Consider the following 57,359-nt stretch of genomic DNA (forward strand, 5'->3'; position numbering starts at 1 on the left):
TCTGAGCGCTGACTGCCTATTTGCTGAGTGTCGTCCGAGCACTCCAACCGCAAGCCCGCGTGATTGCCACATCATACGGCCGCATCGTCCCTGAAGCATTGATCAACACCCATTTATTCAATGAGCGGCAGACCATTATAGACTCCGACGATACGGAAGATCTCAGCACTTTCCGGCAAAACGAAGCAGACCGGGCCGGTATCCGCTCGTTTGTCTATCGCAGACGTCATCCGTTCCATCCGCTTCGACTTGATAACTGGCTCGATCTGTGGCCAAAGGAAATTATCCGCTGCAAAGGAGTGATGTGGCTAGCTACACAGCCGTTGACTGTATTTAAAATATCTCAATCTGGCCGAGCCATGGATATTGCCCCCGTCGGTTACTGGATCGCGACACTGAAGCACGATGAGATTCAAAAAATGCTTCGAATTCGCAAAGGACTGAGCGACATCTGGGATCCGCGTTTTGGTGATCGAATGATTGAATTGGTTTTTATTGGGAAAAACATGGACCGTGAGAAAATCATCAACGAGCTCGATCATTGCCTGTACCAGGACGGCGAAGTTGTCGATTTTCAGCAAGATCCCTTCCGTCTTTCCCCGGTAGTAACGGCAACGCAGTAAAAGGCACGTCAATATCTGGACATTGATCGACAGTTCAGGTGGAAGAACACACTGAAAAGCAAAGCAGACAAAATAAAAATAATCCGCGTCCCAAGCCTGCTGCCTGAAGCGGATTACTTTTTTGTGCTCTTCTATACTATAGAGAGTGAAAAGTTCTGTGTAAATAAACAAAAGGATAACCCCTAAATGGGATTTTATGGTATCCTCTCTTTACCACAAGCGAGGAGAAAAATCACCTAGGGTTATCGTGTTTCTAGTTTACCCTGTCTCAGTGTGATTGACTAGGGCCATGTTAAAATATATTGATTCCGTACTTCTGTTGTTCCGTTCCCGTTTCCATAGATTCGCTGCGTTTCAATGGTTTGTTGTGATTATCACCGGTCTGATGATTCGTTCCGACTGTCTCGGTGTCACCTCTGTGATTCGTGACTTAGCGCTTCATCCGAAGGGGTATGAATCCATGATTCATTTTTTCCGTTCCTCCGCCTGGTCTCTGGATGAGCTGCGTCACCAGTGGTTGCGTGTTGTTCTCAAGGTTGCACCGCTCAGACGGGAGGGTGAAGCGGTCATTCTTGTTGGGGACGGCGTTAAACAGGCGAAAGAAGCACGCTTCATGCCCGGTGTGAAGAAACTGTATCAGGAATCCGAGGATGTGTCCAAGTCTGCCTTCATCTTTGGGCATCTCTGGGGATCCGTTGGCCTTCTCATTGGAGACGCCGGAAAAACGTTTTGTCTGCCACTCTCTCTTCGTCTTCATGATGGTATTCAGACGATTCACCAGTGGGAAAATGACGGTGAAGCACAGGGCTCCCATGTCGTGCAGATGATTGATCAAGGATTTTCAGCCGCTCGAGTGTTGGGGCGCGCGTTGTTTTTACTCGATCGCTATTTCTTGTCCGTGCCTGCCCTCCGTCGTTTGAATCAGCGGAATCAGGAAGAGCGCACGCGATTGGATCTGGTCACCAAAGCCAAAACTTCCTGTGTGGCTTATGAACATCCCGTTCAAACTGGAGGCCGGGGACGTCCACGAAAGAAAGGAACCCGTCTCAAAGTGAACACGTTGTTTGACACGCAAGCGAATCAATTCCAGGCCACCCGCCTGTCGCTGTACGACAAAGAAGAGAGGATATCCTATCTCTGTCGGGATCTGCTTTGGGGTCAGGGACTGTATCAAGACCTGCGCTTTGTGCTCGTGGTCATGGGTGGACGACGATCCATTCTGGTCAGTACGGATCCATCCCTGGAACCGGAGACCATCATCCGACTATACGCACGTCGCTTCACCACGGAAACGACTTTTCGCGCGCTGAAACAGTCACTCGGTGCTTTTACCTATCATTTTTGGAGTCGGTCAATGCCCAAATTGAACCGTTATCGCAAATCGGATGAAGCCGAACCGTTGGATCAAGTGACCGAAGAAAACGTGCAAAAACGAATTTGTCAAACCGTCAAAGCCATCGAAGGTTTTATGATGTGCAGTTGCATCGCAATGGGCCTACTTCAAATGATTGCGTTGCGCAAGGAAAACAAACGACAAAACAAAGCTTTTCGTTTTTTACGGACACCGTCCAAGAGAGCAGCCTCAGAGGCAACGATTATGGCCTATTTACGTCAGACGATTTTTCAACGGTTTGCACAAAATCAGCATTTAACCATAACGCAAATAATTCAAGAAAAGCAGGAAACACCTGAGGTACATGACGAGTTACTGATTTCTTAGTGGTTTAAAACTTTTGACTGTCCAGTATACTGTTGTCGAGGACAATTAATGGATACGTTTATTGTCATTTTCAGCCATGATAAACAGAATATCCATCCCATCACGATTAACGTTATCGCTACAGTTTGATCATTATGAAAAAGACTGTTGAGTTTATCCTCTAGCGTTATCACATAAATACCGGCCACGATGATTTTGGCGTCCTTTCGATAGTCAAGCCTCCCTTTTTTTCAAAGCCCTTTTCACGATGAGGCGTCCTGTGGTTCATCTTCTCCGGATGAATTATCTGAACGTTTTTATCTGTACTGCATGCGCTTTTCATCAAGGGATCGGCTTATAATCGTTTAATGAACCCAGAAGAAGAGCTTCAACGCACCGTTGCAGGTTTGTGATCATTCAATATGAAAACAGCCTTGCAGATAACTCTTATTTATCCATTTCCTCCGATTGTATTGTTTTGCTTTTCACGTAAAAAAGTCTGAATGCAGTCAATGCAGCCCCGAGACAACAAATAGTGACCAGTATGAGGTAAACACTTTTCATGCCATAAACGAATACGTCATCCCTTCCTTTGACGTAATCAGAAACATGGCTGTTTAACTTCCAACTCATAAAACGGTAGAGCAGCGTTGTTGAAAGCGTTATTCCTACAATTTGTCCGAGATTCCGCACCAGTGAGCTAACGCTGCCCACGATCCCGAGTTTATTCTTAGGGCAAGTGGACATAATCAAAGAATTATTCGCCGGTTGAAACAGCGATTGCCCCACAGCCATGATGGAAACAAAAATCGCGCAGGACATAATGGAGGAATGCTCGTAAAGCCTCGACATGAGGAAAAAACCTAAACCCATAATCAGCAGACCTGCCAGAGAAATCACTTCAGACCCGACCTTATCGGAAATAGTGCCGCACACCGGGGAAAGGAATGCTAGAATCAGCGGAGACAGTATCAAAAACAAGCCTGCCTGAGCCGGTGTCAGTTTCAGGGTATCCTGGAGGTAAAATGGAAGCAGGATAATGGATGCGGCAATACAGACGAATGAAGTGAGTGCGCAGATAAGGTATAATAAAAATTGTGTGTTTTTAAATATCTTTAGTTCAAGGAGGGGTTGCCCGTGCTTCTTTTCCATCCCGATAAACAATGCGATTAAAATAAGCGCTAAAAGGATTGCCGTCAGGATATACGGATTCGCAAAACCTGTTTTTTGTGCCTCAATCAGCGCCCCAAACAATAAAAGCGTTCCTCCAAACTGGAGCACTGCACCTATTTTGTCCATTTTTCCACCACTTGATTCACTTTTGGGCAGGTACTTAAGCCCGAGCAGAAAAACAATTATACCCATTGGCACATTAATCCAAAAGATGAAATTCCAACTCAGTGCCGATAGGATAAAACCACCAGTCGAAGGTCCAATCATGTTTCCAAGCGCAACTGCTGCAATCAAAATGCCCAGTGCCTTGCCCCGACCTTCCCTTGGAAATAATTCTGTTATAATTCCTTGATTGTTTGCCATATAGGCGGAAGCCCCGATCCCTTGGACAAAACGGGAAACAACGAGGGGAGTGAAGGAATGGCAGAGTCCGCACAGTAAGGAAGCTATGGTGAACAAAACCGTCCCGCATTGAAATACTTTTGATTTCCCGATGATATCCCCAAGCCGTCCAAAAAATAGGAGTGTAGCGCATATGATAATGGAATAGCTTGCAACCACCCATTCAACGGAGGATAGCGGAACGCCCATTTTGCTAGACATCACAGGCAACGCCACATTCACAATACTGGAATCCAGCGTGGCCATAAAAGTCATGGCGACAACGACAAACAGAGTTATTCCCTTTTTGTTGCCGCGATTTGAAACTGCTTCTTGCATGCTCAGTCAACTTCTTTCAATTATGTATAGTATTATTTTGCTGTTTAGATGCCCCCTTACTTATTCTAGAATAGCTTTATAAATTGATAGATAAAAGAACTGTGTTGCTGACTTTTTGCACGATATTGATATGAGGTGAACAAATGAGAGATTCAAATACGTATTTATACAGAGCAATGCCGAACACCAATTTCTGCGTCGATGTTTTCTTAAAAAATGACATAAAGCGTGGTGAGAACTACAAAAGACACTGGCATGAACAATTGCAACTCTATTATTTTGTTGAAGGCAAGGCGATTCTTGAATGCGGCCACAATCGCTTCGAAGTGTCATGCGGTAACGTTGCCGTAGTCAACAGCAACGAATTGCACTATCTGGAAAGCCTTTCCGACGACCTTGAATTTTATGTCATTCGTATTGATCCCACCTTCCTTTTCAGCAATCAAGTCGACCTATTACAGACGAAATATTTTGCTCCGCTGGCTCAGAACCATATTGCCTTTCAAAACCTGATTGAAAACGATGCGCAGATAGTGGATTATGTCACAAAAACGATTCAGGAATATTTTACAAAAGAAACCGGCTACGAACTTGCCATAAAGGGATCCATTTACCAGTTGATTGTACTGTTGATGCGCAGGTATGTTGGTAAAATTTTGACAAAAAATGAGTTTGAGGAGAGAGCCCGTACGCTGAAACGTTACGAAGATGTTTTTCAGGCCATCGAAAACAATTACGTCGAAAAAATCAGTTTAAAGGAACTGGCAGACAGCGTGAATATAAGTACTTACCATTTCTGCAGGACATTTAAACAAATGACCGGAAAAACGACAACTGAATACATTAATGGGGTGCGGCTTGAAAAAGCAGTCTGCTTTCTGGAGCAGACAAATCTGAATATCACCGAAATTGCACAGAAATGCGGCTTTGACAGTGTGAATTATTTCAGTCGCCTCTTCAGAAAGCACTATAACACGTCCGCAACCAAATTCAGGAGAACTCATACTGGACAGTTTTCCACATAAATCGTCTTAGTTTTGTTTATAATCTTTAAACTGACTCCTAACTTGTATAATTAAAAAATGCATTTTTAGAATTCACTCTACTATCAAAAAAACTTTCCACATGCAGAAACTCTTCACACATTCTGGGGAAAATAACGGAAGCCCCTTCTTTATGTATCAAATTGGATAATATTCTCCATATAATCCAATCACAAAGATCTTCCTATTATAGACCGCCGTTTCATCATAATAATTCAATGATACAGGAAAAGGGCAGCATTTTTCAATTTGCGTGAAAATGGTGCCCTTTTATCTTCCATACATCTTTATGATTCACTGACTGCCAATGATTTTACTATTTGCCGCCAATTATATTTTCGTACCATAGAATTTCATATTTTATAGAAGCGTTCCGTAACGTAACCCGGTTGTTGCCTCATTTATGCTTCGAAGTATCATAACCCAACTGCTTTTCACCTGAAATGCCTGGATTTGTCATTTCATACGGGTCGAGAATGATGTCTAATTGCTCTCTTGTCAATACATGATGTTCCAGACAAAGCTGGCGGATTGACTTCTCTGATAAAAGCGCTTCACGTGCCAGTTTTGAGGATATTTCATAACCCAGGTAGGGACTAATTGCGGTGATAATTCCAATACTCTTTTCAACATATGATTTCATTGTATCCTCATAAGGCTCAATTCCAACCAAACAGTATTTTGTAAAAGATTGAAAGACATTGTTCATCATATTGATTGATTGCAGTAAGTTAAAAACTAACACAGGTTCCATGACATTTAATTCGAGTTGTCCAGCTGCCGAAGCTAAAGAAATCGACAGATCATTCCCGCTCACCTGAAACGCAACCTGATTAATGACTTCCGCCATTACAGGATTCACTTTCCCAGGCATAATGGATGATCCAGGTTGCCGGGAAGGAAGTTTGATTTCGTGAAAACCTGAACGCGGACCGGAAGCCATTAATCGCAGGTCATTTGCAATTTTCGACATATTGATCATACATATTTTCAAGACAGAAGAAACTTCAGTGTATGCATCAGTATTTTGTGTGGCATCCACTGAATGGCCAGCGTGACGGATGTCAAGCTGGCTGATTTCTCTCAAATGTTTGACCACTGACTCTGTGTAATGCGGATCAGCGTTTAATCCGGTACCGACTGCTGTGGAACCAATGTTTACATAAAACAAAGGATGGCTGGATTCTTTAATCCTTTGCATGTCCCTTTCAATGACATGACTATAAGCAGCAAATTCTTGACCTAACCGAATCGGGACAGCATCCTGAAGATGCGTTCTCCCCATTTTGATAACACGATTGAAATCACGAGCCTTTTTCTTGAACTCATCCAGCATTATACCCATAGTATAAAGCAGATTTCCTAAGAGCCTGATGACTGCCAAATGAGTGGAAGTAGGGAATGAATCATTTGTGGACTGCGCCATGTTCACATGACTGTTCGGACTTACGATTTCATAATTTCCTTTTTCTTCATCCATAATTTCAAGCGCACGATTGGCAATCACTTCATTGACATTCATATTAATTGAAGTTCCCGCGCCGCCTTGGATCGGATCCACGATGAATTGGTCTTTCAATTTCCCTTCAATGATTTCCGTGGCTGCCTGAACAATCGGTTGCCCTATGATAGGATTCAGATGACCCATATTCATATTGGCTAGCGCTGCAGACTTCTTAACCATAGCAAATGCCTGAATCAAAACTTCGCTGATTCTATATCCTGTGATCGGAAAATTTTCAACAGCTCTCAATGTCTGTATGCCGTAATAAGCATCAATAGGAACTTGCTTCGAGCCAAGAAAATCATGTTCAATCCGAAATTTGGGCATTGTTTGTGCCACCTTTTAAAGTGATATTCGGTATTGGTTCCCGCATTTATACTGTCTTCACTTGGATCACCAGAGTCTAAGTGAAAAGCTCCGCCTTTCCATTAACACTTATGAATTAATTAATCCAATCTCCCAATCTACGAATTTCAATTTCTGCGCTCATCAAAGCATTTTTAATTTGTTTAGCGAGTTGTAGAGAACCTGGTGTATCCCCATGAAGCAATAATGAGTGACCGTTGACTTCAATCTCCTTGCCTGTGATCGATGTTACTTTTCCTTCATTAACCATTCGAATCACTCTTTCAACGACGGTATCCGGATCGCGAATGACTGCGTGTGGATTGCTTCTTGCGACCAAGGTCCCATCATCGTTATAAGTACGGTCAGCAAATATGGTGTAAGCAACTCTCAGGCCCTTTTTCTTCGCTGCTTCAGCTAATTCACCTGGCATGGTAACGACGATCAGAGATGGGTCAAACATGGCAATACCCTCTGCAATAGCCTTCGCATATCTCTGATCCACAACAGAAAAATTTCCTAATTTTCCATGAGGAGTAACATGCTGTAATTCTCCACCATATGCCTTGACAAAAGCATGAAGAGCACCGATCTGATAAAGAATATCTGTCGTGACTTCCCATGAAGACAAATCCATTGCTCTTCTTCCAAAACCAACTAGATCGGGAAAGCCAGGATGTGCACCGACACCAACATTATTTTCAATAGATTTTTCAACAGCACTCGCCATTGTACGAGGATCCCCTGCGTGAAAACCGCAGGCAATATTGGCCGAACTGACTAGCGCCAACAAACTTGAGTCGTCCGCTATACTGTAAGACCCAAAACCTTCTCCAAGGTCTGAGATGATATCAAGATATTTTTTCAAGCCATTGCCTCCAATAAAACTTTATTAGGAATAACTACCGGATCGTTTGTTTCCCCTATCATATTTTAGTAGCCATCTCAGCTGTTTCCCCTTCCTCAGAATAAGCTTCATAACTGATTTCCTCAATTGATTTCTGTTTTGTTTCAATCCCAATTGAAGCAATAACGACAGCGACCAAAATCATTAGAATACCGATAGCAAGAAAAACCTGCATTTCTCCATAGTCTGTTAAAATCCATGCGACACCGTACGGAGTAAAAATGGCTACAGCACGACCAATTGCTGTACAAAATCCGGTGCCTCTAAGTCGAATCTCTGTCGGCCAGAGCTCTGGAACGTATACTGCAGAAGCAAAGCAAACGTAGATATATAGGAAAGAAATCAGGAAAAATCCGAATATGACAATAGATATCGGCGATGTCTGCACGGAGTAACAATAGCCGAGGAGCGCGATCATGCATAGGAGAATAACACCTAACCATTTACGGGGGAATTTATCAATGATTCTTGTGGCAACAAATACTCCTAGAGGCGCCCCAAACAAAATAAGTGTCGTCATAAGCAACGAACTGGTGATGGTTATCCCCTGTTTAATAAAAAGTGTGGGAATCCAGGTCGTTATCGTATACAGTGATATATTCATACCGATTAAAACACTGATCCCTAAAATAGTGCGTTTTAATAACGGTTTTTTAAACAGCATCGAAAATGCGATTTTTTGTTTTTCCTGACCCTGATACTGATCTACTGCCGGAGGTAATTGAACGCCCTTATCGCTTTCAATTTCTTTTTCAACGACTGACAAAATCTGATCAGCTTTATTTGAGTATCCGCGTGATGCATACCAGCGAGGCGATTCTGGCATATTTCGTCTCGCAAGCCACACAAGAAGAGCGGCGATTCCAGCAATGACAAACATCGCGCGCCAGCCAATATCCGGTCCAAGTGCTGGCATAACAAAATATCCAATCAGTGTGGCTACCGGTGGTGCACAATTGCCTACAAGAGAAAGTGTTGCAATCCATTTACCACGGGCTTTTGACGGTAAAAATTCCGTAAATGTTGAAAAACCGACAACAATCTCCGCCCCAAGTCCTATACCAATGACTCCGCGAAGGAAAATAAGAATCATCATACTGGTAGAGAGTGCCGCCAGAATAGAAGCAACACCAAATAATAACAAGTTGAATTGATAAGCTACTTTTCTTCCAAAGCGATCACCAACGAATCCGGCTAATATAGAGCCAATAAAGAGACCAGCCAATGTGGCTGAAGAGAAAGCCGCATTATAGTAGTTGTTCGACCAGCCTGTTTTTACAAGCTGTGCCAATACAATTCCGCTGATATAATTATCGAATCCATCAATCAGTAATCCCATCCCAATCAACCAAAAAAGCCGACGATGCCATTTTGAAATGGGTAAACGATCAAGACGCGCTCCAATTTCATTAATTTTAGTCACTAAGACGACCCCCTTATATTTGAATTTATCAACATATTTTGGATCCAATATCAATATTGATTGAATAAGTAGTCATTATCGTTGTAATTCGAAATAATCAGTCATCATAATGCAGGATGACTTTAATTGCGTCTCTACTTTTCATGAGTTTAAATCCTTTTTCCCATTCAGAAAGAGGAAGTCTGTGAGTGATTAGAGACTTCGCGTCAATCATCCCTCTCTCCAATAAGCGTAGAGAATGTTTTAAAGAGACCGTGTTATAAGCCATGTGTCCGGTCAGTGTAATAGCTTTCATCGATAGATCATTGATTGAAAAGTTCAATGGAAGATAACTCATACCGACGCGGACAATCTGGCCGGTACTCCGCACAATTTGAAGAGCTTGTTCCAGAACCTGTGGAGATCCTGCACAGTCAAAGACAATCGGGATATTGTATTCGCCGACAATTTCCTTTACACGATCAGCGACATTTTCCTCGTCATAGGCAATGCAATGGGTTGCGCCAAGCTTTTCTGCGACCTTAAAACGCACATGTCTATTTCTGCTTGAAGCAACAAGAATGATTTCAGCTGCCCCCATTAATTTAGCCATTTCAAGACAAAGTAACCCAATGGGGCCTGCTCCGAAGATGACCACATGATCACCAGGTAATAGGTTTGATCTCTGGGCCACTGACATATATGCATTGCCAATCGGATCCAGCATCGCTGCTTCTTCGAATGAGACATTATCCGGAATTTGAAAAAGACAATTTTTATAGACTTGCATCACCTGACCGGGAATTTTCACATACTTTGTAAACCCCCCGTCCATTCCGACACTTAAACCAAGAGATCTTTTATGGGGACAAAGCAAATAGTTGCCAACAGAACATGCGTAACACTTACCGCAAACATATCCGGTGTTTTCAGAGACAACCCGATCACCGACTTTCCAATCAATGACATTCTTGCCCGCCTTCACAACCACACCGGAAAACTCATGACCGGCAATTCTTTTTCCCGTGGTTGCCCCGTTATCAATATCATAGTGTTTGAGATCAGCCCCACAAATTCCGGCAGCCTTTACTTCAATTAAGAGATCATCATCACTAATCTCAGGTTCAGGTAAATTTTCCTCAAAATGAAAGCCTCCAATTTCCGTACCATATCTGCATAACCCCTTCATACAACCACTCCTTCATTAGATTCCCAACATTTCTGATTTATCTTTTTTTATTGAATTATTAATAACTTAATTGTCATTTTACCTCACACAAACATATAAATAAAACGGAAATATTTTGTTATAAATATCGATTATTTGAATTATTTTAAAATAAGTGGTTAAATATAGTTGTCCATCTAAAATTTTTTAATTATTTTTGTAAGATAATATGACATACATCTATTTGCTTTTTTGTTCTATTTAATTTTAATGCATATTTTGGATTTTTTGAAAATGCTGAATATAAGGAGGATTTGAAATGAATACGATTGAAATCGAAGCTTTTCTCGCAGTCGTTAACTATGGAAGCTTAACTGAGGCAGCAAGCTCATTGTTTCTATCGCAATCTACATTAAGCCATCGAATCACTCAATTAGAAAAAGACGTGGGTATGCCCCTCATTAATCGTGGGCGTGGCCTGAGAAGCTTGACTTTGACCCCAAATGGGAGTGAATTTCTGACCATTGCAAGAGAGTGGATGGATCTGATACATAAGACAAAAGAGATTCAAACAAATAAAAGAGAATTAAAGCTCTCAATAGGAGCTATTGACAGTGCTCAATCCTATATTCTCGCACCCATTTATAAAATATTGAATCACCTCAAACAGAAAATAGACATTCGTATTTTAACATTGCAGTCTTCGGAACTCTATTCGCTTTTAAATTATGGGGATATAGACATAGCTATTGGGCATTTTGAACAGCCAACACCCAGTATGGTCATTAAAAAGTTCTCAAGTGAAAAAATGGTCGTCATAAGCAAGGGCATTCTGCCAACCTATAATGGACTACTTATTGATCAGGAGTTGGACACAGGGGACCAGCTCTATTATGGATTTAATATCTCGTTCCGATCATGGTACGATCGCTGGATCGGGGACAGAGAATATCCGACAATCCATGTTGATACCGCCAATCTTCTTCATACTTTTATGGACGATGAAAAAAAGTGGGCGATAGTGCCGCTGTCAATGGCCAATTGTATGGAGGAAACGGATCATGTGAGTATGTATCGGTTAAAAAACCCGCCTCCTGATCGTATTTGCTATCAAATTCGTAAAAAATATCCCAGAGAAAATGCCGTCGAAAGTCTCAATATCTTTGATTCTTGTATTGAATTAATTAGAGATCAGAAAGCACCAAAGAGCTTTCATCTCTATCGTGATGAAAATTAAACAAATCATTTTACAACAGGAACGACAAATATTTTTATTGATCAACAAGCATCACGATAAATTTTTTCATTCATACCTCAAGATCGTGGACTGATCGCTAATATTCGCGCATTTAATGCTTTACTTTTTGTGACCATGGTGACATTTTGCCAGGGACACTGGGTGAAGATGAACTTTTAGTCCGTTTATCAAACATGGACCACCCACCATAAATAAATAGTGCAGCGTTTGACCAGAAAACCGGCAGGACGCCCAGTGCGCCACCCATCGGACCAGAAATGATCGGAACAACAATCTGGGCAAACTTATTCACTGTGAGTCTTATTCCCAAAACTTCGCCCGTTCTTTCTTTCGGGGAGCTATGGTATGCCATTGCCATGGACAGCGGCTGGCAACACCCAAGTCCAAGACCCATACTGAAGGAAAGCACGATCAAAAGATAAAAACTTTTAAATAAAGGAATAAGCAGAAAACCAATAGCGGACAGCAGAAAACATATTCCCAGAACATGATCTTCACTATATCTCGCCATCAATTTGGGGACAAATAACCGGACAATAAAGTATGCGGCCGTATTCGTGCTAAGAATAATCCCAATCAGTGATGCGGAAAGGTGGATACTCCGGCCATATACAGGAAAATAGAACTCAAACATGAATACCCCGGTTAAAATGATGCCGCTTGTAATAAATGTTTTTCTCAGCGATCGCGAACCGAACAGATCGAGAAACTTCTTTTTCACTTGTACATTCACCTTTGCTGGTTTCGGCAGTTTGATCACATTAATTAAAAAGACAATTCCCGGAATAAGGGCAAGTGCCGACAACAGTACGTAGGTCATTCCATACTGAAAGCGATCGATCGAAAAACCAGTAACGAGTGACCCCAGCAGTTCGCCGATCGATGTGCCTTGAGATAAAGTAGAGAAATTTTTTGAGTAACTTTTTGCATCACTCAATGTCCCGATCAAATTTTGGATGGTAACGATTGTAAATATCTGCGACAAGCCAAACAAAGACTGTGAAACGAGTAAAATGTAAAGCTGGTTTTGAACTAAGTAGGGCAAAAAAAGTGCTGTGGCACTGCCGATCATCCCAAATACAAGGGGAATTCGAAACCCTATCCGATCAGACATTCTACCTGAGTATATGGCTAGAATCATCGGAAACAGAGCACTGAGCGCAACAATCAGCCCTAAAAATCCCGGGTTTGCTTTTAAGTGGACGGCATATAGTGTTGTCAGGACGATATTTCCCTGATAACTTGTCTGAAACAACAGAGCAAGTACAACAACGGTATAAACTTTCATCTATTTTTCTCCTCGTTTCAAAAATGTTCCCCATCGGGCCTATAAAGAAAACTTGGCAAAATCAAGCCTCTGGCGAGGCTGAGTCTTAGTTGTGACGGCCATGGATGTCCTAATGCCGAACACGCCACAGGACGTGGCGTTCTATGTTCGGTCGCTTATAATCCGCTAAAATTTTGTACTTTCTTATAGTATAAAAAATTGCCAAACGCCTAATCAGTTCAGCAATTAATTGTTGTTTTACCACATAAGTTGTTCCTCATTTAGGCTGCAGTTGCAGATCCTTGGCGCCTTTATAGATATTATTAAATAAATCCTCAAGGTTCTCTTCGTCAATTCGTGAAAAAGCAATTCTCAGATCAGTATCACTTAATGCTATCGTTCCGACGCCGTATTCATTAAGCAAATGCATACGCAGCTGATCTGCATTAACTGATTTTACTTTTAAGCAAATGAAATAGCCTGAATTAAAAGGATAGCAACCCCACGCATCGTCATATTTTCCTGAATTCATCAGCTCTCTGATTTTTACAGCGCGCCGTTTCATAATTTCAAAGTTTTCCTCTTTCTGTGCTTTTAATTCAGGTGATTGTAACGCATGCAGCACAAACGTCTGTGATGGATGCGGGCCATTGGAAATCGTTGTTCGTATCACGCCCATTACTTTCTGTTCAAGAAGGTCCTCCATTTTTTCACTGTTCACTCCAAACGTAAGAAAGCCTACCCGGAAGCCCCATGCGTACTCTTCCTTTGTGGCTCCATCTACTTTAATAGCAAGTACCCTTGGATGAAGATTAGCCAGTCGGCCGAACAATGATTCTTCGATCGAATCTCCATAGAAAAGGCCAAAATAAGCATCATCTGTTATAGCAATAACGTTAATACCCGCTTCTGCCGAATCTCGAATAGCCGCTACAATATCCTGGCTTTCTTGTTCTGTTGGTGTATAACCTGTAGGATTGTTCGGGAAATTTAGAATAATAATCACTTTGCCCTTACTTTTTTGTGAAAAAATGGCTTGTTTAAAAGCCAAACAATTGAAGTGATTATTTTCATCAAACATTGGGAAAGTAACGATTTTACCTTTTTTACTAACACCAAAAATCATTCTGTAATTTTCCCATTTTTTATCGGGCAGTATATAGATGTCGCCTTCATCAACAAACAAATCGGCGATGATGCTCAAACCATTTGTTAATCCTATTGTTCCAATTGGATTAACAAACTTTTTCCCGCGAAGGGAGGGATTGTCCTCAAGCATCTTTTTTGCCCATGCTTTGCGCAGTTCCGGTATCCCCAATGTTGAAACGTAAAAGAAGATATCTTTAGGATCGTAGAAAGGCAACGTATCATGAATCACATTTAAATAAATGGGCTCTCCGTGATCGGTAGCAAAACCCGATGTGGCGTTGAATTTTTCGGATTTTTCCGCTGCATCAGCAATTTGTTTGACATTTCCCTCCTTAGAAAAGTAAATATGCTTTCCGTATGAAGACATCATTTCATAAACATAAGGGTTCTCCTGATAAATACCATCATTTATACTTTTTGCTACTGGATTCATTGAAATTACCTCCCATACTTTTTATCCATCTCAATGGTTACAAACAACATGACTGCCTATCGTATTCTATAAGGTCAGAGATTTAAGATTTTGTCTTGATGACTACGGCAATTTCATCCTCAGATACTGGATCCCCCTCTCTAACCTTAATTTCCTGAACAATCCCGTCCTGGATGGCGTTGATCGGGATCTCTGTTTTCATCGATTCAAGAACGATCAGTGTTTCATCTTTATGAACTTCCTGCCCTGCTTCAGTATTCACTTTCCAAACCAATCCCGTAACAGATACTCTCAGTTGAACTAATGGCATAACTTAACAATCCTTTCAAACCTATTATTCTTTAGTTGATAGGTAATTTTTCACAAATCCTGTATTTATCTCGCCTGAAATGTATGCCTCAGAGGACAACATGCCAATAAGAAAGGGAATATTCGTTTTGATTCCGGAGATTTCAAAATTATTTAATGCCTCAACAAGTTGACTAATTGTTTCCGATCTCGTGTCAGCGTGCGAAATGACCTTTGCAACTAATGGATCATAATAAGGGGATACACTTGTTCCCTCTGCATATCCTGTTTCAACACGTATGCCCCTTCCTTCAGGTATCTTAAAAGCACTCAATTTTCCAGGTGACGGATAGAAATTTACTGGATCTTCAGCACATACTCTCACCTCAATAGCGTGTCCTTGATGCTCTATAGGAGATGGCAATATGGACGATGACGGTTCACCGCCCGCTGTACGGATTTGTGCTTTTACAAGATCGACACCTGTAATCTCTTCGGTGACGGCGTGTTCTACCTGCAAACGAGTATTCATTTCCAGAAAACTGTAAGCACCTTCATCGCCTCTCAGCATCTCAACCGTTCCAATATTGTCGTATTTTAGTTCTTTTAAAATATGGGCAACTTGAGCTGCAAGAGCAGAAATTTCTCCACGATCAATCGAGACGGCAGGTGATTCCTCAATCAACTTCTGGTGACGACGCTGTACGGAACAGTCTCGTTCAAAGAAGTGACAAACATCACCGTATGAATCACCCAAAATTTGAAATTCGATATGCCTGGGATTCTGCAGATATTTTTCAAGGTACACTTCATCGTCCGAAAATGCTCGAAAAGCCATGGATTTAGTATCATTAACAATTTTTATTAATTCCTCTGCATTGCTCGCTGGCAGCATACCTATGCCGCCACCACCACCCGCAGGTTTGACCAAAACGGGAAAACCGATTCTCTGCCCTTCTTTCTTTATCTCCTCTAGGTCGTTTCCAAGAATACCTGATCCAGCGCTTATGGGCATTCCATAATTTTGCATAATTTCTCTGGCAGTGCTTTTATTGGACATCTTTTCAATCCAACGAGGGGAAGGCCCGATGAACCGCACACCTATATCTTGAACGTGCGATGCAAAACTGGCATTTTCGGACAGAAATCCGTAACCTGGATGGACAGCATCTGCACCAGACTTTTTTATTACTTTCAAGAGAAGCTCTTGATTTAAGTAGCTTAACTGTGCCCGAGAGTCGCCAATGCAGTAAGCTTCATCTGCTTCACCTAAATAGGGCATATGGGCATCAGCTTCGGAATAGACAACAGCAGAACGAATGCCAAGAGCGTGCAAGGCTCGTATGATACGACGGGCTGCGTCACCTCTATTAGCAACTAGTACTTTATTAAAAATGGTCAACCACTCCTCTCTTTTTTTGAATAAGTTTCTATCTTCTGTATGGAAGTCTGCTAAATCGATCATAATAAAGCTTTTTAGCTTCCTTAATCGATAGATGAGAAAAGTGTACTTCATCCCCGGGTCTTGCCTGACCAATCATATCGAGATCAATCAAAGGCACAACACCAATTATGGGATATCCGGCCGTCACAGTTCTTCCCCTGTGCAAGACAACCGCCTGACCTGTAGGAAAAACTTCAATTGAGCCTATGCCCACACCTCGTGATAGAATTTCTTTTGGGTAGAATTTTTTTACGGGCGGGCCACTCAGTCGAATGCCAATATGGTTGCTAACGGGTGATATTTTATACGTCGCTTCATAAAAACCAGTAAAGCTATCTTTGAAAATTTCAATATCCGGCCCATCGCAAACCCTAATGTTCCAGGGCGACCCGTAATGAGGAATGACTTCCGGATTTGCTATTCGGCACTGAATGCTTTTAGCCGCGTCCTCGTTCTTGAGCCTTAATTTTTGTCCGGAAACAAGTCTTTTTCCTAGGTTAATAATTGTATCTAATGCGCAGCTTCCCAGAACTTTAGGTGCATCTATTCCCCCGCCAATGGCAATGTAGACCCTTAACCCCTTCCTGATATGGCTCACCGACAACACTTTTCCTGCAGGCAGTAATAAGGTACTCCATGGTTGAACCGGATCAGAATTAATCTTCAAATCAGCCGGAGCGCCTGTGATACATATAGGAATGTCAATTGTGCTCGTCATATCGAAATCAAATGCTGTTATTTCTATAGCGGGCTGAGCTGTCGCATTCCCAACCAAGGCATTTCCAGCTAGATAAGCATACATATCAACAGCACCATTATCACAGATACCGTAATGCTCATACCCAAGTCTTCCGCTATCCTGAATCGCAGCTATTTTTGCGGATTCGACAGTCAGATATCCTTCCACTATTCACTCACCTTCATTTCGCTGACGGTTTTCCCGTTATATTTTATGAACTCATCCTCACCTATCTCAAAAAACTCCATCATATCGCCTGGTTTATAAGGGACTGGTGGGTCGCTGTTATAGTCTATATTCATTTTTACAGGGGTTTGTCCAAGGATTCTCCATCCACCAGGGGATTCCTGTGTCATGATTGAAACTTGGCTTCCTGCCGCCGTAATGGCCCCGGCAGGTACCCTTGTCCTTGGTGTCTCTAATCGAGAAACGTCATTATTAAAATTAGATCCGAACATAGGTCCCCGATTTACACAAATAATTGGCAGAGGAGAAGAACAAAACTGCTTAATTGTTTGTTCCTCAGACAGTTTTAAACATTCGGAGACATATTGAAGATCCGGTCCCCACTTGCTTCCGAAGAGTACTGGAATTCTAAAAATTCGGCCGGGCACGTCAGCCATTTTGCCTATGTCTGATTGGAGCCATTCCTTAATTAATTCATATATTTCACAACGCTTTATAATTAGATAATCATAGTTAATAAAAAGGGTGGAATATGTAGGAATAACGCCCAAAATACCTTTTATTTTTCTAGCCCTGATTTGATGAGCGAGATAGTGAGCTTTCTGCCAGGCATCTTTCGTATACACTTTTGAGAATTCAATAAGGATGCCAGCATCCCCATAATCCTTAAATTGAAAAAGTTGATCCTTCATTTATTAATTATCTCCCCTCTGAAAAAAGTTCGTTTGATTGTAAAAGATGAATTGAATTCACCTCTAAGGTTAAGTCTATTAGAGTATAGCTAAACAACTCAATGAATTATTAAATTATTCAGATATTTATTTTATTAAATAATTAAGGTCAGTATCTCTATAATTTCAACTTTAATGGTTAATGTTATTTTACTTCACATAAAAATATAAATAAAATACAAATAATTGATGAAATATATCCATATTTTCAATATTAAACAATCTGAAATGAATATATGCTAGCTGGCTGAGAAAGCTAAATTGGAATCCATTATCAAGACGGATTTAAATATAATTGACCCTAGTGTATCGTAGCCAAGATTTTGAAATTAATTGTAATAGTTTTCCTTTTTTGATAGAATCGATTTAAAAAAGGTGAAATGATGCGTCCCATAAAATACAGTGTTGCTTTAACTGACGACGAAGTGCCTCGGCTTAAGAGTCTCTTGAAAGATAAAACAACCAATCAAACGATCCAGAAACGCAGCCAGATTTTACTGGATGCCGACATCAATCACGGCGAAACACATCAGCGCAAAGAAATCGCAAAGTATCATCGTGTGGCCCCCTCGACCATGGCCCGTGTTATCAGGCTTTTTGTGAACAATAACCTTGATAAGGCGCTCACCTTTAAACGCGGTGAGGACTCCAATCACTCACACCAAAAAATTGACGGTGAAGCCGAAGCAAAAATCATTAGCTGGTTTGCGGACCTGCGCCCGAGGGCTATGCGCGCTGGTCATTACGCTTATTAGAACAGGAATGCAAAGTCATCCTGGATGTCCCCGTGAAGAAAGACGCGATCGGCCGGATGTTAAAAAAAATGAACTTAAGCCTCACCACGATGACTACTGGGCCATCCCCAAAAAACAAGATGCCGACTTTGTAGCTCATATGGAGGATGTGCTGGATGTCTACTCACACCGATACGATCCGCAAAAACCGTTAATCTGTCTAGACGAAAAGCCCTACATGATGCACGCTGATAAAGTTCAGCCCTTACTAATCCGGAACAAAAGCCCTCGCAAAATTGACTATGAATACGAGCGGAAAGGTTCGTGTTCCATCTTCGGGCTCATTGAACCGCTGACAGGTAAGCAATATGTCGACGTCAGACCGACCCGGACGGCAGTGGACTTTGCCGAAGTGGTGCATCATTTAGTCGATGATTGGTATCCGAAAGCCGAGAAAATCGTCTTAGTCATGGACAATCTGAACACGCATCGCATCGGCTCGTTGTATAAGAAGTACCCGCCAACCGAAGCCAAACGGATTCTGGATAAGCTGGACATTCACTATACCCCGAAACACGGCAGTTGATTGAACATCGCAGAGATCGGGTTGAATCTCTTTTCGAAACAATACTTAAACCGCAGAATACCGACCCTTGAAGAACTGGATCGGGAGCTCAATGTTTGGTGCGAAGATCGTAATCGTCAATCGATTGCGATCAAGTGGCAATTTACCACAACCGACGCCCGTATCAAGTTACATTCGCTGTATCCCAAACTCACGATAGAAAATTAAAGTGAATATGGTGGCTACGATGCACTAGTATAGACAGAGAATTTCAATTTATTACTCATTCAATATGCCTCATATATATATGACAATTCGTATTTGATAGATTTTGACTATATATAGGCAATAAAAAAACATCCCGAAAGGTGCCCTGCTTTTAAAACTTATTCAAGAAAGTAATCATTGTCACCGGTTTTAACGTAGGTTATCCCATTCTCAAATATAACACTGTCTCCCACTTTTTCAGATCTCCAATCCACTTGAGTGGATTCTAGTTTCCCTGTTTCTCCGCCACTCCACACTCTGTAACTAAACCGTTCACCATTGCTATTTGTCGAACTGCATTCCCCGCTTCTCTTAAAATGAAATGAAGACATTCCGCTCTCACTCCTAAATTATTATCTTTTTACTCCTTTGATTAATAACATAAGGTTAGATGAGCATTATTTAATATCTATCATTTCTTTAAGCAGAGGCATTTTCCTGCATGGTTTATTTAAAATATTCTTCAAATCCGTAAATATTAGCGATCTTAATTCTTTGAACATTATCTAATGATTTATAATAATACGCAATCACACCGGATCTTGATAGGTTTGATAGCTCTTCTTCTAAATTTTTCTGAGCAATAGAACTATCTATGGCATTTTCTATTAAAAAATTCAATGATACTCCGTCTTTAAGCTGTTCTCTTAAAAATTCTTTTATTTTCATGACCGATTTCCTCTCTCATTTTTTATTTATATTACTATGATCAGAGAAATCTTCAACCATGAAATAAGAAGCCCTGACGGAGCGCCATGTTCTGAGCTTCGTGCGAGATCCTTCTCAGCTCCCCGACCTGCCTTTGAGTTTAGCATGCGGATTTACGGTCAGGCAATCTGGCCGCAAAGCCTACCTACACAAACTCCCTATTTTAGGGCATAATGAAGCAGTGATTTAGCACTCATAAAATACCTTTCATTTATATGGCAAATCGTATGACAAAAAAGTAAAAATTAAAGCATTTCAAACCGATAATAAAAGTGTTGCGGTGACATGGCATTTGTGAGAAGAATAGCTTTTTTATGTTCAATCCCTAGTGGCCATTCACAGTAATTAGTTTGAAATGATAAAGACGGTGTTGATTATCTAGCAAAAATATACTTTAAATACTACTAGTTCACTGTATTTGTAGTTCTGTCACTAGTTTCATTTGTCTAAATTCTTATCCTTTCTCGTAATGTTGTAAATTGGGAAATATTTCTGCTTTTTATAAAACTCATTTACTACATTAAGATGAAATTTTACTAACTAGGTAATATGATATTTTGATATAGTTAAAAATAGTGAGAGGATGATTTTATGTGAGAAAAATTGCTCTAGCAATTCTTTCAGCGGTATCTATTTTCATCGTTGCACCTAGTTTTCAATCGGATGCTCAGTCAATTCAGCCTAGACCTATCTATTTGTCTGCTCGTAAAGTGGCGTTACGTGGACATGAAACTAAGGTGACTGCACATGTAATTGCAAATAGGAAAACTACTAAAACTGCTAAAGTTACTAAGATTTCTAGAGCTGTTTCACACGTACAAGCTAAGACAAGCCAAGTTACCAAGTCTCAATCACAAACACATAATAATCAAGCAGTTCCTCCGCTTCAATTACCAAGTGGAACGCAAGAATCATCAAATTGGTCTGGATACGCAGTAACCCCAGCGTCAGGTTCTTCGGCATATACAAGTATAACGGGTAGCTGGATCGTACCCAAAGCTTCCGGTAGTTCAGCGTCGGTCAGCTCTCAATGGATTGGATTAGGCGGTATGGGTTCGAGTGATCTCCTTCAGATGGGAACCGTTGAACAGTTTCAGGGGAACCACGAAATTGCCACTCTATTTTGGGAACAACTACCTGCAGTCTCTCAGAATTTAGTAACGGTACCCGTAGGTTCGAAAATCATGACCAAGATTTTTGATCGGAATGGTTCAGAATGGTCTCTGAACTTTAAAGTGATCGAACCCAACGGTCACATTTTGACCCCAAGTGTTTCGGTCAACCTGGACAGTGGCTACGCTTCCGGAATTGGGACTTCAGCGGAATGGATTAGCGAGGATCCATCTGATCAAAATGGTAATTTGTACCCCTTAGCAGATACCGGAGTTGTGGCATTCACTAATGCAGAATCTAATGAAGCGCCTATAAATTCGAGTAACAACCAAGTTCAGCCCATTGCATTGGTCAATTCAATAGGCAGTGTACTAATCGCCCCCTCAACGATATATTCAGAAGGGACGGCGTTCTCTACAACAGAGATTGGCTATCAATCTCTGTATTCGAGAAATGGTTGGCATCGATACGGTTTCCGCAGTACTGGGCACGACTTCCGTGGAGGTCGACATAACTTTCATACAAATGGATTCAGATATTAAATATTAACTAAAGTCCAAAATGAGAAAGTAGCCATGGATTTACAATAAGATTATGTGTTGCGTTAACACTCTTAATTAAAAATAACTTCAAATAACCTCACCTATTTATTGGTGGGGATTTTTAAGTATTGTTTCGAAATTATGTAAAGTTGATGCAACTGGGAACATTTTATTTAGAGCTTTTCAGACATACATTTCCTCGTGCGCTCAACAAATGTTTGAATACTAGTCTTTCTCATCTCAAGTAAGTCAGCAATTTTTCCATATGAAAACAGCTCAACCTTTGCCAATATGTAAACTTCTTTCCTCTCTTCGTCAGTTCACACAGTGCATCTTCTACCACAGCAGGATCCGTCAAGTGGACTCTCGTCCGGTCAGCATCCATATGGCATCGTTCCGGATCCCGCCCCACTTCACCACATATTCCATGTCCCTGATCATCCCACCGATGATTTTTCTATCTTCCGGATCTGCAAAAAGCAGAAAAATCTTTGTGCAGTAGGTTTTGAACTTTGTCACAATTTTTTTGTCCTATAAAAAAGGATTAGATCCAATGTTGTCGAATTTTTTATTTATAATCTCCTCTCTCTGCTGACCTGTTAGGAGGTGTTGCTTTTCTTTTTTCAGTTTTCTATTTTTTTCCTACCGCTTCACCCCTTCCCGTTTTTCTTCTATTTTACATTTTCTTCTGCTTCATCTTCAATCAAAGCTTGTCTTCAAATCGTTAATATCCCACCACAAAGGAGTTCTCCGTATGTTTAAAACCTTTCGCAGATTGATTCTCGCCTCTGAAAGAGCTTTCACCCTCATTGAAATGATGATCGTCCTGATGATCATATCTATTCTTCTGCTGATTGCCGTCCCCAATATGATCAAATCGCAGTCTGTCGTTCAGGACAAAAGCACGGAAGCGACCGTTAAGATGGTGCAAAGCCAGATTGCCGCCTATCAGATGGATCATGATGGCGAACTTCCGCCTTCTCTCGACGTTCTTGTTCAACAGGACTATGTCGATAATATTAAAACGTCTGAAGGCCGTGCTTTGATTTATGATACGGCAACAGGAAAAGTCCATGCGCCTTAAACTTCGTAGCGATAGGGGGTTTACACTTATCGAACTGCTGATCGTTGTGGCCATTGCCTGCATCATCGCCCCTATCTCTTTCCTTTCCTTATCACATACTGCCGATGAACAAAAAATGAGACATTTTGCCGAGGAAATCAGGGAAACAATCAGCGATACACAGATGGAGGCCGTTCTCAAATCAGCACCATTCAAGATAGTTTTCAATACTCAGAATGGCTACTATCAGGTGATCAGTGCCAGCCAGGTGACTACGAGAACAATGGACGCGCGCATCAAAGTCTTCAGCAATGTGAATACTCAATCCATCATGATCAATGCGGCCGGAAAATTTCTTCAGCCGGGTACTTATACCTTTTTTATGGGAGCAATTAAGTATCAATTGGTTTTGCAGCTCGGTCAGGGGAGGTTCCGCATTGTAATGGCAGCCGTTATCTAAGCTGAACAAAGGTGAAATTGATGCCCTGATACTAAGGCATTTTTTACTTTTATCGATTATTTCGATTCACATTTCTGACCAAAACTGAGCATGGTTTGTGGGGCGCATTTTGGGGCAGACCTGAAAATAAAACCTCCCCTTTTTAAGAAAAGGGATCCATCTATTACTACAATTCTTTCATTCTGAGTAAAAGATCGATCATTGTGTACACTTTTTATGATTTTCCCATTTTGCAATTATACATTCTATCGTGCATAATCGCTTTGTGAGAGAGATTATATATGGATATTCTCCTGTCCAGGCAACAGGAGAATTTTTTTACTTTATTCACCGTTCTTGCAATCATCAGCCTATATACATATAGGAGGCGATTTTACATGTCATATGATAAAAGAAGTTTAATTACTATCAGTCGGATATTTGATGAGGATTTGTTTACGGAATGGGAGTTAGAGTATGTTAAGCATGAATCAGAAGAATGGTGGTATTTTATCTTCGAATATATTGGCTTCTTGAGAGGTACGGATGAGTCGGTTTACATATGCCACGACCCTCAGCTTAGGCAGTCATTACTCTTATCCAGGAGAAGATCTGCGCTCTGGAAAAAATTTTCAACTGTTGGCATGTGTAGCAGCAAGCTTTAATATATCTGTCCCCAGAGAATTTGTTGATGGCTGAATTGCCCAGACTTTTCCTGATAAACAATTTCGACAATATAGCTCCTTGGCACGCAAATCACGACCCTATTGATCATATTATGCAGAACGTATGTTTTATTTTCCAGTATTATTAGAACGCACATTCGTATATAATATTTGAAAAGGGGTGAGGTTGATGAATAAACTGACACCAGGTAGTAATATGCGCTGGGAATCTAGCCGAATGATGCTGCCGGAACATGTGCAAGCGCTCAGGCAACATGACATTGATAGGATGAAGATTGGGCGACCCGATCTGGATGAAGACGAGTTACAGGAAATTCAGAGATCACTACAGACCGTGATTAAGACCCACGAGTTTGTCGAATTATCTTATTACAAAGATGGGTTTATAAAACAAAAAATATGTACGATTGCAAAGTTAGATCCGTATGAAAAGATTGTTCAGGTTAATGATGGATTCGGAATGAGTTATAAATTTACTTTTGCCGATGTGATGGATATACATGTCGTCGTTCAGGATGGAGAGTGACATGTTGGATGCAGATCGTGTAAAGATTATTACAGACGAAGAATACATGGTTGTTAAAAATCATGCCCTCCTGCCGCTCGTGCTCAAAGCGCTTATATATGATAAAAAGCTGCTGACCGCTTCTCACTTAAAATTTATTAATGAATATCTCATCATTATAGATGCCGCGATTGTTAAATGTCAGAAAGCGATAACACAGAACCGGCAAGATATTTTTTATTGCCATATACGCATTGTAGATCATGATTGGTTAAACCATGAGATGATGTTCGATAATCACCCCTATCCGATTGGCTTCGACAAGGAAAGTGCCGTCAAATGGATACGGGATACGGCTGCCGAATATTTTAAGGCCAGTGAAGATATGATGTGATCCCTGCACTTAGGTGTGGGGATATTTTTGTATAATTGTCGATTTTTGTCGAAATAAGCCAAATTAAATTTCTGCAAATTTATTCCATTAATGATAATATCGACTTATTAAAATTTTTCAAAGGATGTGTTAGAATTGAGAAAAAATATTTTGCTGTTATTCGTTCCAATTTTGTTGTTCTTTGCTCTATCTCTTCCGCATATCGCAAATGCCCAAGACGATAGTGAATTCGCGGGTGGAGGTTACGGGGAGTTTGGGCCCGTTGAAATGCCTGGAGGTTTTGATGAAGGGGGTGGTGACAGAGGTGGGGAGAGAATAGCTTATAGTGAACCATCTTATATAAAAGAATTAGATAAAAACACCCGGAACCAGAATCATATCATTGAGGGAAGTAAAGGTAATGATCACAAATGGAGATACATCGCGAAACCTGTAAATTGGAATCACGTAAAACCATATGTTGAGAAAACCATGAGAAATGGACGTAGAGTTCTTGAAAATCGTAAACTTCAAGTGTATAGAAAAGACCTTGAAATAAAGGGTCACAAAGTATCCGTACGATATCGTGTAATTAAAGGCACGGCACACATTTCAACTGCGTGGGTGAATTAAAATGGGAAAACTTTATGAAGCATTAAAAGAAAATGACCTAAATAAATCCCTGATTTATTCCAGAAACATCGATTCTAAGGAATTATTTGAAGAAATTTGTAGCTATATTAATCAAGATACTAACAATTTATTTTGGTATACTGTCCTATTAAAACTTTTACTTGAAAAGGAAACTCCAGAACTTCATGAAGTACTCTTCAATATTTTTATTACTGACCTAGTTTATGTGAATGGTGCCCCACAGAGCGCACTTTTTCATGCAAAAAGATCTATAGAATTAAGTAATGAAAAAGACCCAAATTACGTTCAGTATCTTGTTAATCTTCTTATTTTGAGCGTAGCCCCTTATCACTTAATTCCTGAAGAAAAATCAAAACCGATTATTCAAAAAGTTTTAAAACTAGATCCTAATAATGAATTTGTTAAAAGTGAAATGGAACTTGGGAGCTTTCACTAAAAGTTTTTGATCTATCCGCCGGTCAACGACCGGTTTTTATTATATAAAAAGAAGTCTGCGCATTCTCGCAGGTTCACAATTCAATGCATGTAATTTACAAACATTAATTCAAGAAAAGAGCCTTATTGTTCATTAGGCTCTTTTTCATCTGCTTTGGCTTCGCTTTTATTATTCTTGTTCATTAATTTCAAGACATTGATGGTTTGAATTATGATACTCTGATATAAAGCTAATCCCGTTAACTACTTACATATGTTCGAACTTACAGTAATAAAATATTGGCCATGTTCACAGCATATTTGTCAATAATATCCATTTTTTCATCACACGAGAAGAGCCCTAAAACTTCAAAGTGAATATAGAAGGTAAGATTATTTTCAACAAATTTTTCACCATATATAGATGCACTAAAATACATTTATGTATGCCCACAGAGTGGGCTTTTCGTATGTCATTTTGCAATGGGTGACTGAACTGCGTTGGTACCGGCTACTATTGCTGAATTCACTTCAGAAGCAACTTGTTTCCCGTCGCTCTGAAGTTCTGTCAGCAGGTTCTTCACTTCATCCTCAGTGATCTTAATTCCTTTTTTCTGAGCAAATGCAGCAATTACCTCGGCACCCTTTTCAACCGTTGCCGGCGATTCAAGCACCCGGGCAACTTCAGATGCAACCTGTTTCGTAAGTTCAGCAGCAGTGGACTTGGAGTTCAGAAACTCCTGTGCCTTTTTCAGTTTGGCCATATCTGAGTGCTGCTTAATATATGTGGTTAAAAAAATGCCGGCAGCGGCAGCCACCAGTTTAATTGCGTCAGTAAGTCCAGATGAAATAATGGATTGGAACATTTGAATCTCTCCTTTAATATTTAATTTTCTCGCCAGGTTTAATCAAGTCAGAATGTAGATGATTTACAAACTTCAAATGAGAAACTGAAGTATGCTTCGCTCTTGAAATTTTCCAAAGTGAATCACCACGGTGTACAGTATAAATGTGGGTTGATGTTTTAGCGATCGACTTTGAGGTAGCTGCCATCAGTCTCAGCTTTTCTCCCGGATAGATCAGCCACGAGTGCAGGCCATTAAACGACATGATTGTTCTGTAGCTGACACCGAGCCTCTCGCCAATCGAGGATAAAGTATCACCTCGGCGAACGACATAAGCATTTTCTGTAGCGCTCACTTTCTCAGTCGTCTTTTTCACTGCACTGATAGCCGCTGCGCTTGGTTTTCTACCGGCCTTGATATTTGCCAACAGCGCGATGTTCTGTGCCGCTGTGCCCTTGTACTCGCTCATCTTGACGACGATCCCATAATCTACCGCCAACTTTGTACGGTTTGCAAAACTAGAATTAATCTTTTTGCTCTTTAAATAGTTTACAAGACTCACACCACCGACCTTACCAACCTTGCTTGATACCGCACCCGTATACTTGCCAGCATAATCAATATTTACGTCGAAATAGCCATATCCTGGGAACAATTTTTGCGTGCTGCTCCACTGATGTGCACCTCGATTGTATCCGGGATCAAGAACTGTTCTCCCATCAAAAGCATATCGCGCAAGCCAAGGTTGATTATTATCCAGTTTTGACGGGATCAATCGATTGCCGTAATAATGGCTTCCGCTATAAACATCCGTTTTGACGTAACCAAGCTTGTGCAGCTCGTCTAAAAAAGCATTGACATAATCCGTTAGCTGGCTAGCATCTCTCGTCAGTGACGCATCTTCGATGTCCAGAACTGCATAGCCGTCCGCCGTTTTAGAAAATCCATCTGCTTGCAGATTTTTGTCAAACCAACGTGCTTCTGACTGCGCTTCAGAGACGCTTGTCAGGTGTCCAAAATGATAAACAGACACACGCAAGTCAGCGGCCCGGGCGTTTGCAATATTGACAGCTGCCGCTGGATCGCGCCTACTGGTGCCTTCCGATACTTTTACTACGACACCGTCAATGTGCCCTGCTTTCGCCGTCTGGTAAACCGATAGCGGTAAACCTGACTCGGACTGATAATGAGATACGTCAATGAAGTCGATTCGGCCAGACGCAGATGCCGGCAGCGCAAAAGAAAACGCCAGCCCAACGGCCAGCGCTAAAGAGATTATTTTTTTCAAATTACTCCATCTCCCAATATGATATTTTCCCATAATTTCTACTCACCTCCTCCCAATGTTATGTATAAAAATAGCGCCCGTATGGACGCTCACTTACTGAAAAAGAAGTTTACGAGAATAGTTGCTAGTGTGACCACGCCACCGATGGGGATTGCTAGTTTACCAATCGCTTGCCAAATGGATATGTGCGCTTCTTGTTTCTTTTGCTGTATTCCGCCAAGCATCCGTATGACTTCTGTATTTTGCTCCCGAAGATACTTGTTTGACTCATCGTTACGGGCATTCCCATCCTTAATCTGATCGGATAGGGAATTGATCCGGTCTCTGATGTCGTCCTGCCCGTCCTCTAACCTGTGAATTCTTGCCTCATGATCCTCAATACGTGTTTCTACATCCACCCTATCCACCTCTTATGAGTGCAAAATAAAAAGACCTCTTGAAAGGTCTCGATCTTCCAAATTCGCAAACGTTTGCGAATTTAAACTGCTACATAAGCCTGACCAGTAATCGTCTGATAGTCATCCGCCGTGATCCACCCTGCCGATACAAATACCTTCATCTGGTCGACTGTGTAATAGCCCTTCTGATAATAAGACGTAATCCATGACTTCCACATTATGAAGCACCTCCCGGCTGTATTTGTGCGAGTTGAAGCATGATGGCAGCATTCTGATTTTGAAGATCACTGATTGTCTGTGCCTGCTGAGCTGACTGCAAAAGAAGTTGAGCATTCTGCTGCTGAAGCAACTCCACGTTGTTAGGAGACGGTGCTGCGTGTAAACTATTAATATAGTCTTGGGTAGCACCTTCCAGCCATTCAGCTCCGTTCCACTTTGGTTTATAGAATCCGTTCGGGGGTGCTGTCTCTACACAATCATTAGGAATTTGCGGCACAGTACTTGTCGTCGTGCCGTCCTCATTTTCCGTAACCACTGGCGAGTCATCGAAAATAACCGGAGCCACAAATAACTCGTTGGTGTCAATCTGATAGATTTGCTTCATATTAATCACCTACCCAGAAAGAAGTCGTCAAAACAGTTGGAGCACTGCTAGTACCTATGGATGTACCATCTAATGCATTAAGATAAACTTTTCCGTCTGAATTAATTCTTACCCCAACAGCATTGTAATTTCCTAAGTTTAGATTATAGTTTAATGCTACGGTGCCAATGTTAAAGCTGGGAATACATCCAGTGGGTAATTGGAAGAGAACATTACCGCTATACCAGTTTAATATATTAAACATCAGATGCACCACACCGAGTGCACCTTTGGCGTATTTACATGTCCCAGTAGCACCATTTTGCAGCACTGCATCATACCACTGCATATTTGCCAAATTAGAAGCAGAAACAGCATCTATAATTCCATATCCCGATAGTGTTGTCGGCTTTCCTGTTGCGATTTTTGACCAATCGAGGGCTGGAATATCCGCTGATGCCAATTGTGTACCCGATGTGACACGACCCTTTGCATCAACAGTTAATTTTGTGTATGTTCCTGCTGTTACACCGGACGCAGCAAGTGCAAAAGAAAGTGCGAGGTTGGCAGAACCATCAAATGAGCCACTTGTTGTGCCATCACCAGATATTGAGAGAGTGCGAGCAGTAGCCAGCTTACTCGCTGTTTCCGCATTGCCAGATGTGCTTTGATTTCCTGCAGCATTTACCCCTGGCAAAGAAATATCCGAAGAACCATCAAATGGAACTCCGCCAATGTTTCTTGCGGTGGCTAGCTTTGAAGCGGTTGGTGCGTTTCCCGCGGTAGGTAAAAAATAAGATGAATCATGGCCATCTAAGAGGTCTGCGTCCAATCCAGAACCCGAACCATCTACTGTCAATAATTTTGCCAATACGCTCTCCGCGGTAAGCACTGCGGATATGGAGATATTTGCACTGCCGTCAAATGAAGCGGAGCCAGTTGCATCCCCACCCAGTCCAATCGTTCTAGAAGTCTGCAACTTACTCGCCGTTGCTGCGTTTCCATCGGCATTCCCAGTGATTGATGCCGGGAGTTTGGCGCTCGAATTAAGCAGCAAAAGTTTATTCGCTACAGCAGTCGCAGAAACTTGAGAGTTTGGGACAACTGTATTAATGGCATTCGTAATTGCCTGTGTGATCTCGTCTTTCGTGTATCCGCTCTGTTGAAGTTCTTGCAGAGCCAGGTAAACCAAATTGAAAAACCAGTTGAACCAGTCTGCTGGGGGCTTATCAGACGCTGCCCAACCCGCATCTTTTTTTGTTTGTGGTGGCTCAGTACCTACCGCATTCCATTCTGGTAATGGTTTTGTAAAAGTCATTTCATACCACTCTCCTTAAATCGGTAACTTATAATCATCTTCCGGGGCAAATAGACCGCCGAAGATGCCACCGGTCGTTTGGGCTAAATCGGCGAATCCATCGATGCTTGTTTCCAACGAAGTTCCGCTCGCGAACCCGAATGTGCCTTCCAAATTGATGCTCGTAATGCTGACTCCTGCCGACACAACTTGCTCGACAATTTGGATAAACTGATTGATACTTAAGCCGATGCTGTTCAGTGCAGTGAGCGGAGCACGTTGTACGATGATTGCAGCTGGTGCCGAGTCCGCTTGAATAACAATATCAGTCAGATCACAGCTGAGCGTTTTGGCGATCGCCGTAATCATCTTGTTATAAGTGCCATCCGACTGTCCTTGCACGATTTTCGCGATAATGATTGACCGATATATTTCATCTGGCATCTGTCCACGCGGTTGGGAAAAATCAGCACCGATAAGATCCAGTGTTGTACCCTTCGCCTGCTGCAGGTCACGCCAGGACTCGACTGTACTGATGGTATCAGATAGGGTATCGACTTCATCAGAAATAATCGTCAGGACTTTGCCGATGTTAGACTTTGGGTCCTTGATATATCGGTCCGTCAGTTTCGAGATCCAGTCTTGTATCATTCGTGCGTCACCTCAATTGCGGTAATGCTCGTCTGTGGTGCCTCATTCGGGCCGATAACGACATTTTCCGTACCGAGTGTTTCATCCGTGCTCCGGCCGACTTGGATGGTCACATCATCAATGCCTGCGACCGCATACACACACGAGAATAACCGAGAGTAGACCACGTCCTCGCCCATCAACAGCCCAGAATAGAACGTGCCATCAGCATCCGTGCCACCGATGTAATTAAGTATGTTCTGCTGTATCTGAGCATCCCCGTCTGTCTCATATTTGGCATTCGTTTTTATCGATATAGCCAGCTTTATATCAATCTGCGCTGCAAAATCAAATTTTACTTTATGAGTAGTACCGCTGCTATCGACCACATTCACCGTTTGATTGCCAACGGTCTCTATACCTGCTGCCACTGAGTTGAGCAGTGTATCTGCAACATCCGACGCTATGCCACCAAGTACATATGCATGCACTGACTTAGCAGGATTTCCAGCACTGTCCGTTTCCAGCGTGTTATTAACAATCACGTTTGCTGATCGAACCCCACTCGTTTCCAGCAACTTTGCCACAATCGATGGAAAAGTTGCATTACCTGTGCTACTGCTACCAGCCACAAGACGTTGTCGAAACTCATCATCTGTTTCCTGATCTCGTCCACCTGTCGCTGTTGCTGCATTCGTCACCGACGTAATGTTCGAATCCGGATTTGCCTGCACTGTAATGGCACCAGCTGCCACGTTGGTATCAATCCCGGTATCGGTTGAAACAGCATCAACGGTCCCAATACCGGTAGTATCCAAAGTTAAATCCGCGATCGTCTCAAATTGAATACCGTCGCTTGTCTGAAATACGGTGCCTTCTGGAACTTCAAAATTTACTTGACCGGTGATCGTCAGCGTAACGTAACTGTTTGCCGCAGGAATGCGACTGGTGCCCATCAACGTGCTGAGCCGATCTAGTTGCACACCTTCGGACTTTGTGACAAATCCGGCATTGTATACACTTTCGGTCAGTTCCCAGGCAATAGAGAGAAACCACGCAAAGAGGATAATCAAAATGCCAAGAAAACTTGTCTGCGACACATTGATATCCGCACCCCACAATTCCCGAGCCTTGTTCTGCATGTCCGAAACTAAATCGGCATATGATTTTTTATGAAAGCCAGTAGAATCAAGCATAAATTTACCTCCTAACTTTCAATACCAACGTCATTTAATGAAATTTCTCCAGTTTGATCTGCCTTAGTCATGGAAAGCGATATAGACCTGGTACGTTTACTGCGATCATCATTAAAATCAATTTCTTCTACAGACGAAATTCGCGATTCCTGTGAGATCGCCTCGACAATGTCATCATGTGTCGCGTCTTTATCCGCTTGTTTGCCAACCAGGTTGTCATGAGATAGGCCGAAGTCTTCATCCATGAATAATTCGCCCTTAACTGTTTTCAGAATGCTCTCGACAGACTGTACAAGCTCCTGGTCACCATCGACCATAACCATGTCGCCATTTTGAAAGACAAGATCGCCGTTCTGATCAATCAAAGGTGCTTTCATGTCTGTATCACCCCGATCACAAAAGCATCCGTCAAATCATGTGTCCGTGTTGAGTCTGGATCAATCATATCTGCACCATGCATATTATCGATCGCACGGTCAGCGAATAGCAGAAGTACGACGTTTCCAGGTGCAAGATCACCCACATGTTTCAAGACAGGAGCATCCTCAACGAGTGGCCAATCGTCTACGTTATCATTGGAATCAACAGTCAAAAAAAGAGGCTGCACACTGGCTGTGTGCGCCCCAGAGTTATATTTAAGTACCTTCGCAGGTGCCGAAACATAGAGACTCAATTTGATATTCCGTATCAGTGAATCATAAAAACCCGTCTGTTTAGACATCAGATGACATTCACCTCCGTGGTGAACGAGCCTCCATCGCAGACATGTTTGCCGATCTTTGCTCTGAATTTTCCATTACAGGTAGCGCTTTGCACGCTGATAATGCTGGCCGTTGTAATCCGGTGCTGCAAAAGACACTTTACGGTAAATCCCTTTCCAGTATCATCATCAAATGGCGTCGGACTCTCGATCAATCCAGAATTTACATTCAACGTGAAATTTTCATCGTTGCCTTCGGTTATCGAACGAATCACCATCTTGCCGCGTCGATAATATAAAGCGGCTTTGCAATCGCGACAGACCTCTTCAAGGTTATTTTCAATGAGACCAGTGACCCGATACCCTTTTGTATAAACCTTGTTATACGGAACAGATAACTGAGCTAGTTTAATGCCCAGATCCTTAACTAGCCGTTTGATGATGGTCGATCCAAGCGTTCCCGCCGCAAAGGTGATGACATGCGTCCGCTTCTTATATTTCGCTACCTTGACCGTTTTATAATGGATATAACTTACATACTTCCGGCCATGCTCGTAATGAACTTTTCTGATCGGTGTGGCCAGTTTAACCCGCTGATTCACATAGTATTTTTGTGCAGGATCCGATTCAGCCAGTGTCACTGTTTTATGTGAATAATCTTCGCCCTCTACGAATGAGATTGTTGTTTTTTTGTCGACACCGTCTTTGCTGGTCAACACCGTTGAAATGCGACCGCTGGCTATCACACCATAATCTCCGCGATAGCCAGCCTGAACCGTACAGATCATTCCGCCTTTGATTCGACTGATTGTTGCCGGAGATAAATTAAAAATATCAACGGTTGATGTATTCGGCTTGGCATCATCATCAAAGGGAACTTCAAAATGTATCTCCATCTGATCACCAGTTATTTCGGTTGAAAGGCTTCCACTAATCTGTATCTTGATGACTCGGCCATAAAGTAAAGCATTATTGGCCATGATTATCACCCTCCGTTGTTCAAGTCCGCATCATCGCTATTTCCAAGATCAGCCATGTTAGGGCCTGTTTCTGAGTCAGTATCATCCGGGAGATCGTCAATGCATAGAAATACAGTTGACCCAAAATTATCCCATGTGATCCGTTGAGTCTGCTCAGATTCATCGATGGGAATTAGATTCTCAGCTGGAAAGCTTTCTGGATTATTGATCTCGTTGAAAAGCGGCATATTCAGAATAAGCTTTTCTCCAGCAACGAGTACTTGACCTAAGGCATCGTAAAGAGTAGCCGTGAAGAAATCATTGGATTCGTTATAGTCGATGTCGATAAAAAATGTGTCGTTCTCAGATTCAAATTCAAACCGAAACGGCAACTGTGTTTTGTCGATATCAATATAATCATGATTCATTATTTCACCCTCATTCTCACGCCGATTGGAATTCGTCTGGCCGGCCATGGATTCCACTTTTCAAGCGTAGAAACTAGTGTACCATATTTCATCATCATTCCCCAGTACGTATTGCCAGATTTAACTTTAACATATACCTTAGATGACTTTTTTTTGATCGTTTTTTTCTTTTTACCAACCGTTTTTTTCTGTGTTTTCGCCTTCGCTTTTGTTGCAGTCCATTGCTCTTTAACGATACGAATATACTGCAGCTGGATACTGAGCGCAGATCCATTGCCCACATCGGCCGTCCGAGAATCATCAATGCTGATGATAATGACATTCGTCGCGATACAACGGCCGGTATAATGCAAGAGCGTGCCCTTGTTCAAGCAGTCTCTTAAATACTGAAGCTGCGTTTTATATCCGGTATCCGATAAGATGAACCCGTCCAGTGTCAACGTCTGAGGCTGGCGCTGGACATGATCAGTTATTGGTTCTCCAGAATCGACCGGATACGCAGTAGCCTGGACGGATGTATTCAGCTTTTCAGATTCGATTAACAGGTCAACATTTCCGAGCTTTGCCATCAGATAGCCACCTCTGGCTCATAAAGATTCTTCAATTCAGTATATTGCTTGTCCAATTCATCCTTCACAGCTTGCCGCACGCCATCAGAACTGCTGTTATTATTGTCTACGGTAATCGTCACTTGAGGGCTGTAAACGATCGATCGATTTGATCGGTTATAAGTCATCGTCTGCGAGTTGTCCGGAGCATAGGCCTGAGACAGGGCCCCAGTATTTCCTGAACCTGGCTGAATGCCAAGTGCTTGGCCCAGCTGATTATACAGACCAAGTGAACGATTACGCAGAGCCGGTTCTGTAGAAATGACGTATTCCGGATATCTATGCTCAGCCAATGATGCAACCTGAGGTTGACTTGCGACGCCGCCGGTTGCATAGCCTTTATATGCACCGCCGTGCATCATCGAAACGATGCCCGGAACATTAAATGCCGTTCCATATCTCGCTTTGATATAGCCGATTGCCGCGATGATATTGTCCACTGGATTCAGAATATCCGTGTGCCCTTTCTGAGCATAGGCGTTGAATGTGCTCTGAATAGTCTGCATCAGACCCATTGATGGATGACCAGCTTTGGCATTGCTGTCCCATCCGTTCACGGCCCGCGGATTTCCTCCAGATTCCTTCATGGCAATTGTTTCAAGAGCGCTTGTCCAGCTTGCAGGGGCGCCGGACAGCTTCAGAGCCTGCGCTACCCATGCTTTAACAGCTGTTGATCCGCCGCCACCGGTAAGACTGCCCATGATCGAATTAAAGAAGTTTCCGATCCCAGACTTAACCTTATCGATCATACCGTTTATGATGCCGACAGGAATGGCTGTCAGACCGTTCATGTTGACGAACTTACCCACGATCATATTGAACATTTTTCCGGGATCGCTCAGGTAACTCCACGCATCAACTGCTGTGTTTTTGACAGCATTTCCAACGGATTTAACTCCGTTCCAGACAGATGAAGCCGCATTACTGATCCAGCTGCCAACACCGCCTGCAAAATGCGGTAATGCACCAAGCAGACGCTCTGTTTTATCACCATTGAGCACCTGCGTACCGCGTGGTAGATCATAGAGTGTACTCTGTGCTGGGCTTAGTCCCATCTGACCAGCCGGTGTTCGAAAAAGTTCATTCTTCCCACCATCGCCAAGTATCGAAGGACCTCCGGGAGCCCCATCAGTTCCGTTTGCGAATTTTGGAGGTGTCCAGTAAGGGATCCGTAGTTTTTTCGGTGCACTGACTTTGTCCAGGATCCAGTTAATGCCTGCCGATACACCGTTAACTGCTCCGGCGATCCCGCCGACCAGACCGTTTCCTATCGCCTTTGCCCCGTTGACCGCCAGGCTAAGCATGTCACCCATGATCGTTTTGAATCCGGATTTCAAATCGTTCCAGATATTCCCGACCATATTTTTGAGATCAGTCCACGCTTTGCCCCATTTTCCTGTCAGAAGATCAAGCCCGACCGTAATGATGCCACTGACTAAATGCCATCCAACTTTCACCCATGTCACAATAATGTCAAAAACTAATTTGACTGCTGAAGCAAAGGTATTCCAAATGCTTCGCCATGAGTTTTTCAATACGCCTAAAGCGATGCTTATTGCTAGAAAAAGAGGGAATAAGGTGACATGGACAATCGTTTTCATGACATTGAAAACAGTCCGCAAAACGGTGCTTAACTGCGGCCAAATGGATTTCCACCAGCTTTGTACCGTGCGAAGTCCGCTCACTATGACGCCTGAAACCGCAGACATAGCACTTCCGACAGATGAACGAATAACTGAAAATGCACTAACGGCAATGCTCTTCAGTGTATTGAATATCGATCGAACGGCATTAATTTTCATAATACTGCCAAAAATACTGTTAAAGAGATTACTGAAGAATGTCTTAATTGACGACCAATTTTTGATTACAAGATATGCTCCAGCAGCCAAGGCCGCGACTCCTAGCACAATCAACGTTACTGGCCAAAGGGCAGCAGATAGAGCAGCACCAAATCCCCCGACTGCGACTGTAGATGTTCCCGCAGCCACAGTAGTTGCCATAAACGAAGGTGCAAGTGTCGCTACAGTCATTCTTAACGCCGCTATTGTTATTCCTAGTCCTATAAGAGCTCCAGTTCCAATTAATGCTGCCGCCGTAAATGCAGTGAGAACAATCAGCGCTATTTTAATCGGCGCTGGTAACCTGATCATAAAATTAATTACATTCGTCAATACACCAATAAGTGCCGTCAGCGAAGGAAGAACTAAGTTTCCAAATGCAATGCCCATTGTTTCCGCAGATCCTCGCAGTTGTTCGACAGATCCTTTGAATGTATCCATCTTCTGCTTTGCCACATCGGCCGCTTTAATCTTGCTCATGCTTGTGGCCATGGAATCGATGCCCTTGGCACCTGCCTGATATAAAATGTTGGCACTCCGAATGGCATCCGAACCAAAAATCGTATACAGGGCTTGCTGACGTTGTTCACTATTAAGATTATGCAAATGGGACTGTAAAATTTGAGCAATATCAGACATGCTCTTAATCTGCCCATTGGTGTTATAAAAAGCTGAATGGATTGCCCCAGTTGATGATGTAAGCTTGACAAACTCTTTCGTAGCCGTAGCCGATCCAACTTTAGAGTCAGATAGCTTTGCAGCTAGTTTCTGCAATTGATCGTTTAGATCTGTGCTATTGGTTGATAATGGTCTGACCCCATTATCTCTCAGTGCTTGCATTGCCTTACTTGTGTTCATAGTCATCAAGCCCAGGTTTTCAAACTCATTGTAAGCCGTATTTGTCATTGGCGTCAGATTCATCAACATCTGTTTGAGAGAAGTACCGGCATCGGAACCCTTCAAACCATTTTGCGCCATCACAGCCAAACCTGCAGCAGTATCTTTCATCGAAAGACCAACGCTGGCCGCTACTGTACCAGCCATGGACAAGGAGAACTTCAAATCATTTACATCAGTCGCACTTGCGTTTGCCGCACCGGCCAATATATCCGCTGCCTTGGCTACAGTCATGCCTCGATCGTGGAAAGTATTCAGCGCGGTTGATGCGATATTTGCGGCATCAGTCAGATTAAGATCACCAGCAGTCGCAAGGGAAAGAGCGCCGGCCAGACCTCCTTGCATAATCTGTGACGTAGTAAGCCCGGCTTTCGCCAATTCACCTTCGGCTTGCGCTGCTTCCGTCGCGGAGTACTTTGTCTTTATGCCTTGCTGAATAGCAAGATCAGACAGCGCTGAACTATATTTTTTCACATCAGTCGGATCCATTACAGACTTGGCATCTGCCATCGCTTGATCAAAGTCGGCAGCAGATTTAACCGTATAACCGACAGCTTTACCGACACCATAACCAGCAGCCGTCATTGCCATGCCGGCCATCATGATATCGCCCATATTAGCGTGAATGCGCTGGGATAGTGTCGCGGATTCCGTGCCCATGCCATGCATGCTATGAGTCATGCTAGACATGTGCTGATCTGCAGTCGCAGCCGTTTGCCCCATTTCTTGTATATGACCGGAGGCTGTTCCGGCTGCCCTGGCTGCATTATTCATGGCCTGCGTTGCGCTATTAGATGCATTGCTGACACCGCTCATTGAGCTTCTTGCGCTATCCAGGGGTTTCAGAGCCTGGTCCAGAATGGAGCCCATTTTCTGAGCTTGCTTTGTGATATTATCGATCATGTCATTGATCTGCTGCAGAGGCTTTATATTACCAAGAATATTAACTTCTACGCTTGTCTCACGAAGTGCCATTCAGTTTCCCCCCTTGCTCTGAAATCGCAAATAAAAAAAGAGCGCCGTTTTTTCAGCACTCATTTCTTATTTGACTGCTTTTTAACTTGATCGATCGTTATGTCCAAAGCCGCATTACATTCCATCAAATCGTCTGTAGACATCCGACATGCTTCTTCATAAGTTAATTTCTCACTCATGATGGGCCGCCAGAAATACCAGTTTTCACTGGCCTTTTTTCTGTAGTAACCGTGTGTCTGCAGTTTAGGAATTAAGAAACGTGGCAGCCTCACCCATCACATCGTTAAAGCCGTTGTGGTCATTCCAGTAATCCCAGTTCACTTTCGGCTCGACAATGACCAGACTCATGATGTCGGCATAATATTTTTCTTCAATCAGCTGACCAGTTGTTGCGTTCTTATTCCGGTCACGCATTTTTACAGCCTCTCGAATACCAGGATGCTGGAAGGTGTATTTTTCGCCTTCAATTTCAATAGTTTTCTTTTCGCCAAACTTGGCCATGGGCTTTTTCTCCTCTTTTGATATGGATTCAATATGACGAAAGACGGCCGCTTGTGGCCGTCTTCTCTGATTTTTATTGATCTGTCTTTTCCGCGTCATTCACATCACGACGCATTGTAGTCAAACACGGTAAAGTCAAATTCACGGTCTTCAACGGCGTTTGAAAACTTGGAATCTGCCGGCTGTTTAATCAGTGCCTGAGTACCACCGAATTTTTCCTTGATATCATTTGCCGAAGTTACCCAGATCGGAAAAGGTGTCTTTGACTTCGCTAGCTGATTCAGGTACGTAACAGACGGCGATGTCTGCATCAGCGTGACTTTGATTGTACCAAGATTATTATTGTTAATGGCTACCCCAACCGATCCCTGAGCAGAGACCTTTGTGGTAAAGCTATCATTATCTTTGCTGCACTGAACCAGAGCGCCGTCTGAAAACCCGACAAGTGCAATGCCATTCACAGATACAGTCACGAGATTTGGATCATAAGTACGTACATCAGTCATGATTTATCATTCCTCCCTTATGCGGCAATTTCGCCGGTAATAGTGGCCGTATGAATTGCCCCGGCCAGATCGAAGCTGAACGATAGGCCATTATAGATTCTGTTGGCTCGGTCAGATATGGATACCTCATCGCGTGTCAGAGCCGTGACAGAAAAGATTGGCTGGTCATCTTTGTCTGCAGCAATAATGCCATTCCTGAATGCGGTCTGAAGAACGTTCGTCACCGCACCTTCCAGCAGTCCAATACCTTGGTTGTCATAAGGCACTTTTGGTGCATTTTGGAGTACCGTCTGCACGTCATTCTCCATGTTGACTTTGATCCAGTCTTTGCTGTGAATGACGTCGATATATTCGCCGGATCCAACGATGCCCTCGCTGGTCTGAGCAACACCGGCTTTTGTGATATAGCAGATCGCACCATCCGTGTGAATTGCTGTGACTTCAGTTACTGTGAAGTCTTGTGGAGTAATGCCGACCAAAGACTTGAACTTCCAGGTAATGCTTCCGACCGGAAGTGATCCACAAGCGCCAACAAGTGCGGCGTCTGGATTTTCATCAGCAGCAGGATGATAAAAGACAATGGTCCGGTCATATGTTTTGAACGCGGCACGATCCGCCTCTGTGTCAACCTTGATGACCAGCATCTTAACACCGAAACCTTCCACGATCTGCGCCACGGCGACTTTATCGGCCTGGACAGCATCTGCTAGAATTAGGAATTCCCAGTCCTTTTCTTTATAAGCGTTGACCGCCTCAACCAACTTATAACCTGGAGTCGTTCCACCGTCAGAAGTCGGATCATAGTTTGCGATATATATCTGATCTGGCCGGTTGCTACCCTGTGAAAAAATAGCTGCAGCTTTTTTATAGGCATTGGTTGTGTCTGCATAATCGACTTTTACGGAATCAAGATCAGAATAAGCCTTATAAACCGGATCACCCGCTTTATCAGCCAATATTAAAGGCCGCCCCAATCCGATCAGGGCAGCCGGTTTAACAAGATTGATGTTGACTGTAACATCTTGAAGTGGCATATTAATGCCTCCTTATTAATTTGTATTTGTAGGATTCGATACCGTATCAATTGTCTCAACATCTACGTCTTCATAGACATTAACAACTCTGATACGTAGATCAAAGCCGGCATTCCGCTCAGTATCGACCGTGAGAAATGTATCTCTCGCACTGGCATTCGTTACGCTAACAATGACGATGCCCTGATCTCCTAGGATCTGACGCACAGATGCTGATTTCAACATGACTGCTGTCTGCACAGCGAGATTCAGGGCATCTGCATGCTTTTGAGCATGCCAAGTAAATGAGATCACTGCCTCAACTGTCTCAGTCAATGATTCCGGCTGATTATTACCGGTGCCAATGGGAATATAAGGTGTAATCACGTTGAATGTGCAGAATGGATAGTCCGGCTGGGGGCCGGTACCGTTACTGACGATAACCGGATGACCGAACTTATTCTGGATCACATTGATTAGTGCTGTGTTGATTGCTTTGTAATCAATCATGAGGAACCACCGCCCGCTTGCACCTGCGTGTCATCCGACTTGAGAACATATTGATCAAAATCCGCATAATCACTGTATGGCGTTTTCGAGACAACCGTATAATGTGCTTCCCCATAGTTAACCTTGCTTCGGAGCGGAATCATCATGTCCGTGTAAAGCGTCCGGTCAAATTGAGTTAGCGTTCCTCCACTCTGATAAATCAGCGACTGAGGAAGGGGAACAATTGCACCGTGTCCATCAATTTCAGCAGGATCATCCGGAACCCATTCGCCGCCGTCATAGTGACCGGCGTTCGGGTCATCAATCATTAATTTAAAACCCACATTATATTTATCAATGAGTCTCTTGAACTTGTATAAGGCCATCTCAATCCACCTCGTAGTCCATAGCGCCGATCATCTCACCTGTATCAACCAACGGATTTGAGGATCCCTTTTGTGCGACAGTGAACGGATGGTTCGGTGGACTGTTCAGATCACGGGCATATTGCTGCAGCTTACCTTTAGATTCTAGACCGATTACATCAAGTAGCTTATCAATTGGGAAACTAGCCTGAATCACCTCATTCAACAGACTATCCAGCTTATCCAGGACATCGTTCTCAGCATTATCCCATCCCGATCGGATGAATGATCGTTCAGGAATGTTGATAAACTTTGTGTCCTTCTTGAGAAACAGGCCTTGTGATGCCAAATAGGCCCGCATCTTATCCGTAACGGGTATCTTGCAACCAAACTCTTGAATAGCTGCTAGATTCCCAAGTGTGATATCTGAATCCCCGCTCTTCTTGTCTGCATTGGAACCAAAGTAACCGATCTTGATTTTATGGTCTTGATTGAACGCTTTGAGTAGATCCCCTATCTTGCTCTGATCCTTGATCTTTACTCCCATTTGCTTCACCACCTTAAACAAAATGCACTTTTCGATAGGGACGCCATAGGGTATAAACACGTCCATATCGTAATGTCGGATCTGAAGAAAAGGTCTGGCTCATACCGCCGATCGTTTCGGAGATAACTGAAGCATCGGCTGGATCACTATTCATATCCATCTTAATCATCAGAGCAATACCTTTTTTGATCGAAGCCGGCATACTTGGATTACCATTTGTATCGTAAAAATCCCGATGACACCAGTCACAGGCTTCGACCACCGCATCATCTAGGTCACTCTGAAGTTTGGCATTTTGTGAGGTATCATCTAAAGCAATACCAAGCCGCGTTTTCAGTTCGTCCAGCGTCATTAATTCATTTGGATCAGTCAACGGAGAACATCCCTTTCTTGAGCTTGTTCAGCGAAGGATCTATACCGACAATTTTATATAGCGCTATACAGCGGCACCTAATGTCATTGGCCGGATCACCACTTTGGGAAGGCACTTGGGCTTGTATTCCCCATCCGAGATCAAATGATTGATCAACTTCCCTAGTCTGACCTTCCATGACCACGTGATTTGCCCCAGGGCGATGCCGAACTCGGCTATCACCCATATTCATCCATGATTTCTGCATCTTAATGCCTTGAGCGTTCGCGTTCATGGCACTGTCATATGAAGCTGTCTCTCTGACCCGGTGCCCTTCGGTCTGAGCAATTGTTGTCGCGCGGTTGAAACTCATATCAAAAGCATTCTGAATATCCTTCGCCATGGCAGTATAGCCTTTTTTCTCGATGAATCCTCGCTCCAAGGCCTGTTTAATGTCCTGGATAATCATATTCCGATTTCGTTCCAGAGCCGGATCCAGCTTCAACCCTCGAATATCATCTTTTTCAAGCGCATCCAGAAGCTTGCTGACCTGACTGCTCGGCCTGCTCTGCATAAGCCGGATGACCTTAGCATCAGGCGTATCTGATAGTGGGAATGGTCGACCAATGGCTTTTTTTACACCTGTTTCAATACTGCCCTTTTGAGCATCAAAGGCATAAATATAAACGGCAATCAACAGGCCCAGAACAGAGCTCCGATTCTGCTGGTGCAGTTTATCAGCCTGTTGTATGACCAGGTTTTCAAGCCGGGCCAGATCGTTAAATCGATTCACGTCGGCAAAGCTCAGTTCGTCACTGCCGCTTTTCATGTAGACTCGTGAGAGTTCGGCAATCATCTTGTCCAATGATGTTTTATACTGCCGGCCGATGTCCCGAATGATTCGGTCTTCGTACTTGGTGAGGTAATCGACAAGCTGTTTTGCTTCATCCTTTGTCATCGATTACCCCTCCGCTCATTTTGCAGGACTCGCAGCAGGCTGCTGATCAACCGAATCCTGGCTGTTTGCTTCAGTTACAGCTTGCTCGTCAGTCTGGTCACCGTTCAGTGCTTTGATCAGTGCATCCTTATTCAAGGACTGATAACCCGGAACGGCCTTATCGGCTGCCCGCTTTCTCAGTGCTTCGACAGTCAGTTCTGCTAGGTTCACAGCCGAATCTGCTGATGGTTCAGCAGATTCATAATCTTTATCTTTCAGCAACCGTTTTCCCTGTTCATCAGGAACAAACCATTTTTTGTTGGTACGAGTATTTTTAACCCACATCAGCTTTCACTCCCATCAGATAATTTCATCAAGCCGGGCGAGCCGCACTCAGCACAGCAAGTGCTTCAGGATGTACCGTCTTGCAGCCGTACATGTGAAGGCCTTTTACTGCATCAGCAAAGCGCTTTTCTGGGCGGTACGCTTCAACACTGTTGATCTGTTCCGCAAAAGAAAGAGCCATAGCGTGGCCGGCAATGATCTTATAATTATCCAACACACCGGAACCGGCTGGGATGTGTGGCGCATTGTTCGATTTCAGGATGCTGAATCCTGCCGCTTGGCCAACCTGACCATTGAGTAGACGAATCGCTGAATTCATGTCGCCCGACTTCACAAAGCGGTCATCTTTCAGCAGTAGCCCTTCATACCATGGTGGAATAACTACATAGCGTCCCTGCTCTGGCACATCAGCTTCATCCAGTTTAGTAGATAGATCGACAAGTGCTTCATAAGCGGTCGTTTTATCAACAGATGACGGAGCAGCGTCTGTACCAATTGTGTTGCTGGCATCAGTATAATGACTTGCAATGAACTTGTCGGCTACATTTCTAAGCCCATATCCTGCTTTCTGCATCGCCGCATCCATGACTTTAGGATTCTGCTGAGCCTTGTCGACATCATCAACCTGAAAGTTAAAGAACTTTGACTGAGTGATGACCAGCTGGCGAGTGTCCCCGTCCAGCGTTTCGGGATCAGACATGTTCGTGTTTTTGGTATAATCGCCAATCGTGACATCACCGATTTCCTGGATATTGACCGTGTCACCCTGTGCAGAAATTTCGCCTTCATAATCTCGATTGACCACATTCAGCTGACCAAAAACAAGCGTATTCTGCAGTGCAAGCAACAGCCGTGCACTCCAGATTTTTGGAATAAATGCGTCTAGTGCCATGTTTGTTCACTCTCCTGTTATGATTTTAATAGTTTCTGAACTTCGTCCCACCGCTTGTTGATTTCCTCGGCAGTCATTTTATTCACATCTTCAAGTGTCAGCGTTGTTCCTTGGCTACCACTTGCCGGCGGTGTCCCGCCATTCTGTTTGAACTTATCGTTCACAATCTTTTGTTCAAAGGCCTTGAAAGCCTCTTCTAGCTTTCCGATGTTAGCCGTTGTTGACTCTTCATCCTTGCCCAAAAAGAAGTCGACAAGATCGGCTGGCAATCCTTTAGCTGTCGCTGCAGTCAGAGCCTTGCTTTTGAGCGCTTCTCTGGACCGCTCTTTCTCCGATTCCTCGAACTTTTGTTTCAGTTCGCGAAGTGCTTTTTGCTCTGGCGTTTCTGCTGGGTACCGCTTGGAAATTTCGTTCTCAAGAATCTCAGGAAGAGACTTTTCCTTGAAGGTATTAATGCCTTGCGTCACGCGGCTGTCAGCAAATGAATTCAACCACTTCTTGCCGCCTTCATCCTCATTCAGGAACTTCTGTACCGATTCAAGTGTCAGTTGAGACCCTTGGCCGTTACTTGCTCCTGCCGGTGGTGTCGGTGGATCGGCAGGTGGATCGCCTGCCGGTGCCGGGGGTGTTGACCCAGGCGGTGTTGGATTACCTCCTTGTGGCTCTGCAAAATACTGCAGGCGAAGCGGATATCTCAAAAGACTTGTTTTCATGTTTCTTCCTCCTTGCCCTGGGCAGTTCCACGATGGCCCTGCGACAGTTCAAATAGTGGTTTTCGTACTGTTCTTTAAGGACTGCAGAACGAAAAAAAGTCCATGAAAAAAGCACCCTCGAAAGGATGCCTTAAATTCGCAAACGTCTGCGAATTTAGTTCAATATATCTCAGGTTTATAGAGTCTTGATAGATTTTTAAATTCTTTGTCAATCGCTTGCTTGACGACTTTCTCAATTCCTTCAAAATTAACCCTCACGCTAAGATCACTCAGTGTTTTTGAATCATGTACCCCTGATCGATACTGACTTTCCATCAATACAGCTATCAGATCAAGCTGCTGAGCAGTTAATGAATTCAATTCAGGATATCCGATCAGCGTAGCAAAATGCCGTGAATATTGTTTATATTCAATGCCCTCTGCCATGTCATTTAAACCCATTCAACTTATTCGAGAGTTCACCGGCAATGTACAGTGCCTGTTTTTCCTCAAATCCCTGAACAATCAGTTCATCGTAGTATTTCTTCACCATCTGAGCGATCAGATAAAAGTTTTCCTTTACCACGTCGACGTTCAGCTCAGCTTCAAGCCTTTTGTGTGCTTCCAATCGGCTCACTCCTTTGTGGGTTTGTTTGGATCTTAGCTATTTGGAACAGTTTTTGCCAAATCATTCATTGGTAAAGTTGAATTCATCGGTCCATACACACTCTCAGCCTGACTTGCTGTGTCCTCATGCATCCGGTCCATCTCCTCCTGAACGTTCGTGATAAACGGTAACAGGCTCAATCGTGTTTCCTCGCTGACAAGGCCTTTCAATGCTCCAGAAGCCTGAGCATCAGAAAGAATATCATCCGGGAGATTTCGCTTGAACTGAAACGTCATCTGCAGATAATCGTCCGGTTTAGCCAACCGTTTCTTGGCCCATGTGGAACACAATAATTTGAACTGATACCTCAGCCCAGCTGTCATTTTTCGCTCCATGGTAATGGATTTATGCTCAAGAGCCATTAACTTGTACCGCATGGCCACACCGGTAACAGTCGTCCCAAATGACTTATCCGAAAAATTCACTGTCTTGGCGAATCTCATGATGTTCTCTTCCAAGCGATTTAAGTGGTGCTCAATAATATTATCGTTCAGGTCCTTTGTCAGATATTTCACGTCCTGAGTTTCATCATCCAGATTAATGACTCCGGTGCGTTTCATGTTTTGCTGATCTTCCTCATCCAGGAAGGCGCCTTTTGCGACCAAGTAAGCCAGTCGGTATTGCTCAATCTCATTACTGACATCGCTCAGGGTCCGGTCATATGCGTCGATAAGTTGCAACACCTTCTCAGCATCGCCTTTAAGTTCCTGATTGTTCGGAACGCCAAACAACGGACAGTAATCAAACATGTGCGATTTGCTCTCAATCAACGAATAATCGGCTCCGTCAGTCGATTCGAAGTGGTAAATCGTACTATCATCGTAGAAATCAGCATTGTAAATGGTCAGCCTATCGTCCGGATTACTGTTATCGTAACCCCATTTGAAAGTTTCATAATAGCGCAGGGCGTACATCGGATTCGTCATATCGTCCGTCATCGAAAGGATGATTGTTTCCCATGGATTCACTGTCATCAAAGCTTCTTTTCCATCCGGATCGATATAAAGTAACCGGGCACCGTATCCGCAAATAGTTGCTTTCTTACCTAACTCACTATCGGCGTCTTCAATGTTATTCCGCTTGTTGAAATCCGATAGGGTCTCGGTCAATCCAGTTGCTTCGTCAATGCCATATGAGATTGGATTACCGAATAGATACCCCACTTTAGTATCCGCGATCTCGGCGTCAAATGAGTTATTGATTTTGTTGTTGACCTTATCATCAATCCGAGTAGTAGTTTGTCCTTTGACATCCTCATATTTGATCGGCTGTCGTGTTAGAATCGGAACTCCTTTGACTGATGCTTTATATCGCTCGTACAGCCGCACCATGCGATCATGATCCTGTTTGTGATCATTGATCATCACTCGGATAATCTCGCTTGTAATGCCGTCCTGTTCAATCAAAGGGATATATTCATTCATGTACTCACCTTCTTTCCTGTACGCCGTCTGTATGGCTTGATCATGGAATAGAGCGCGTACCGGATAGCATCCAACACGTCATCCCATAACTTAACCGGTTGCCCTGTCGTCTCATTCCAGACATACATGTAAATCTCTTTACGGAAACGCTGAACACGATCTTTAACGATAAACAGCTTCTTTCGCTTAAACAACCGTGCAACTTCTTCAATTCCTGAAATGACCTCTTTGTCTGCATTGATCGCATGAAAATGCTCTCGCCTTAAACGCTTGATATGTTCAGGTCGTGCTGTATCACAATAAAAACGGATGTCACCATAGCGGCTCTTTATTCCGCTGGCGACGTCCACCCAGTAATCAATCTCTTCAAATTGTTTGGCATGTTCCTCGATTAAGTAGAAATTACCTTGATCATCTTCACCGATGACAACCATCACTCCGTGGTGATCATAACCAAAATCGACTCCAGCGAAGTATTTAACAAAATTGATCTTGCTCAGTTTGGATTCGCTGATATAATGAATATCCTTGTTGAAATCTTTGTAGACGACTCCTTCAGCTGCACACCAGATACCATTAATATCTCGATCATAGAACATGCCACTTGGTGTTGTCGCCTTGATGTTTTCCCGGTATCGCTCGTTCAGAAATGTGTTATCCTCCAGTACGAAGTGAAAGTCCACAATACTTTTATCCGGATTGTCGATATAATCTCTTTTCAGCCAATGTTCCGGTTGATCCGGATTCGTATCAATCAGGATTCGCGCTCCGTTGGCCGAGCATCGCGATTTGATTTCATTAAAGACTTCCTCATTGGCAAGCGAACCTTCATTAATGTACGCTCCGTAAGCAGTCATACCTCGAATTCTGTTCAAGTCGTTGATCTTGCTGTGGCCAGTACAGACAACAAGTACGCCGAACAGTTTAAAACGGTTGTACTTGTCCATGTGGAAGTTAATGCCGTATTTGTTGGTCAACTCTATTAAGACGTTCTTTGCTAAGTTTCCCAGGTTCGCGCCAGCAAGAATGTACTGCGGATTCTCCACGCCTTCATTCGTCGCAATGTGCTTGACACGTTTCAGCTCATAAAGGAACAAGTCATTGTCGATAACCGTCTTACCGGTTCGCTTCGCTCCGTGATTAATCAGCATGAAATAATCATGGTTGAAGGCGTATCGGAGAACTTCCTGCTGCTTCGGCGTATAGAGTTCACTCAGAGCCATCTCTGAACGCCTCCTCCAGCCTATCTAGGAGATTGCCAACTTTGTCCTCTGTATTTGCCCCGGTGTCAGTTGATGCCCGTATCTGGTCAATACGAGCCTGCATAAGATCACCTTTTAACTTTTTCTCATCATCCATCTTGATGATTTCTTGCTTTTGCTTAATCGCCTTTATCAGTTTGTCTGTCACTCGAGTTAATGCTTCTTCAAGACTTAAGATATCATCAATCTTTTTGAATTCCGTTTCCTCTACTTGTGTGACGACCAGTTTCTGCGTCTGAACAGGAACCTTTATTTCGGTACCGTCTTTTTCCACAGCACGTACGTCTTTGACTCTGCGTAACTCTTTAAGCTCGCGCCGTTCTTTTTCGGTCAATCCATCTTCAATACGCTTGATTCGTTTCATCATTCGACGCTGTCGAATAGTCAGTTCACGAATGGTCATATCAATTTGAATCAGCGGATCCGTTGTAATTGCAGAGAATAGGGCCTTCTCATCTTCATCCAAGTAGTCCCACATAAGCGTTTCAAACTCGCCAGTTCTTACAGCGTTCTTGTTTCCTTTCGGTGCGTGGCCACCTGCATTACCTTTTGCATTTTGATTGCCGAACGGAGCACCACGCGTACCATTTGAACGATTAGGAGCGCTCCTTTTCGATTTAGGAGCGCTCCCTTTCAATTCGTTATCCCATTTGTCCTGAGCCTTCCACTTTCGAATGGTGCTCGGCGTGATACCCATTTGTTCTGCAAGGTCGACCAGCTTTAGCTTCCCGGCGTTTTTCAACCATATGTCTTTTGCATTATCGCGTCTTGGATCTCTCGGTCTTGCCACGTCACATCACCGCCACCTCCACGATTGAGTTTATATTTATAACTCGTCCTTCTGAAGTTGAAGGTCTATTTCAATGAGTTTCTTCAAATCATCTACTGAGGTAATTTTGATTTGCCCTTTTTGAAAGTCCTTAATCCATTGAGCAATACCGGCCTGAACAATCTTTCTGTATTTTTCTTTTGAGGTAGCAATTCCTGTAAGAACTTCTATTTCATGTTGCAGCAAATCATTTTGCGAACATTTGTTTTCATTTTCTATTGCCAGCACCCCATTCCTAAATTAAAATAGGAAACGAGATAGTGGTCTACTTAAACCGTGGCCACGGCCTTCCACTATCTCCGCTGGGGTAACCAGCAGAGTTATAAAAGGAGGGGGATGTTGGCGCATCCTCTTCTTTTTTTATTATGTCTTCAAAAGAAGTTTGGCCTTATTACCTGTAAACTCCTCATACCTTTTTTTGATCACATCACAATATTTAGGGTCAAGTTCAGCCATATAGCATACACGGCCGGTCTGTTCTGCAGCGATCATCGTTGTACCACTTCCTGAACAGCCGTCCAAGACAATCTCACCCTTCTTTGACGAGTTCTGAATGGCCTGAGCGACAAGGGGGACTGGTTTCATCGTCGGATGTTCGCCGTTTCGTAGCGGCTTATCATAAAACCAAACAGTCGATTGCTTGCGGTCACCGTTCCATTCATGAGGGGCACCCAGTTTCCAACCGTAAAGAATCGGTTCATGCTGCCACTGATAATCCTGCCGACCCACCACAAAACCATTTTTTACCCATACGATACACTGCTTCATTAACCAACCTGCATCAAACATGGCTTTCCTGAAGTTGTATCCTTCAGAATCTGCATGACAGACATAAATAGCGCCACCCCTGCGGGTGGCGCTCAACAGTGTCGTATATAGGTTGAGTAAAAATCGATAAAAAGTGTCATTATCCATCTTGTCATTCATGATTTTTAGCGAATCGGCCGTCTTGCCTTCGTAATCAACATTATACGGTGGGTCGGTAAAAACCATTGAGGCAAGCTGGCCATCCATTAAACGATCAATTATTTGCTGATCGGTACTGTCACCGCAAATTAATCGATGAGGACCAAGCTCCCAAATATCACCTGGTTTTGTTTCAGGCTTTTCGATAGCAGCAAGTTCCTGGTCCGCATCGAACTCATCGTCTTCAATTGCAACGGGCATCTGACTTTCCAATTTTTCGATTAAATCAGCAAGGTCAGATTCGTCGAAACCAGTTAGATCAATCCCCATGTCATTTTCATCAAGTTCCTGAAGTAATGCAGAAAGCTTGTCTTCATCCCAGTCACCACTAATCTTATTCAGTGCCAGGTTCAAGGATTTTTCTTTGTTCAAATCGAGATTGACAACAGAAACCTCAATTTCGTCATAGCCACTCTCTTTAAGAATTTTAAATCGTTGGTGGCCACCGACAAGATTTCCTGTTCTCTCGTTCCACACAAGTGGATCGACATAACCGAAAGTATTAATGGATTTCTTTAATTTCTTATAATCCGGATCTCCACTTTTTAAATCTAAACGAGGATTATATGGAGCCGGATTAATCTTTGAAATAGAGATCTTTTTTATAAGCATTATGTTCATCACCCTCAATTCAACAAAAATCATGAATTATGTTGTCACCCACTCACGACACCCCACCTCCAGCGCTGAATTGTTTGATTTGGATTTGGTAAATTTTCTCCAATGATTTAAATGAACCAATCTCGTATAATGAACACATGAAATCCTCTTCACCGGAGCGTGAAGGAGGAAATGAATTGAAAAGGAAGTTATTTATCTCAATTGATTTTTGGTTCATGAGAATCAAAGTCAAGATTAAGTTAGTTAAAAAGAATAAATAACAATTTTATAAAATACGCTCCGGAAGAGGATTTCCTCTTTCGAAGTAAACTAAATAAATTAAATGTAGTTAAAATACACCTAGAAAGTTTCTATTATCCCTCTTCAAACCCATCGACCTTCTCCGTGATACCTACCTCCATTTAAGCAAAATAAAAGCACCTCGAAGGGTGCAATTTATCGTTATGCATTGTCTCTTTTGTCAATTTGGTTTTTTATTGATTCTGGAAGTCCGCTATAAAATTTTTGGATTCTCTTCTTTCTTGAAATCAATTCTTCTACAATCATATTTATTAATTCAAAAAGAAAGTTCACATCATCTTGATGCTGATTTAGATCGATTTCGCCAGGATGTATTCCCTTATTGCCATAATATCTAATAGTGTCTAAACCTTGTTGCAGTTCTTCTGGTATTCCTGTCTTGACAATATTACCTATCATCTCGTTTAAATTATTTCCAGGCGTGTTCAAAAAGCTTAGTAACGATTCAATTCCTAACCTCAACAGTGCAGCAGCAGCCCTTGGAGAGTATTTAAAAACTCCTGCTGCCTCATCATAAACATCCTTTACCTGTTTTGGCATATCGGTTGAAGGGTCTGGAACCGTAAGGGTTAACGGATATACCATTTTATCTTTGTACCAAAAAGTGTAATCGTTGCATTCGGAGCAGTGAGTTACGTAGTAATCAGATAATTTTTTTCCACCTATGTCTATTCCTAAAGAATTTAAAAGAAAGTGTCCTCTCGCATCTTTAAAATTCCCCCAAAAAATGTTGAAATGTTCTTGTGGGCAATAAACATGACAAAACGGGCAATTATACTTAGATAGACTCAAACTAGGTTTAACTTCTTCCATTCAACACGTCCCCATTCGGATAATATCTCTTCAACTATTTCGTCAAATGGAGACATTTTCCTGCATGATTCAATAATAATAGCAACACAATTGGCACTATAGTTGTTTTCTTATTAATTTCTTTACTTCAAGTAATACAGCAGTAGATTCTTTTTCTTCTTTCTCCAAATTAGTAAAAATGTTTCTTAATTCATCATTTCGTGGGTCACTTTCTAATTCGCTTTTAAGCATTACCTTTATTTCATTGATCATTTCTAACACATTACTTATTCTTTTAATTATTTTGATCAGCACATCTCTTTCATCAGGGTCCATTAACTTTCCTCCACCACGTGTTATAACATCTTACATCATATAAAATTGAAATCTGTAACACATGAGTCGAAAGAAATAAGCACCCTGACCAGTGCTTAGGCTTTGCTTTTTTTCTCTTTATAAATAACTAATGCTGAATAGTGTTGTTCTCTTTCATTCCTAGGAGAGCTAAATTCAACATCTACAAGATCATGGTCAACTCTTTCTAATAGTATATTCATGTCCCTTTCAAATTCCATTGGATTTGTTTGAGTGATGAGTTTCGCTTTCATAGTTTTTTGCCCCTCTTTTGGAATATATTTATACATTCATACTATATTCGACATAAAGGGACAAATTCCCTACTTGAAAACGTTTTAATAGCGTCTTTGCGTCTTATAGCCCCAACGTGGCGTCATGTCTCCTGTTCTAACCGGAAAGTCTATTCCTATCCGACCATTAGATACCTGCTAACAAATCTCTCTTAATTAAACAACAAGTTTTGTCATGCTACATGACACCTACCTCCGTTTGTGCAAAATAAAGAGACGAGCTTATGCCGTCTCCTGATATGCTATTTTCTATTGACAGTCCCTTTAAACGCTTTATTAAAAATGTTCAATATTTCAGCATAATTCAAATCTGGATTTCTCTCTCTTAATCCGATACAGTAATCTAGGACTTCTAAATCAAGTTGTTGTTCCTTTAATTTTTGGGGTTGGATTATAAACGCCCAAAAATAATTAAGGATAAGTATTATTATCGTAGCGAACCCAAATACAGAATCATTAATTAGTTCCCATTTACTTAATGCCGTATCAACACCATGATTGAAATAATTAGAAAAGAACAAAATAAGTGTAAAATATAATGGAATCATTTTGGATTGATTATCTATATTTTTAGCACTACTTGCAAAAAGAATGCGTTCACACCGCAAAGACTCTATATCCATACTTAAATAGAGATTGGCTATTAAATTGACTCGATTATTATAATATTCTTTATTTCTAAACGACAACAATACAAACACCTCCCGATTTTTTATCGGTCGATGTTTCTTTAATCTTAACAGCGCCAAAAAGGTGCGCCATGTTCTGTGCCTCAATCGGGGGTTTTCCAACTCCCCGCCCTGCCTTTGAGTTTAGCATACAGATTTATTGCTCGGCAACTTGTCTGCGAAGTCTCCATTGTCTCCAAAGTCTACAAAATGTCCAACAATGCGATCACGAATTTCATAAATATGGCTATCCGAAAACCCCATGTGGCGAGCAATCGCACGTATGCTCATCCCATCTAGCAAGCATTCAAGCACTGCCTTTTCTCGCTCGTTCGTTATAATATAGATCCGTTCCTGTACGTATAGCACCTGACGTTCCAATTTTTCAATCCACTTCGATTTTTTCTCACGCCGGATCGCCTCCTGGGCGACTGGATCACTCTTGCCGTTCTTTCCGTGAGGAAGAGATCCTTCAATTCCATATTGACCAGTAATGGACTGATTTACTTCATTCATCATTCGGCGTTGCCTGGCGATCTCGTTGATCATCCAATGATAATCCCGCAAGATCTTTGCAATCTCTTTTTTATTCACTCTTATCGCCCCTTCCTACGCAGCGCACCATGACGACGCTCAAGTACTTGTTCATGCATTCCCATTAATTCCTCAAGGTCACGCTTCGAAATAAGTGGTTTATTCATTTTTCTTTTCCGTCGTTCATTACTTTTTGGCATTCGGAACGCCACCTTTAGTTTTAATTTAGAAATAAAAAAGAGGACGCCGATACTAACGGTTGTACTAAACCGTCAATATCAAACGTCCTCCAGATGACTGGTAGAACTAGTTGTTTAATTTATCGTTTTTTCGATCTTTTCAATCATCTTTTTATAATCTGTTTTCATGCGTCCATGAATACTCTCAACTTTTTTTAAATAAATTTTATATACCCCAATATTCTCTTCTTTCCACAGTTTAATCATGTGTAGAAATGATGTTTTTGCATCTTTGACTCCTTCATAAAATGGTTGCATGAGAAAAAAATCTTCACGTTCTAAAGTAGATATATCGATTTTTCCCAATTCATTCTCTTCATTAGTGAAATATTCTAGCATATTGTTTAAACTATCAGCTATTCCTTTTTTATTGTTTGCGTCAAGACCCGTTGATAACCCCATCTTTAATATAGGATCCACAGACTCTAAATTCCCCATTATTGTTATCGCATGTCCTTTATAAAAAATTAAGATTTTTAACAATTCCTTATTTTTCCTATCATTGTCTCTCTCATCTAGTTTATTCAACTGATACTGTACTGTTTTTATGGCATTGTTCCCAGCAATTTTCGCCCCTAAAAAAGCCCCGATTAATGTGCTTAATGTTTGAATCCATGTTGACGGCAAGATATTCCAACGCTTTATCGACCAGTCAAAGAATTTAAAACATATGATCATTACTAATAAACCACTAAAAACACCAATCCCCAATCCAACATAGTTAATATTTTTTATCGAATTAGAAATATAATTTTTTATCTTTACAAATTTCTCGTTCAAAACTCCTCCCCCTCGTCCTAAAAAACGACTTATTTTTTGTTACTAGTTCTAATTTGCTCCACTTCTTGTAACAAAAACCTATACAAATGACGAGATGTTATGAATCGAATTCGATGTCCAATATAAAGCATCATCAAGATTACTAGCGCTGCGCAATAAAAGAAAATTGCACTACCAACATCAGGTATTTTTAAACCTATACTAATCATAGCACCTACGACACCAAACATTACGGTGATAAACGGACCCATGATATCCTTAATCTGTTCCATTTCGTCTTCAATTGCACGCTTTAAATAGGTAAACATTTCATCACTAAGATTTTGACTTAGATACCGAGAGAATTCTATATAATCTCCGTTATTGTTTATTTTCCCATACTTCTTTTTCATATGTTTTAAATAACAAACAGCATTTTTGCTATTGTTAAAAATATCAATATCTATGAATAGTTCTTTACTCATTTTAATCCGACCTATTCTACCATTCATCCACGTCCTTGCTCTTAACCCGCTGAATCTTCGCCTAGAACATTATAACTGTTTCTTAACAATGTTCAGAAAGGACATATTGCTTGATTATACGGTACCCGATGACTATGACAAATGATTTATTTTTATCAATATTATTGTCGGATCTTTATTCACATTTTTTAACCCGAAAAGGACACAGAATAACGGCTTTTAACCGTATTCCGTGTCCTCCAGATGACTGGTAGAACGATCACTAATTCATTTCAGTTAATTCTTTTTTTACATAGAAAGAATAATCTTCTAATTTTTTAATCGATGGATCTAATCTCTCAATATGATCTGTCCAACGTTTCTCAATATTTTTCTTATCGAAATCGTTATTTTCCAAATATATTGGAATTGATGAGCCTAATTCGGTACATAAATATAAAGGAACAAGATAATCATTGTATTTCAGAGCAGGTACTATACTCCAATCATAAGAATGTTTTAATTTTTCTGTATCACGCTGCAAGATCATTGAATATCCTTGTAACTTTTGATTTTTTTCGTATTTAAGCGGCTTGTCAGTCATGATTTTAAAAGCCCTGTTGCATATTCCTCTAATAGATCTAATCTCAAGCAAATAATTTTCGTTAAACTTTACTAATTGATTAAGCTTCTCTTTCTTTTTTTCATTTATGTTCGCTTCAATTTGCCGATTTCCAGCTCTTATTGCATACTTACCAGCTAGCAAAGCACCAGCAAATGATCCGAATAATGTCCCAATTGTTTGTAACCATGCATCGAAATGATTAATAAATAATCTCTTATGAAAAAAGATATAAGCGATTCCAGCAATAACAAATGCTGACATCCACCCTATTAATAGCCAAATAAATCTTTTATCTTTAACTGAATTTAATATAAAGTTTTTCATTCGCGAAAGATTTGCTTTCAAAACTCCCCCTCCTCGTCCAATTTCGCGCAGTTAACCGTATTCTCCAGTTCAATTGGGAGAACTTAATTAATTTATTTTGCTGGCCATTTCATTTAAATAGTTATGATGAATATTAATTTTTTCTCTGCAATTGTTTACGTCTTTTATAAATTTAGAATATGGGTATTCTTGTCGTTTAGTAAGGTTAAGGTTATTGTCTCCTTCTATAAATTTTAAAGAATATCGTTTAATCTTCTCTAAATTATCCTTTACCTCAATAAAATTCAAGTGAGAATTATTGATGAAATCATAATCATTAAGTTTATCTAACTTATCTAAACAATACGTTAATGATAAAACTGCTTTTTTGAGTTCATCATTCTCACTCTTCATTTCTAAACGATGTCTTTCAAGTTCAAAAACGGCCAAAGAGTTAAGCACATTATTAAGTGATTCAAAATAATAAGAGTAACTTTCAAATGATATATTAAATCTGCTAACTTCTAAACGGTGCTTGTTGTTTTTTTCTCGTTGTCCTTGAATATAAATTATAATAAATGGAATTCCGGCGCCAATTAATGAACCAAAAAAGCTTAGAATTCCATCCCAACTAATGCTCAAAACTCCTCCCCCTCGTCCCACTTCACGCACTTCACTCTCTGTTTTTCTTTATCTCTTTATAGCTCCCAATCGCTACAGTTAACACGACAATTAAAACACTGATATACCAAACTGGAGGACCGATAAAGAAGCTAACCACTCCATAACACATAACAAGCACAACGGACACTAACACCCATTTTAAAACAATA

At 42.0% G+C, this 57,359-nt stretch carries 68 protein-coding genes; 13 read left to right on the forward strand and 55 right to left on the reverse strand.

The genetic code is table 11. The features are described from left to right. Positions 1-20: 20 nt before the first annotated feature. A complete protein-coding gene (locus tag COP04_RS13625) occupies positions 21-623 on the forward strand; it encodes a CobW family GTP-binding protein (RefSeq protein ID WP_204988046.1) in 603 nt (200 codons plus the stop codon). A 289-nt stretch (positions 624-912) separates the two neighbouring features. Next, on the forward strand, positions 913-2,343 hold the full coding sequence (locus tag COP04_RS13630) for a transposase (protein ID WP_100488125.1): 1,431 nt from the start codon (positions 913-915) through the stop codon (positions 2,341-2,343). 426 nt (positions 2,344-2,769) lie between these two features. Here the strand turns inward: COP04_RS13630 and COP04_RS13635 are convergent, their stop codons facing one another. After that, positions 2,770-4,215 carry an MFS transporter gene (locus COP04_RS13635; protein ID WP_100488517.1) on the reverse strand — a complete coding sequence of 482 codons (1,446 nt, stop codon included), beginning with the start codon at positions 4,213-4,215 and terminating at the stop codon, positions 2,770-2,772. A gap of 143 nt (positions 4,216-4,358) precedes the next feature. Between COP04_RS13635 and COP04_RS13640 the strand changes: the two genes are divergently transcribed. Then, positions 4,359-5,240 carry an AraC family transcriptional regulator gene (locus COP04_RS13640; RefSeq protein ID WP_100488518.1) on the forward strand — a complete coding sequence of 294 codons (882 nt, stop codon included), beginning with the start codon at positions 4,359-4,361 and terminating at the stop codon, positions 5,238-5,240. A 415-nt stretch (positions 5,241-5,655) separates the two neighbouring features. Here the strand turns inward: COP04_RS13640 and aspA are convergent, their stop codons facing one another. The 4 genes from aspA to COP04_RS13660 all read right to left on the reverse strand — a co-directional run bounded on the left by aspA (position 5,656) and on the right by COP04_RS13660 (position 10,605). Next, complete coding sequence (aspA, locus tag COP04_RS13645) at positions 5,656-7,089, reverse strand: aspartate ammonia-lyase (RefSeq protein WP_100488519.1); 1,434 nt, start codon at positions 7,087-7,089, stop codon at positions 5,656-5,658. A 115-nt stretch (positions 7,090-7,204) separates the two neighbouring features. After that, entirely contained in the window at positions 7,205-7,975 is a 771-nt protein-coding gene (locus COP04_RS13650; RefSeq protein ID WP_100488520.1) for a LamB/YcsF family protein, read from the reverse strand. Positions 7,976-8,033: 58 nt separating this feature from the next. After that, a complete protein-coding gene (locus COP04_RS13655) occupies positions 8,034-9,437 on the reverse strand; it encodes an MFS transporter (protein WP_100488521.1) in 1,404 nt (467 codons plus the stop codon). A 97-nt stretch (positions 9,438-9,534) separates the two neighbouring features. Beyond that, positions 9,535-10,605, reverse strand: a complete 1,071-nt coding sequence (locus COP04_RS13660) for a zinc-binding dehydrogenase (protein ID WP_100488522.1) — start codon at positions 10,603-10,605, stop codon at positions 9,535-9,537. Between the two features lie 298 nt (positions 10,606-10,903). Here COP04_RS13660 and COP04_RS13665 point away from each other — a divergent pair, with 298 nt between their 5' ends. Beyond that, positions 10,904-11,821 carry a LysR family transcriptional regulator gene (locus COP04_RS13665; RefSeq protein ID WP_100488523.1) on the forward strand — a complete coding sequence of 306 codons (918 nt, stop codon included), beginning with the start codon at positions 10,904-10,906 and terminating at the stop codon, positions 11,819-11,821. Positions 11,822-11,933: 112 nt separating this feature from the next. On the opposite strand, the gene COP04_RS13670 is transcribed toward COP04_RS13665, so the two are convergent. The 6 genes from COP04_RS13670 to COP04_RS13695 form a co-directional block, all read right to left on the reverse strand. Continuing rightward, positions 11,934-13,130: an MFS transporter gene (locus tag COP04_RS13670; RefSeq protein ID WP_100488524.1), complete on the reverse strand. Its 1,197-nt coding sequence runs from the start codon at positions 13,128-13,130 to the stop codon at positions 11,934-11,936. Between the two features lie 256 nt (positions 13,131-13,386). Next, positions 13,387-14,691: an aminotransferase class I/II-fold pyridoxal phosphate-dependent enzyme gene (locus tag COP04_RS13675; RefSeq protein ID WP_100488525.1), complete on the reverse strand. Its 1,305-nt coding sequence runs from the start codon at positions 14,689-14,691 to the stop codon at positions 13,387-13,389. A gap of 82 nt (positions 14,692-14,773) precedes the next feature. Next, positions 14,774-15,001, reverse strand: a complete 228-nt coding sequence (locus COP04_RS13680; protein WP_100488526.1) for an acyl-CoA carboxylase biotin carboxyl carrier protein subunit — start codon at positions 14,999-15,001, stop codon at positions 14,774-14,776. Positions 15,002-15,025: 24 nt separating this feature from the next. Next, positions 15,026-16,444 carry an acetyl-CoA carboxylase biotin carboxylase subunit gene (locus COP04_RS13685; RefSeq protein WP_100488527.1) on the reverse strand — a complete coding sequence of 473 codons (1,419 nt, stop codon included), beginning with the start codon at positions 16,442-16,444 and terminating at the stop codon, positions 15,026-15,028. Beyond that, entirely contained in the window at positions 16,410-17,330 is a 921-nt protein-coding gene (locus tag COP04_RS13690) for a 5-oxoprolinase subunit C family protein (RefSeq protein WP_100488528.1), read from the reverse strand. Before COP04_RS13690 ends, COP04_RS13685 begins: the two co-directional genes overlap by 35 nt. Beyond that, positions 17,330-18,040: a 5-oxoprolinase subunit B family protein gene (locus tag COP04_RS13695; RefSeq protein WP_100488529.1), complete on the reverse strand. Its 711-nt coding sequence runs from the start codon at positions 18,038-18,040 to the stop codon at positions 17,330-17,332. Before COP04_RS13695 ends, COP04_RS13690 begins: the two co-directional genes overlap by 1 nt. Positions 18,041-18,462: 422 nt before the next feature. Between COP04_RS13695 and COP04_RS20330 the strand changes: the two genes are divergently transcribed. Together COP04_RS20330 and COP04_RS19675 are read left to right on the forward strand one after the other, a co-directional pair. After that, complete coding sequence (locus COP04_RS20330; protein ID WP_239984872.1) at positions 18,463-18,834, forward strand: hypothetical protein; 372 nt, start codon at positions 18,463-18,465, stop codon at positions 18,832-18,834. 7 nt (positions 18,835-18,841) lie between these two features. After that, the gene (locus tag COP04_RS19675; protein ID WP_157800308.1) at positions 18,842-19,399 is read left to right on the forward strand and encodes an IS630 family transposase; all 558 of its coding nucleotides are present in this window, start codon (positions 18,842-18,844) and stop codon (positions 19,397-19,399) included. 693 nt (positions 19,400-20,092) lie between these two features. Here COP04_RS19675 and COP04_RS13715 read toward each other — a convergent pair. Beyond that, a complete protein-coding gene (locus COP04_RS13715; RefSeq protein WP_100488531.1) occupies positions 20,093-20,314 on the reverse strand; it encodes a hypothetical protein in 222 nt (73 codons plus the stop codon). 632 nt (positions 20,315-20,946) lie between these two features. On the opposite strand from COP04_RS13715, the gene COP04_RS13720 reads away from it, so the two are divergent. Beyond that, positions 20,947-22,008 carry a G1 family glutamic endopeptidase gene (locus tag COP04_RS13720; protein ID WP_100488532.1) on the forward strand — a complete coding sequence of 354 codons (1,062 nt, stop codon included), beginning with the start codon at positions 20,947-20,949 and terminating at the stop codon, positions 22,006-22,008. Between the two features lie 354 nt (positions 22,009-22,362). Here COP04_RS13720 and COP04_RS19685 read toward each other — a convergent pair whose 3' ends face one another. After that, positions 22,363-22,527 carry a hypothetical protein gene (locus tag COP04_RS19685; protein ID WP_157800310.1) on the reverse strand — a complete coding sequence of 55 codons (165 nt, stop codon included), beginning with the start codon at positions 22,525-22,527 and terminating at the stop codon, positions 22,363-22,365. A gap of 235 nt (positions 22,528-22,762) precedes the next feature. On the opposite strand from COP04_RS19685, the gene comGC reads away from it, so the two are divergent. The 6 genes from comGC to COP04_RS13755 all read left to right on the forward strand — a co-directional run bounded on the left by comGC (position 22,763) and on the right by COP04_RS13755 (position 26,164). Continuing rightward, positions 22,763-23,092 (forward strand): competence type IV pilus major pilin ComGC, encoded by a 330-nt coding sequence (gene comGC / locus COP04_RS13725; protein ID WP_100488533.1) that lies wholly within the window; start codon positions 22,763-22,765, stop codon positions 23,090-23,092. Then, positions 23,082-23,531, forward strand: a complete 450-nt coding sequence (gene comGD, locus COP04_RS13730; RefSeq protein ID WP_239984873.1) for a competence type IV pilus minor pilin ComGD — start codon at positions 23,082-23,084, stop codon at positions 23,529-23,531. The genes comGC and comGD overlap by 11 nt, the downstream gene beginning before the upstream one ends. 834 nt (positions 23,532-24,365) lie before the next feature. Then, positions 24,366-24,722, forward strand: a complete 357-nt coding sequence (locus COP04_RS13740; protein WP_100488536.1) for a YolD-like family protein — start codon at positions 24,366-24,368, stop codon at positions 24,720-24,722. Position 24,723: 1 nt separating this feature from the next. Next, positions 24,724-25,095: a YhjD family protein gene (locus COP04_RS13745; protein WP_100488537.1), complete on the forward strand. Its 372-nt coding sequence runs from the start codon at positions 24,724-24,726 to the stop codon at positions 25,093-25,095. A 135-nt stretch (positions 25,096-25,230) separates the two neighbouring features. Continuing rightward, entirely contained in the window at positions 25,231-25,707 is a 477-nt protein-coding gene (locus COP04_RS13750; protein ID WP_100488538.1) for a polymorphic toxin type 35 domain-containing protein, read from the forward strand. A 1-nt stretch (position 25,708) separates the two neighbouring features. Then, positions 25,709-26,164, forward strand: a complete 456-nt coding sequence (locus tag COP04_RS13755; protein ID WP_100488539.1) for a hypothetical protein — start codon at positions 25,709-25,711, stop codon at positions 26,162-26,164. A gap of 451 nt (positions 26,165-26,615) precedes the next feature. Here the strand turns inward: COP04_RS13755 and COP04_RS13760 are convergent, their stop codons facing one another. From COP04_RS13760 to COP04_RS13955, 42 genes are all read right to left on the reverse strand, one after another. Further along, positions 26,616-27,008 (reverse strand): hypothetical protein, encoded by a 393-nt coding sequence (locus tag COP04_RS13760; protein WP_100488540.1) that lies wholly within the window; start codon positions 27,006-27,008, stop codon positions 26,616-26,618. A 13-nt stretch (positions 27,009-27,021) separates the two neighbouring features. After that, positions 27,022-28,308 carry a GH25 family lysozyme gene (locus COP04_RS13765; protein ID WP_100488541.1) on the reverse strand — a complete coding sequence of 429 codons (1,287 nt, stop codon included), beginning with the start codon at positions 28,306-28,308 and terminating at the stop codon, positions 27,022-27,024. 56 nt (positions 28,309-28,364) lie between these two features. Further along, a complete protein-coding gene (locus COP04_RS13770; protein WP_100488542.1) occupies positions 28,365-28,673 on the reverse strand; it encodes a hypothetical protein in 309 nt (102 codons plus the stop codon). Between the two features lie 80 nt (positions 28,674-28,753). After that, entirely contained in the window at positions 28,754-28,891 is a 138-nt protein-coding gene (locus tag COP04_RS13775; protein WP_100488543.1) for an XkdX family protein, read from the reverse strand. Further along, positions 28,891-29,277 carry a hypothetical protein gene (locus COP04_RS13780; protein WP_100488544.1) on the reverse strand — a complete coding sequence of 129 codons (387 nt, stop codon included), beginning with the start codon at positions 29,275-29,277 and terminating at the stop codon, positions 28,891-28,893. Before COP04_RS13780 ends, COP04_RS13775 begins: the two co-directional genes overlap by 1 nt. Before the next feature lies 1 nt (position 29,278). After that, entirely contained in the window at positions 29,279-30,574 is a 1,296-nt protein-coding gene (locus COP04_RS13785; protein WP_100488545.1) for a hypothetical protein, read from the reverse strand. A 15-nt stretch (positions 30,575-30,589) separates the two neighbouring features. After that, the gene (locus COP04_RS13790; RefSeq protein ID WP_100488546.1) at positions 30,590-31,204 is read right to left on the reverse strand and encodes a hypothetical protein; all 615 of its coding nucleotides are present in this window, start codon (positions 31,202-31,204) and stop codon (positions 30,590-30,592) included. Next, complete coding sequence (locus tag COP04_RS13795; protein ID WP_100488547.1) at positions 31,201-32,379, reverse strand: baseplate J/gp47 family protein; 1,179 nt, start codon at positions 32,377-32,379, stop codon at positions 31,201-31,203. Before COP04_RS13795 ends, COP04_RS13790 begins: the two co-directional genes overlap by 4 nt. A gap of 11 nt (positions 32,380-32,390) precedes the next feature. Further along, complete coding sequence (locus COP04_RS13800) at positions 32,391-32,756, reverse strand: DUF2634 domain-containing protein (protein ID WP_100488548.1); 366 nt, start codon at positions 32,754-32,756, stop codon at positions 32,391-32,393. Then, positions 32,753-33,100: a Gp138 family membrane-puncturing spike protein gene (locus tag COP04_RS13805; protein ID WP_100488549.1), complete on the reverse strand. Its 348-nt coding sequence runs from the start codon at positions 33,098-33,100 to the stop codon at positions 32,753-32,755. The genes COP04_RS13800 and COP04_RS13805 overlap by 4 nt, the downstream gene beginning before the upstream one ends. Continuing rightward, positions 33,100-34,059 (reverse strand): phage protein, encoded by a 960-nt coding sequence (locus COP04_RS13810; RefSeq protein ID WP_100488550.1) that lies wholly within the window; start codon positions 34,057-34,059, stop codon positions 33,100-33,102. The genes COP04_RS13805 and COP04_RS13810 overlap by 1 nt, the downstream gene beginning before the upstream one ends. Before the next feature lie 5 nt (positions 34,060-34,064). After that, complete coding sequence (locus COP04_RS13815; RefSeq protein WP_100488551.1) at positions 34,065-34,466, reverse strand: phage baseplate plug family protein; 402 nt, start codon at positions 34,464-34,466, stop codon at positions 34,065-34,067. Next, positions 34,466-35,035, reverse strand: coding sequence for a phage baseplate protein (locus tag COP04_RS13820; protein WP_100488552.1), 570 nt, complete (start codon positions 35,033-35,035; stop codon positions 34,466-34,468). Before COP04_RS13820 ends, COP04_RS13815 begins: the two co-directional genes overlap by 1 nt. Then, complete coding sequence (locus COP04_RS13825; protein ID WP_100488553.1) at positions 35,035-38,787, reverse strand: phage tail tape measure protein; 3,753 nt, start codon at positions 38,785-38,787, stop codon at positions 35,035-35,037. The genes COP04_RS13820 and COP04_RS13825 overlap by 1 nt, the downstream gene beginning before the upstream one ends. Before the next feature lie 243 nt (positions 38,788-39,030). After that, positions 39,031-39,288: a hypothetical protein gene (locus COP04_RS13830; RefSeq protein WP_100488554.1), complete on the reverse strand. Its 258-nt coding sequence runs from the start codon at positions 39,286-39,288 to the stop codon at positions 39,031-39,033. Between the two features lie 104 nt (positions 39,289-39,392). Continuing rightward, the gene (locus COP04_RS13835) at positions 39,393-39,794 is read right to left on the reverse strand and encodes a phage structural protein (RefSeq protein ID WP_100488555.1); all 402 of its coding nucleotides are present in this window, start codon (positions 39,792-39,794) and stop codon (positions 39,393-39,395) included. Between the two features lie 17 nt (positions 39,795-39,811). Continuing rightward, on the reverse strand, positions 39,812-40,828 hold the full coding sequence (locus COP04_RS13840) for a DUF3383 family protein (RefSeq protein ID WP_100488556.1): 1,017 nt from the start codon (positions 40,826-40,828) through the stop codon (positions 39,812-39,814). Between the two features lie 15 nt (positions 40,829-40,843). Further along, positions 40,844-41,317, reverse strand: coding sequence for a phage neck terminator protein (locus COP04_RS13845; protein ID WP_100488557.1), 474 nt, complete (start codon positions 41,315-41,317; stop codon positions 40,844-40,846). Continuing rightward, on the reverse strand, positions 41,314-41,682 hold the full coding sequence (locus tag COP04_RS13850) for a hypothetical protein (protein WP_239984874.1): 369 nt from the start codon (positions 41,680-41,682) through the stop codon (positions 41,314-41,316). Before COP04_RS13850 ends, COP04_RS13845 begins: the two co-directional genes overlap by 4 nt. 1 nt (position 41,683) lies before the next feature. After that, positions 41,684-42,208 carry a hypothetical protein gene (locus tag COP04_RS13855; RefSeq protein WP_100488558.1) on the reverse strand — a complete coding sequence of 175 codons (525 nt, stop codon included), beginning with the start codon at positions 42,206-42,208 and terminating at the stop codon, positions 41,684-41,686. Between the two features lie 13 nt (positions 42,209-42,221). Continuing rightward, on the reverse strand, positions 42,222-42,581 hold the full coding sequence (locus COP04_RS13860) for a phage head-tail connector protein (protein ID WP_239984875.1): 360 nt from the start codon (positions 42,579-42,581) through the stop codon (positions 42,222-42,224). Beyond that, entirely contained in the window at positions 42,574-43,518 is a 945-nt protein-coding gene (locus COP04_RS13865; protein WP_100488559.1) for a phage minor head protein, read from the reverse strand. The genes COP04_RS13860 and COP04_RS13865 overlap by 8 nt, the downstream gene beginning before the upstream one ends. A 15-nt stretch (positions 43,519-43,533) precedes the next feature. Continuing rightward, positions 43,534-43,842 (reverse strand): hypothetical protein, encoded by a 309-nt coding sequence (locus COP04_RS13870; protein WP_100488560.1) that lies wholly within the window; start codon positions 43,840-43,842, stop codon positions 43,534-43,536. Between the two features lie 28 nt (positions 43,843-43,870). Further along, a complete protein-coding gene (locus tag COP04_RS13875) occupies positions 43,871-44,734 on the reverse strand; it encodes a phage major capsid protein (RefSeq protein WP_100488561.1) in 864 nt (287 codons plus the stop codon). A gap of 17 nt (positions 44,735-44,751) precedes the next feature. After that, on the reverse strand, positions 44,752-45,447 hold the full coding sequence (locus COP04_RS13880; protein ID WP_100488562.1) for a DUF4355 domain-containing protein: 696 nt from the start codon (positions 45,445-45,447) through the stop codon (positions 44,752-44,754). A gap of 159 nt (positions 45,448-45,606) precedes the next feature. After that, positions 45,607-45,873 carry a hypothetical protein gene (locus COP04_RS13885; protein WP_100488563.1) on the reverse strand — a complete coding sequence of 89 codons (267 nt, stop codon included), beginning with the start codon at positions 45,871-45,873 and terminating at the stop codon, positions 45,607-45,609. Position 45,874: 1 nt separating this feature from the next. After that, positions 45,875-46,054 (reverse strand): hypothetical protein, encoded by a 180-nt coding sequence (locus COP04_RS13890; RefSeq protein ID WP_100488564.1) that lies wholly within the window; start codon positions 46,052-46,054, stop codon positions 45,875-45,877. Positions 46,055-46,086: 32 nt separating this feature from the next. Further along, positions 46,087-47,517, reverse strand: a complete 1,431-nt coding sequence (locus tag COP04_RS13895; RefSeq protein WP_100488565.1) for a phage portal protein — start codon at positions 47,515-47,517, stop codon at positions 46,087-46,089. Continuing rightward, entirely contained in the window at positions 47,514-48,740 is a 1,227-nt protein-coding gene (locus COP04_RS13900; RefSeq protein ID WP_100488566.1) for a PBSX family phage terminase large subunit, read from the reverse strand. The genes COP04_RS13895 and COP04_RS13900 overlap by 4 nt, the downstream gene beginning before the upstream one ends. After that, a complete protein-coding gene (gene terS, locus COP04_RS13905) occupies positions 48,727-49,569 on the reverse strand; it encodes a phage terminase small subunit (protein WP_100488567.1) in 843 nt (280 codons plus the stop codon). The genes COP04_RS13900 and terS overlap by 14 nt, the downstream gene beginning before the upstream one ends. 36 nt (positions 49,570-49,605) lie before the next feature. Then, positions 49,606-49,833, reverse strand: coding sequence for a hypothetical protein (locus COP04_RS13910; protein ID WP_100489692.1), 228 nt, complete (start codon positions 49,831-49,833; stop codon positions 49,606-49,608). A 138-nt stretch (positions 49,834-49,971) separates the two neighbouring features. Then, on the reverse strand, positions 49,972-51,219 hold the full coding sequence (locus COP04_RS13915) for a site-specific DNA-methyltransferase (RefSeq protein ID WP_239984876.1): 1,248 nt from the start codon (positions 51,217-51,219) through the stop codon (positions 49,972-49,974). A 417-nt stretch (positions 51,220-51,636) separates the two neighbouring features. Beyond that, complete coding sequence (locus tag COP04_RS13920) at positions 51,637-52,308, reverse strand: DUF4145 domain-containing protein (RefSeq protein ID WP_100488568.1); 672 nt, start codon at positions 52,306-52,308, stop codon at positions 51,637-51,639. 96 nt (positions 52,309-52,404) lie between these two features. After that, complete coding sequence (locus tag COP04_RS13925) at positions 52,405-52,623, reverse strand: hypothetical protein (RefSeq protein ID WP_100488569.1); 219 nt, start codon at positions 52,621-52,623, stop codon at positions 52,405-52,407. 95 nt (positions 52,624-52,718) lie between these two features. Continuing rightward, on the reverse strand, positions 52,719-52,895 hold the full coding sequence (locus COP04_RS19690) for a hypothetical protein (protein ID WP_162297108.1): 177 nt from the start codon (positions 52,893-52,895) through the stop codon (positions 52,719-52,721). A 281-nt stretch (positions 52,896-53,176) separates the two neighbouring features. Next, complete coding sequence (locus tag COP04_RS13930) at positions 53,177-53,626, reverse strand: hypothetical protein (protein WP_100488570.1); 450 nt, start codon at positions 53,624-53,626, stop codon at positions 53,177-53,179. A gap of 120 nt (positions 53,627-53,746) precedes the next feature. Continuing rightward, positions 53,747-54,196: a helix-turn-helix transcriptional regulator gene (locus tag COP04_RS13935; protein ID WP_157800314.1), complete on the reverse strand. Its 450-nt coding sequence runs from the start codon at positions 54,194-54,196 to the stop codon at positions 53,747-53,749. Positions 54,197-54,198: 2 nt separating this feature from the next. Continuing rightward, a complete protein-coding gene (locus COP04_RS20070) occupies positions 54,199-54,336 on the reverse strand; it encodes a hypothetical protein (protein WP_193437420.1) in 138 nt (45 codons plus the stop codon). 114 nt (positions 54,337-54,450) lie between these two features. Beyond that, positions 54,451-55,155 carry a phage holin family protein gene (locus COP04_RS13940; RefSeq protein WP_100488571.1) on the reverse strand — a complete coding sequence of 235 codons (705 nt, stop codon included), beginning with the start codon at positions 55,153-55,155 and terminating at the stop codon, positions 54,451-54,453. Positions 55,156-55,184: 29 nt separating this feature from the next. Beyond that, positions 55,185-55,619: a hypothetical protein gene (locus tag COP04_RS13945; protein ID WP_157800315.1), complete on the reverse strand. Its 435-nt coding sequence runs from the start codon at positions 55,617-55,619 to the stop codon at positions 55,185-55,187. Between the two features lie 262 nt (positions 55,620-55,881). Next, positions 55,882-56,568, reverse strand: a complete 687-nt coding sequence (locus tag COP04_RS13950) for a hypothetical protein (protein ID WP_100488573.1) — start codon at positions 56,566-56,568, stop codon at positions 55,882-55,884. Between the two features lie 66 nt (positions 56,569-56,634). Then, positions 56,635-57,168: a hypothetical protein gene (locus tag COP04_RS13955; RefSeq protein ID WP_100488574.1), complete on the reverse strand. Its 534-nt coding sequence runs from the start codon at positions 57,166-57,168 to the stop codon at positions 56,635-56,637. Positions 57,169-57,359: the final 191 nt, after the last annotated feature.

Source organism: Sporolactobacillus pectinivorans (assembly GCF_002802965.1).
In the GTDB taxonomy this organism is placed as follows: Bacteria; Bacillota; Bacilli; order Bacillales; family Sporolactobacillaceae; genus Sporolactobacillus; species Sporolactobacillus pectinivorans.

Bases quoted from the DNA above. Each gene is read 5' to 3' on its own strand.
- COP04_RS13915 (WP_239984876.1), bottom strand. From the start codon at position 51,219: ATGATTTTTGTTGAATTGAGGGTGATGAACATAATGCTTATAAAAAAG.
- COP04_RS13795 (WP_100488547.1), bottom strand. From the start codon at position 32,379: ATGCTTGATTCTACTGGCTTTCATAAAAAATCATATGCCGATTTAGTT.
- COP04_RS13815 (WP_100488551.1), bottom strand. From the start codon at position 34,466: ATGAATCATGATTATATTGATATCGACAAAACACAGTTGCCGTTTCGG.
- COP04_RS13755 (WP_100488539.1), top strand. From the start codon at position 25,709: ATGGGAAAACTTTATGAAGCATTAAAAGAAAATGACCTAAATAAATCC.
- COP04_RS13800 (WP_100488548.1), bottom strand. From the start codon at position 32,756: ATGAAAGCACCTTTGATTGATCAGAACGGCGATCTTGTCTTTCAAAAT.
- COP04_RS13885 (WP_100488563.1), bottom strand. From the start codon at position 45,873: ATGGCAGAGGGCATTGAATATAAACAATATTCACGGCATTTTGCTACG.
- COP04_RS13900 (WP_100488566.1), bottom strand. From the start codon at position 48,740: ATGGCTCTGAGTGAACTCTATACGCCGAAGCAGCAGGAAGTTCTCCGA.
- COP04_RS13925 (WP_100488569.1), bottom strand. From the start codon at position 52,623: ATGGACCCTGATGAAAGAGATGTGCTGATCAAAATAATTAAAAGAATA.
- COP04_RS13665 (WP_100488523.1), top strand. From the start codon at position 10,904: ATGAATACGATTGAAATCGAAGCTTTTCTCGCAGTCGTTAACTATGGA.
- COP04_RS13680 (WP_100488526.1), bottom strand. From the start codon at position 15,001: ATGCCATTAGTTCAACTGAGAGTATCTGTTACGGGATTGGTTTGGAAA.
- COP04_RS13945 (WP_157800315.1), bottom strand. From the start codon at position 55,619: ATGAGTAAAGAACTATTCATAGATATTGATATTTTTAACAATAGCAAA.
- COP04_RS13840 (WP_100488556.1), bottom strand. From the start codon at position 40,828: ATGCCACTTCAAGATGTTACAGTCAACATCAATCTTGTTAAACCGGCT.
- COP04_RS13825 (WP_100488553.1), bottom strand. From the start codon at position 38,787: ATGGCACTTCGTGAGACAAGCGTAGAAGTTAATATTCTTGGTAATATA.
- COP04_RS13920 (WP_100488568.1), bottom strand. From the start codon at position 52,308: ATGGAAGAAGTTAAACCTAGTTTGAGTCTATCTAAGTATAATTGCCCG.
- COP04_RS13740 (WP_100488536.1), top strand. From the start codon at position 24,366: ATGAATAAACTGACACCAGGTAGTAATATGCGCTGGGAATCTAGCCGA.
- COP04_RS13660 (WP_100488522.1), bottom strand. From the start codon at position 10,605: ATGAAGGGGTTATGCAGATATGGTACGGAAATTGGAGGCTTTCATTTT.
- COP04_RS19675 (WP_157800308.1), top strand. From the start codon at position 18,842: ATGCAAAGTCATCCTGGATGTCCCCGTGAAGAAAGACGCGATCGGCCG.
- aspA (WP_100488519.1), bottom strand. From the start codon at position 7,089: ATGCCCAAATTTCGGATTGAACATGATTTTCTTGGCTCGAAGCAAGTT.
- COP04_RS13760 (WP_100488540.1), bottom strand. From the start codon at position 27,008: ATGTTCCAATCCATTATTTCATCTGGACTTACTGACGCAATTAAACTG.
- COP04_RS13855 (WP_100488558.1), bottom strand. From the start codon at position 42,208: ATGGGAGTAAAGATCAAGGATCAGAGCAAGATAGGGGATCTACTCAAA.
- COP04_RS13895 (WP_100488565.1), bottom strand. From the start codon at position 47,517: ATGAATGAATATATCCCTTTGATTGAACAGGACGGCATTACAAGCGAG.
- COP04_RS13670 (WP_100488524.1), bottom strand. From the start codon at position 13,130: ATGAAAGTTTATACCGTTGTTGTACTTGCTCTGTTGTTTCAGACAAGT.
- COP04_RS13675 (WP_100488525.1), bottom strand. From the start codon at position 14,691: ATGAATCCAGTAGCAAAAAGTATAAATGATGGTATTTATCAGGAGAAC.
- COP04_RS13790 (WP_100488546.1), bottom strand. From the start codon at position 31,204: ATGATACAAGACTGGATCTCGAAACTGACGGACCGATATATCAAGGAC.
- COP04_RS13785 (WP_100488545.1), bottom strand. From the start codon at position 30,574: ATGACTTTTACAAAACCATTACCAGAATGGAATGCGGTAGGTACTGAG.
- COP04_RS13835 (WP_100488555.1), bottom strand. From the start codon at position 39,794: ATGACTGATGTACGTACTTATGATCCAAATCTCGTGACTGTATCTGTG.
- comGD (WP_239984873.1), top strand. From the start codon at position 23,082: ATGCGCCTTAAACTTCGTAGCGATAGGGGGTTTACACTTATCGAACTG.
- COP04_RS13880 (WP_100488562.1), bottom strand. From the start codon at position 45,447: ATGAAAACAAGTCTTTTGAGATATCCGCTTCGCCTGCAGTATTTTGCA.
- COP04_RS13820 (WP_100488552.1), bottom strand. From the start codon at position 35,035: ATGGCAAAGCTCGGAAATGTTGACCTGTTAATCGAATCTGAAAAGCTG.
- COP04_RS13875 (WP_100488561.1), bottom strand. From the start codon at position 44,734: ATGGCACTAGACGCATTTATTCCAAAAATCTGGAGTGCACGGCTGTTG.
- COP04_RS13780 (WP_100488544.1), bottom strand. From the start codon at position 29,277: ATGAAGCAAATCTATCAGATTGACACCAACGAGTTATTTGTGGCTCCG.
- COP04_RS13870 (WP_100488560.1), bottom strand. From the start codon at position 43,842: ATGTGGGTTAAAAATACTCGTACCAACAAAAAATGGTTTGTTCCTGAT.
- comGC (WP_100488533.1), top strand. From the start codon at position 22,763: ATGTTTAAAACCTTTCGCAGATTGATTCTCGCCTCTGAAAGAGCTTTC.
- COP04_RS13630 (WP_100488125.1), top strand. From the start codon at position 913: ATGTTAAAATATATTGATTCCGTACTTCTGTTGTTCCGTTCCCGTTTC.
- COP04_RS13695 (WP_100488529.1), bottom strand. From the start codon at position 18,040: ATGAAGGATCAACTTTTTCAATTTAAGGATTATGGGGATGCTGGCATC.
- COP04_RS13865 (WP_100488559.1), bottom strand. From the start codon at position 43,518: ATGACAAAGGATGAAGCAAAACAGCTTGTCGATTACCTCACCAAGTAC.
- COP04_RS13810 (WP_100488550.1), bottom strand. From the start codon at position 34,059: ATGGCCAATAATGCTTTACTTTATGGCCGAGTCATCAAGATACAGATT.
- COP04_RS13745 (WP_100488537.1), top strand. From the start codon at position 24,724: ATGTTGGATGCAGATCGTGTAAAGATTATTACAGACGAAGAATACATG.
- COP04_RS13830 (WP_100488554.1), bottom strand. From the start codon at position 39,288: ATGGCCAAGTTTGGCGAAAAGAAAACTATTGAAATTGAAGGCGAAAAA.
- COP04_RS20330 (WP_239984872.1), top strand. From the start codon at position 18,463: ATGCGTCCCATAAAATACAGTGTTGCTTTAACTGACGACGAAGTGCCT.
- COP04_RS20070 (WP_193437420.1), bottom strand. From the start codon at position 54,336: ATGCCAAAAAGTAATGAACGACGGAAAAGAAAAATGAATAAACCACTT.
- COP04_RS13775 (WP_100488543.1), bottom strand. From the start codon at position 28,891: ATGTGGAAGTCATGGATTACGTCTTATTATCAGAAGGGCTATTACACA.
- COP04_RS13635 (WP_100488517.1), bottom strand. From the start codon at position 4,215: ATGCAAGAAGCAGTTTCAAATCGCGGCAACAAAAAGGGAATAACTCTG.
- COP04_RS19690 (WP_162297108.1), bottom strand. From the start codon at position 52,895: ATGAAAGCGAAACTCATCACTCAAACAAATCCAATGGAATTTGAAAGG.
- COP04_RS13765 (WP_100488541.1), bottom strand. From the start codon at position 28,308: ATGGGAAAATATCATATTGGGAGATGGAGTAATTTGAAAAAAATAATC.
- COP04_RS13715 (WP_100488531.1), bottom strand. From the start codon at position 20,314: ATGAAAATAAAAGAATTTTTAAGAGAACAGCTTAAAGACGGAGTATCA.
- COP04_RS13685 (WP_100488527.1), bottom strand. From the start codon at position 16,444: ATGATCGATTTAGCAGACTTCCATACAGAAGATAGAAACTTATTCAAA.
- COP04_RS13640 (WP_100488518.1), top strand. From the start codon at position 4,359: ATGAGAGATTCAAATACGTATTTATACAGAGCAATGCCGAACACCAAT.
- COP04_RS13850 (WP_239984874.1), bottom strand. From the start codon at position 41,682: ATGGCCTTATACAAGTTCAAGAGACTCATTGATAAATATAATGTGGGT.
- COP04_RS13805 (WP_100488549.1), bottom strand. From the start codon at position 33,100: ATGTCTAAACAGACGGGTTTTTATGATTCACTGATACGGAATATCAAA.
- COP04_RS13845 (WP_100488557.1), bottom strand. From the start codon at position 41,317: ATGATTGATTACAAAGCAATCAACACAGCACTAATCAATGTGATCCAG.